At 62.6% G+C, this 57,406-nt stretch carries 54 protein-coding genes and 1 tRNA gene (1 of these 55 cut by a window edge); 29 read left to right on the top strand and 26 right to left on the bottom strand.

What is annotated here, in order from left to right; all coding sequences use genetic code 11:
• The 7 genes from ACTIFF_RS02590 to ACTIFF_RS02560 all read right to left on the bottom strand — a co-directional run.
• Positions 1-131 carry the beginning of an AAA family ATPase gene (locus ACTIFF_RS02590; protein ID WP_439535416.1) on the bottom strand. The gene continues 1,111 nt to the left of window position 1, outside the view, so the window shows 131 of its 1,242 coding nt (coding positions 1-131); its start codon is at positions 129-131; its stop codon lies beyond the left edge, outside the window.
• Complete coding sequence (locus ACTIFF_RS02585; protein ID WP_439535415.1) at positions 124-558, bottom strand: DNA primase; 435 nt, start codon at positions 556-558, stop codon at positions 124-126. Before ACTIFF_RS02585 ends, ACTIFF_RS02590 begins: the two co-directional genes overlap by 8 nt.
• Entirely contained in the window at positions 555-710 is a 156-nt protein-coding gene (locus tag ACTIFF_RS02580) for a hypothetical protein (RefSeq protein WP_305611656.1), read from the bottom strand. Before ACTIFF_RS02580 ends, ACTIFF_RS02585 begins: the two co-directional genes overlap by 4 nt.
• Before the next feature lie 10 nt (positions 711-720).
• The gene (locus ACTIFF_RS02575) at positions 721-948 is read right to left on the bottom strand and encodes a helix-turn-helix domain-containing protein (protein WP_305611655.1); all 228 of its coding nucleotides are present in this window, start codon (positions 946-948) and stop codon (positions 721-723) included.
• Between the two features lie 123 nt (positions 949-1,071).
• Positions 1,072-1,773: a hypothetical protein gene (locus ACTIFF_RS02570; protein ID WP_439535414.1), complete on the bottom strand. Its 702-nt coding sequence runs from the start codon at positions 1,771-1,773 to the stop codon at positions 1,072-1,074.
• 360 nt (positions 1,774-2,133) lie between these two features.
• Positions 2,134-3,495: a tyrosine-type recombinase/integrase gene (locus tag ACTIFF_RS02565; RefSeq protein WP_439535413.1), complete on the bottom strand. Its 1,362-nt coding sequence runs from the start codon at positions 3,493-3,495 to the stop codon at positions 2,134-2,136.
• A 415-nt stretch (positions 3,496-3,910) separates the two neighbouring features.
• Positions 3,911-4,495, bottom strand: coding sequence for a hypothetical protein (locus tag ACTIFF_RS02560; RefSeq protein ID WP_439535412.1), 585 nt, complete (start codon positions 4,493-4,495; stop codon positions 3,911-3,913).
• 258 nt (positions 4,496-4,753) lie between these two features.
• Between ACTIFF_RS02560 and pepN the strand changes: the two genes are divergently transcribed.
• On the top strand, positions 4,754-7,402 hold the full coding sequence (gene pepN, locus ACTIFF_RS02555) for an aminopeptidase N (RefSeq protein WP_439535411.1): 2,649 nt from the start codon (positions 4,754-4,756) through the stop codon (positions 7,400-7,402).
• Positions 7,403-7,482: 80 nt separating this feature from the next.
• Here pepN and ACTIFF_RS02550 read toward each other — a convergent pair whose 3' ends face one another.
• The 7 genes from ACTIFF_RS02550 to pcnB all read right to left on the bottom strand — a co-directional run bounded on the left by ACTIFF_RS02550 (position 7,483) and on the right by pcnB (position 13,053).
• Positions 7,483-8,361, bottom strand: a complete 879-nt coding sequence (locus ACTIFF_RS02550; RefSeq protein WP_439535410.1) for a LysR family transcriptional regulator — start codon at positions 8,359-8,361, stop codon at positions 7,483-7,485.
• 102 nt (positions 8,362-8,463) lie between these two features.
• Entirely contained in the window at positions 8,464-8,847 is a 384-nt protein-coding gene (panD, locus tag ACTIFF_RS02545; protein WP_069040451.1) for an aspartate 1-decarboxylase, read from the bottom strand.
• Between the two features lie 103 nt (positions 8,848-8,950).
• On the bottom strand, positions 8,951-9,790 hold the full coding sequence (panC, locus tag ACTIFF_RS02540) for a pantoate--beta-alanine ligase (RefSeq protein WP_439535409.1): 840 nt from the start codon (positions 9,788-9,790) through the stop codon (positions 8,951-8,953).
• A gap of 68 nt (positions 9,791-9,858) precedes the next feature.
• Positions 9,859-10,695, bottom strand: coding sequence for a 3-methyl-2-oxobutanoate hydroxymethyltransferase (gene panB, locus ACTIFF_RS02535; RefSeq protein WP_439535408.1), 837 nt, complete (start codon positions 10,693-10,695; stop codon positions 9,859-9,861).
• Positions 10,692-11,330: a deoxynucleoside kinase gene (locus ACTIFF_RS02530; protein ID WP_439535407.1), complete on the bottom strand. Its 639-nt coding sequence runs from the start codon at positions 11,328-11,330 to the stop codon at positions 10,692-10,694. The genes panB and ACTIFF_RS02530 overlap by 4 nt, the downstream gene beginning before the upstream one ends.
• A gap of 29 nt (positions 11,331-11,359) precedes the next feature.
• Positions 11,360-11,713, bottom strand: a complete 354-nt coding sequence (locus ACTIFF_RS02525) for a DMT family protein (protein WP_439535406.1) — start codon at positions 11,711-11,713, stop codon at positions 11,360-11,362.
• Positions 11,710-13,053 (bottom strand): polynucleotide adenylyltransferase PcnB, encoded by a 1,344-nt coding sequence (gene pcnB, locus ACTIFF_RS02520; protein ID WP_439535405.1) that lies wholly within the window; start codon positions 13,051-13,053, stop codon positions 11,710-11,712. Before pcnB ends, ACTIFF_RS02525 begins: the two co-directional genes overlap by 4 nt.
• A 131-nt stretch (positions 13,054-13,184) precedes the next feature.
• Between pcnB and ACTIFF_RS02515 the strand changes: the two genes are divergently transcribed.
• The 12 genes from ACTIFF_RS02515 to ACTIFF_RS02460 all read left to right on the top strand — a co-directional run bounded on the left by ACTIFF_RS02515 (position 13,185) and on the right by ACTIFF_RS02460 (position 25,342).
• The gene (locus ACTIFF_RS02515; protein WP_439535404.1) at positions 13,185-13,547 is read left to right on the top strand and encodes a DUF2946 family protein; all 363 of its coding nucleotides are present in this window, start codon (positions 13,185-13,187) and stop codon (positions 13,545-13,547) included.
• A 101-nt stretch (positions 13,548-13,648) separates the two neighbouring features.
• Positions 13,649-15,748 (top strand): TonB-dependent receptor family protein, encoded by a 2,100-nt coding sequence (locus ACTIFF_RS02510; protein WP_439535403.1) that lies wholly within the window; start codon positions 13,649-13,651, stop codon positions 15,746-15,748.
• 1 nt (position 15,749) lies between these two features.
• On the top strand, positions 15,750-16,274 hold the full coding sequence (locus ACTIFF_RS02505; protein ID WP_439535402.1) for a YcnI family copper-binding membrane protein: 525 nt from the start codon (positions 15,750-15,752) through the stop codon (positions 16,272-16,274).
• A gap of 4 nt (positions 16,275-16,278) precedes the next feature.
• Complete coding sequence (locus tag ACTIFF_RS02500) at positions 16,279-16,653, top strand: DUF2946 family protein (RefSeq protein WP_439535401.1); 375 nt, start codon at positions 16,279-16,281, stop codon at positions 16,651-16,653.
• 122 nt (positions 16,654-16,775) lie between these two features.
• Positions 16,776-17,633 carry an FxDxF family PEP-CTERM protein gene (locus tag ACTIFF_RS02495; protein ID WP_439535400.1) on the top strand — a complete coding sequence of 286 codons (858 nt, stop codon included), beginning with the start codon at positions 16,776-16,778 and terminating at the stop codon, positions 17,631-17,633.
• 81 nt (positions 17,634-17,714) lie between these two features.
• Positions 17,715-18,383: a PEP-CTERM sorting domain-containing protein gene (locus ACTIFF_RS02490; protein WP_439535399.1), complete on the top strand. Its 669-nt coding sequence runs from the start codon at positions 17,715-17,717 to the stop codon at positions 18,381-18,383.
• A gap of 54 nt (positions 18,384-18,437) precedes the next feature.
• Positions 18,438-20,453: a TonB-dependent receptor domain-containing protein gene (locus ACTIFF_RS02485; protein ID WP_439535398.1), complete on the top strand. Its 2,016-nt coding sequence runs from the start codon at positions 18,438-18,440 to the stop codon at positions 20,451-20,453.
• 547 nt (positions 20,454-21,000) lie between these two features.
• Positions 21,001-21,648, top strand: coding sequence for a Crp/Fnr family transcriptional regulator (locus ACTIFF_RS02480; protein WP_439535769.1), 648 nt, complete (start codon positions 21,001-21,003; stop codon positions 21,646-21,648).
• A gap of 576 nt (positions 21,649-22,224) precedes the next feature.
• Positions 22,225-22,998: a Crp/Fnr family transcriptional regulator gene (locus ACTIFF_RS02475; RefSeq protein ID WP_439535397.1), complete on the top strand. Its 774-nt coding sequence runs from the start codon at positions 22,225-22,227 to the stop codon at positions 22,996-22,998.
• Between the two features lie 299 nt (positions 22,999-23,297).
• A complete protein-coding gene (locus ACTIFF_RS02470) occupies positions 23,298-23,474 on the top strand; it encodes a hypothetical protein (RefSeq protein WP_439535396.1) in 177 nt (58 codons plus the stop codon).
• 31 nt (positions 23,475-23,505) lie between these two features.
• On the top strand, positions 23,506-24,780 hold the full coding sequence (locus ACTIFF_RS02465) for a phospholipase D-like domain-containing protein (protein WP_439535395.1): 1,275 nt from the start codon (positions 23,506-23,508) through the stop codon (positions 24,778-24,780).
• 322 nt (positions 24,781-25,102) lie between these two features.
• Entirely contained in the window at positions 25,103-25,342 is a 240-nt protein-coding gene (locus tag ACTIFF_RS02460; RefSeq protein ID WP_439535394.1) for a hypothetical protein, read from the top strand.
• Positions 25,343-25,711: 369 nt separating this feature from the next.
• On the opposite strand, the gene ACTIFF_RS02455 is transcribed toward ACTIFF_RS02460, so the two are convergent.
• The 3 genes from ACTIFF_RS02455 to ACTIFF_RS02445 form a co-directional block, all read right to left on the bottom strand.
• The gene (locus tag ACTIFF_RS02455) at positions 25,712-26,113 is read right to left on the bottom strand and encodes a response regulator (RefSeq protein ID WP_439535393.1); all 402 of its coding nucleotides are present in this window, start codon (positions 26,111-26,113) and stop codon (positions 25,712-25,714) included.
• Between the two features lie 91 nt (positions 26,114-26,204).
• Positions 26,205-26,843 (bottom strand): response regulator, encoded by a 639-nt coding sequence (locus tag ACTIFF_RS02450; RefSeq protein ID WP_257079525.1) that lies wholly within the window; start codon positions 26,841-26,843, stop codon positions 26,205-26,207.
• Positions 26,844-26,882: 39 nt separating this feature from the next.
• Positions 26,883-27,044 carry a DUF1328 domain-containing protein gene (locus ACTIFF_RS02445; protein WP_083223920.1) on the bottom strand — a complete coding sequence of 54 codons (162 nt, stop codon included), beginning with the start codon at positions 27,042-27,044 and terminating at the stop codon, positions 26,883-26,885.
• 122 nt (positions 27,045-27,166) lie between these two features.
• Between ACTIFF_RS02445 and ACTIFF_RS02440 the strand changes: the two genes are divergently transcribed.
• On the top strand, positions 27,167-28,636 hold the full coding sequence (locus ACTIFF_RS02440) for a sensor histidine kinase (protein ID WP_439535392.1): 1,470 nt from the start codon (positions 27,167-27,169) through the stop codon (positions 28,634-28,636).
• 22 nt (positions 28,637-28,658) lie between these two features.
• Here the strand turns inward: ACTIFF_RS02440 and proB are convergent, their stop codons facing one another.
• The 4 genes from proB to rplU form a co-directional block, all read right to left on the bottom strand.
• The gene (proB, locus tag ACTIFF_RS02435; RefSeq protein WP_439535391.1) at positions 28,659-29,774 is read right to left on the bottom strand and encodes a glutamate 5-kinase; all 1,116 of its coding nucleotides are present in this window, start codon (positions 29,772-29,774) and stop codon (positions 28,659-28,661) included.
• Complete coding sequence (cgtA, locus tag ACTIFF_RS02430; protein WP_439535390.1) at positions 29,758-30,849, bottom strand: Obg family GTPase CgtA; 1,092 nt, start codon at positions 30,847-30,849, stop codon at positions 29,758-29,760. The genes proB and cgtA overlap by 17 nt, the downstream gene beginning before the upstream one ends.
• Before the next feature lie 122 nt (positions 30,850-30,971).
• A complete protein-coding gene (gene rpmA / locus ACTIFF_RS02425) occupies positions 30,972-31,235 on the bottom strand; it encodes a 50S ribosomal protein L27 (protein ID WP_257079529.1) in 264 nt (87 codons plus the stop codon).
• Positions 31,236-31,285: 50 nt separating this feature from the next.
• The gene (gene rplU / locus ACTIFF_RS02420; RefSeq protein ID WP_069038061.1) at positions 31,286-31,597 is read right to left on the bottom strand and encodes a 50S ribosomal protein L21; all 312 of its coding nucleotides are present in this window, start codon (positions 31,595-31,597) and stop codon (positions 31,286-31,288) included.
• A 181-nt stretch (positions 31,598-31,778) separates the two neighbouring features.
• Between rplU and ACTIFF_RS02415 the strand changes: the two genes are divergently transcribed.
• The 15 genes from ACTIFF_RS02415 to ACTIFF_RS02345 all read left to right on the top strand — a co-directional run bounded on the left by ACTIFF_RS02415 (position 31,779) and on the right by ACTIFF_RS02345 (position 50,599).
• Positions 31,779-32,708 carry a polyprenyl synthetase family protein gene (locus ACTIFF_RS02415; RefSeq protein ID WP_306477779.1) on the top strand — a complete coding sequence of 310 codons (930 nt, stop codon included), beginning with the start codon at positions 31,779-31,781 and terminating at the stop codon, positions 32,706-32,708.
• Positions 32,709-32,777: 69 nt separating this feature from the next.
• Positions 32,778-32,854 (top strand) — tRNA-Pro (locus tag ACTIFF_RS02410).
• A gap of 240 nt (positions 32,855-33,094) precedes the next feature.
• On the top strand, positions 33,095-33,337 hold the full coding sequence (locus ACTIFF_RS02405) for a PP0621 family protein (RefSeq protein ID WP_439535389.1): 243 nt from the start codon (positions 33,095-33,097) through the stop codon (positions 33,335-33,337).
• Positions 33,315-34,943 carry a sensor histidine kinase gene (locus ACTIFF_RS02400; protein ID WP_439535388.1) on the top strand — a complete coding sequence of 543 codons (1,629 nt, stop codon included), beginning with the start codon at positions 33,315-33,317 and terminating at the stop codon, positions 34,941-34,943. The genes ACTIFF_RS02405 and ACTIFF_RS02400 overlap by 23 nt, the downstream gene beginning before the upstream one ends.
• Complete coding sequence (locus ACTIFF_RS02395; RefSeq protein ID WP_439535387.1) at positions 34,913-36,262, top strand: sigma-54-dependent transcriptional regulator; 1,350 nt, start codon at positions 34,913-34,915, stop codon at positions 36,260-36,262. The genes ACTIFF_RS02400 and ACTIFF_RS02395 overlap by 31 nt, the downstream gene beginning before the upstream one ends.
• 264 nt (positions 36,263-36,526) lie before the next feature.
• Positions 36,527-37,078, top strand: a complete 552-nt coding sequence (gene ampD / locus ACTIFF_RS02390; RefSeq protein WP_439535386.1) for a 1,6-anhydro-N-acetylmuramyl-L-alanine amidase AmpD — start codon at positions 36,527-36,529, stop codon at positions 37,076-37,078.
• 179 nt (positions 37,079-37,257) lie between these two features.
• A complete protein-coding gene (locus ACTIFF_RS02385) occupies positions 37,258-40,110 on the top strand; it encodes a ribonucleoside-diphosphate reductase subunit alpha (RefSeq protein WP_439535385.1) in 2,853 nt (950 codons plus the stop codon).
• A gap of 144 nt (positions 40,111-40,254) precedes the next feature.
• Positions 40,255-41,484 carry a ribonucleotide-diphosphate reductase subunit beta gene (locus tag ACTIFF_RS02380; protein WP_439535384.1) on the top strand — a complete coding sequence of 410 codons (1,230 nt, stop codon included), beginning with the start codon at positions 40,255-40,257 and terminating at the stop codon, positions 41,482-41,484.
• Positions 41,485-42,362: 878 nt separating this feature from the next.
• Complete coding sequence (locus ACTIFF_RS02375) at positions 42,363-42,494, top strand: PEP-CTERM sorting domain-containing protein (protein WP_439535768.1); 132 nt, start codon at positions 42,363-42,365, stop codon at positions 42,492-42,494.
• A 353-nt stretch (positions 42,495-42,847) separates the two neighbouring features.
• On the top strand, positions 42,848-46,153 hold the full coding sequence (locus ACTIFF_RS02370) for a DUF6531 domain-containing protein (RefSeq protein WP_439535383.1): 3,306 nt from the start codon (positions 42,848-42,850) through the stop codon (positions 46,151-46,153).
• A gap of 39 nt (positions 46,154-46,192) precedes the next feature.
• Entirely contained in the window at positions 46,193-46,549 is a 357-nt protein-coding gene (locus ACTIFF_RS02365) for a hypothetical protein (protein ID WP_439535382.1), read from the top strand.
• A gap of 17 nt (positions 46,550-46,566) precedes the next feature.
• Positions 46,567-47,976 carry an RHS repeat domain-containing protein gene (locus ACTIFF_RS02360; RefSeq protein WP_439535381.1) on the top strand — a complete coding sequence of 470 codons (1,410 nt, stop codon included), beginning with the start codon at positions 46,567-46,569 and terminating at the stop codon, positions 47,974-47,976.
• Positions 47,973-48,266, top strand: coding sequence for a hypothetical protein (locus ACTIFF_RS02355; RefSeq protein ID WP_439535380.1), 294 nt, complete (start codon positions 47,973-47,975; stop codon positions 48,264-48,266). The genes ACTIFF_RS02360 and ACTIFF_RS02355 overlap by 4 nt, the downstream gene beginning before the upstream one ends.
• Before the next feature lie 290 nt (positions 48,267-48,556).
• Positions 48,557-48,901, top strand: coding sequence for a hypothetical protein (locus tag ACTIFF_RS02350; RefSeq protein WP_439535379.1), 345 nt, complete (start codon positions 48,557-48,559; stop codon positions 48,899-48,901).
• Positions 48,902-49,330: 429 nt separating this feature from the next.
• Complete coding sequence (locus ACTIFF_RS02345) at positions 49,331-50,599, top strand: hypothetical protein (protein ID WP_439535378.1); 1,269 nt, start codon at positions 49,331-49,333, stop codon at positions 50,597-50,599.
• A 98-nt stretch (positions 50,600-50,697) separates the two neighbouring features.
• On the opposite strand, the gene ACTIFF_RS02340 is transcribed toward ACTIFF_RS02345, so the two are convergent.
• From ACTIFF_RS02340 to ACTIFF_RS02320, 5 genes are all read right to left on the bottom strand, one after another.
• Positions 50,698-52,932, bottom strand: a complete 2,235-nt coding sequence (locus tag ACTIFF_RS02340; RefSeq protein ID WP_439535377.1) for a TniQ family protein — start codon at positions 52,930-52,932, stop codon at positions 50,698-50,700.
• Positions 52,929-53,855 carry a TniB family NTP-binding protein gene (locus tag ACTIFF_RS02335; RefSeq protein WP_439535376.1) on the bottom strand — a complete coding sequence of 309 codons (927 nt, stop codon included), beginning with the start codon at positions 53,853-53,855 and terminating at the stop codon, positions 52,929-52,931. Before ACTIFF_RS02335 ends, ACTIFF_RS02340 begins: the two co-directional genes overlap by 4 nt.
• 15 nt (positions 53,856-53,870) lie before the next feature.
• Positions 53,871-55,838 (bottom strand): Mu transposase C-terminal domain-containing protein, encoded by a 1,968-nt coding sequence (locus ACTIFF_RS02330; protein ID WP_439535375.1) that lies wholly within the window; start codon positions 55,836-55,838, stop codon positions 53,871-53,873.
• Positions 55,835-56,509: a Tn7 transposase TnsA N-terminal domain-containing protein gene (locus tag ACTIFF_RS02325; protein ID WP_439535374.1), complete on the bottom strand. Its 675-nt coding sequence runs from the start codon at positions 56,507-56,509 to the stop codon at positions 55,835-55,837. The genes ACTIFF_RS02330 and ACTIFF_RS02325 overlap by 4 nt, the downstream gene beginning before the upstream one ends.
• Before the next feature lie 712 nt (positions 56,510-57,221).
• A partial coding sequence (locus tag ACTIFF_RS02320; protein ID WP_439535373.1) for a hypothetical protein occupies positions 57,222-57,406 on the bottom strand: 185 nt, incomplete at its 5' end.

The raw sequence follows: 57,406 nt of genomic DNA, 5'->3' as shown, positions 1-57,406 counted from the left end.
GGCTTAAGGTCGGTCGCGCAGATCAAGCCGACCTCGCTGGGTTGCGCTTGCGCATCCATCGCATCCGCTATCCGTTTTGCCGCGACGTCATCAAGGAAGCTCGCGCCACGCTCGATTGCACTGTTACCCATGCGTCAGCCCTCCCGCATCGAGTGCCGCCTGCAAGCGCCCCACAGCCACCACAAGGCGCGCGCGGTCCGCATCGCTGAAGGGTTGCCCGGCCAGCAATGCCGCGCCCGCTGTCAGCACGACAAGGGCTTCAAACGCGATGCAGCGCAGCACGTCGGCAGCGGGGAACGGTCGCCGCTCGCCCTTGATGGCGTGCGTCTCGTTGCTCCGCTTTTCGGGGAACAGATCGGACAGGGACAGCCCGACTGCTTGAACAACCTCATGTACCGCGCAGCCCGCGAAGCAGTGCACCAGCGTGCGGCCGTCGTCCCGTTCGCCCACGGCCAGCGATGGGTGTTTGTCCTCATGAGCAGGGCAGCGCGCTACCCAATTACCCGGTTTGGTCTGTTTCACCTTGTCCAGACGCGACAGCAAGGTTTCGGCGCTCATTTCGCACCGCCTTTGCGCGACCATCCGCGCTTCGGTGCTCGGGTGCGGCTCTGCTTGCCAAGTGAGTGCCAGCCGATCAGCGGATCGGTATGATTCGGGGTGTCTTGTTTGGGGCTGTACTGCTTTGCGGTGCGGCTCTTTTTCTTGTCCATGTCCGCCCCCTTACGCCGTAGCGCCGTTTTCGCGGGTGCGGCTTTCCAGCCACGCGAGCAGGTCGGTACGCCGATAGCGGACCTTGCGGCCCACCTTTAGGAAGGGCAGGTTATAGCGCCCGGTAGAGCGCCAGACAGAGAGCGTGCCGGGTGACACGTCCAGCAGATCGGCAGCGGCTTTGTCGTCGAGCAGATCAGCGCCGCGCTTGAGAAGTGCTGCAAGGTTTTCAGTCGTCATCGTTCGTACCCAGTTAATCCCCGCTTGCTCGGTTGCGCTGCGGTATGGATACGAATGGTGAATAAGATGCCGAAGCTGTTGTCCTAAGTCGGATTTGCCTTTCCGAATTCGGGTTCCTTGGGGCTATCTGCGCGACTGCCGCTCTAGAACTTCAGGAAGCATGTCGAGATACTTCTTGATCGTTTCCTCGCCTACTGGGCAGCCCATGTGCTGTGTCCATTCCTCAACGCGCCGGGCTGCGCCACGTGCGGTCGGATCAATACCTGCCTGATCGACCAAAGCAGCAATGATCGATAAGAGCGTGTTTTGAACTCGCGTGTCAGCAGCCGTCTTTTGCGTTGTCGTGCTCTTGTTGGGCGCAAAACCAAGCAGGTCTGATGCGGGGACTTCGGCAGTTGCAAGGTTGCATCGGATAGGCACCACTTCGGGAAGGCCTGTCTCTGGACGGAAGGTGAACAGCATGTAGTGTTGATGCACGCCAAGTGCTATCTGCTCGGGCGGATTTTCATACTCCGACCACGCAACACTGACGATATTGACCCAGTGAAAATCTAGGTCACTCTTGTCCGGACGAATTAGCTCACGCGGAATTTCTGCGTACCCGTGACAGTAGTGCCAGTAGAGCGGGGGGCCTGGTTCGCCTAGCAGAACTGGGTCCTCATCGAAACGTTCTTCGAATGCTCCGACCGTTCCTTCAAACCATGCGCAAAGCCGCAAATCACCATGAGCCGCAGCAATGATTACGTCGCGCTCGGTGTGTTTCGTCTTGTACTCGGCAGATAAGAACTCCGCAGCCTCTGATAGCGAATACATTCGCTTTAGCATCAGCGCCCCTTTCGCGCTCCCCTGTGAAGGTGCCGCGCCAGCCGGGCAAGGGTTCCCGGTGTTCCTCCCGTCGGAGTAGGCGCGGCGTGCTGCTCTTTTAGTCCGTAGTGGCTCCGCGAGGCTCCAGACGCATCGCATCCTCAGTCCCTAGGACGTCAGGCGGCGGGAAGGCGTTACGCAAAGCGATGTATCTCACGTCGCCGTCCGTTGTGGTCACCACGGCTGTAAGGCCATCCAGCTTTCCACCAAGCTCTAGGCCAAGCAACCAGCGCAGCACTAGCGCCGGGGACTTGTCGATTATTTCCACGCGTATTCCTCCCGATGCTGGGGCATGACGTCGCCCGCCCCCGCCTGAGACCGTCAGGCTGCGGTCTTGCCCTTCTTGATCGGTACAACGTCCGCGCCTTCCTTTAGCCCGGCCGCTTCCATCATGGCAGTGGTAGCCGTATTCACGGACTGCCGCACCGGATCAAGGTCGAGTCGCGCATAGATCGCGGTCGCTTGGTGCGTCTTGTGGTTCAAGCTCTTGCCGATGATTGAAAGCGATGCGCCGGTCTTTGCCTGCCAGCTTCCGAGCGTGCGCCGCAGATCGTGAATGCGTAGGTCGCGCATCGTGTAATCGTCCGGGTTGATCTTCGCGGCCTTGGCTTGCGCCTGATAGGTGCGCTCGGCTTTCGTCAGGTTCTTCAACGCCAGTTCATCGGCAGCGGCCCGCTTTTCGTCATCAAGTACGCCCGCAGCCTGTAGCGCGTCGAGTAGTCGAATGAAGCTTGCGGCGCGCTTGCATGTGTCCCATGCCTTCTTCGGTTCAACGAGGTGCCCAGTCTCGCCAGCGCCGGGAAACACGAACGGCGAATCGTTGCCGGCTTCTGCCCGCAAACTGAGCACCGCCAGTGCTTCAGGGGACAGGGTGACGTTTTGCGGCGTGCCATTCTTGGTTTTGCCGATCCGCCACACGGCGCCGTCCATGTCGACGTCCTTCCATGCCATCGCCTGCATATTGGATCGACGCGCGCCGGTCAGCAGCGACAACAGGAAGTAATCGCGTTGCGACGACTGGGCGATTGCTCCGAACAGCGCCGGCAGTTCATCTGCTTGCACGAAGCGGTCGCGCTCGGCTGGCAGGTTCTTCTGAATACGGCTTGCCGGGTTGGTCCCGCTGAATAGCTCTTGGTCGAGCATGAAGGTAAAGACCGACGACACGATAGCGACAGCCCGGTCGGCTTGCGCTGCGCTTGTCTTGCTCGCTTTGCGATGGATTGCCTTCACGTCAGTGCGAGATATCTCCGACAGCTTTTTGCCGGTGATCGGGCCAAGGTAAAGGCGCAGAACGTCCTGATAATCCCGCTTTGTGTGCTCGGACAGCGGCGTGCCGTTGCGCTTGCGCTTGTGCATCAGCAACTCGTCAAAGGCTTTTGCGAAGGTCAGTTCTTCGCGGATGGCGCGCCGTGCCTTTGCCGGGTTCGCGCCGCTGGCGAATTCACCCAATACCTTGTTGGCTTCGATCCGCGCCTTTTCGACCGTCATGTCGGTCAGGTCGCCAAGCTTCACCCACGCCATTGATGCGCCGGTCCGCTTCACCACGTAGAAGGTGCGTGCGCCGGTGTGCGTGATGCGTACAGCCAGCTTTACAACCTCTGTGTCGTAAAGGGTCGTCCGCTTGCCGACGTCCGGCAGGGGAGTTTCCAGAATCAACGTCTTGGTGAGTTTCTGCCTTGCCATCTTTGCACCTCGATTTGATCGGGCTAGCGCTGGGCTAGCACGGGCTATCAAATTTCGGTGGTTTTCGCGCTAGCCCGTTAAGGTCAGTATGGTCTAGACGCCTTTATAGGTAAAGGAAAAATAGGGTTCGTTAATGCGAGGGTTTGACGGTGCCTTCTAATTCGTAATGCGAAGGTCGCCAGTTCGATTCCGGCCAGCGGCACCAATAGAATCAAACAGACAGGCCAGTTCTCCGGAACTGGCCTTTTTGTTTTGTGTCGTGTGGATGCGAGGCGCAGTCGTTCAGGAACGCGGATGAGGCTCTCCGCTTTCGGGCGCTCAAGGAAAAAGAGGTGGTTGCGGCCTTCAGCCGCAACCACCTCTTTAGACTTTGCAACGTGTGCAACCGGAAGAACCACGGTACGCGGTTTCGGCGTCACGCGCTGACGCTGAGTTCTTCGCGGATCGTGGTGCTGCCGGAGATGGGCTGGTTGTTGCTGCGTACGGATGCAGTGACGTAGTGCATCGGTGCAATTTCGTGGCGGAACAGATACGACAGCACGCGACCGGGATTCCAGGTGTCGGGCAGTGCGATCAGAACGGAATGCGCAGCATCGACGTCGAGCGCGTTGTGTACCAGCCAGGCGCCGATCTGTTCGCGCAGCAGGAAGCGGGTTTTCAGCGGGCTGGTCGCCAGCGTCATGCCCGGCGTTTCGGCCAGGCGTATCGCGAGCGAGCGAGCCAGCGGAATCCAGTCGGTTTCGACGCGTTGTCCGTGGCAGGCTGCCAGCGCAGCATGTTCTCGCTTGAGCACTTCGCACAACAGGGCCGCGAGTTCGCCGGCTGTCCAGTTGCGCAGACCCGCCGCTGCAATGGGCTGGCCGTCTGCCCCGATTTCAGCGTGGCGCGACGCATTGGCCGAAAACCTCGGCCATGCCGCGTGTTCCCGCGCCGAGCGCGGGGTCGTCTCTTCACGCTGCTGGCGCGAAACCGACGCTCTTTCGTTCAAAATTGCACCCATGGCATACCTTTTGAGTTGTTGGTTCGATGGTAATGCTGCGATGTGTCATTCTTCAGAACTTAGGTCACCCGGACTAAGGGTTAACCCGGCCTGCAGATGGAGCGACAAAAACCCTGTCTGCTCCCTTCACCCGTTCGCGTGATCTTCAGCGCAGCCGCATGCAGTCTGACTTTGCCGCGATGTGCAATCGTTGCGAACCCTTGTTCAAGGCAGTGTTCGAACGTCTGCCCTTGCTGTTATCGACACGGAAGTTAACAAATGAAGAACTCTTTTTCGCGTGCCATCCACCTGCGTGACTACAGCGCGCCTGGCTGGTGGGTGGATACCATCGACCTTGACGTCTCGATCGCCGACAACGGAGACACGACGGTTGGCGCAGTCATGCTTGTGCGGCGCAACGAAAACGCACCCCGGGCCGATCTGGAACTCGACGGCGAGGCGCTCGAGTTGATCGACGTCCGCGTTGACGACGTCACGCTGGATGACCCGGTCAGCCTGCTGAATGACGGCCGGCTCGTGCTGACCGGACTGCCGGACAGTTGCCGGCTGACCACCCGGGTGCGCATCCGGCCGGACGTCAATACGACGCTGTCCGGTCTGTTCCGCTCTAAGGACGGTTACTTCACGCAGTGCGAGGCCGAAGGCTTTCGCCGCATCACGTATTTTCCGGATCGGCCCGACGTGATGTCGCGCTACACGGTGACCCTGCATGCCAGCCGCGAACGTTTCCCCGATCTGCTGGCGAACGGCAATCTGGAAGTCAGCGGCGACGAGGCCGGAGGCCGTCACTGGGCGCGCTGGGTCGATCCTTTTCCCAAGCCGTGCTACCTGTTCGCGATGGTCGCTGCGAAACTCGACCGGCTGGACGACCGCTATACGACCGCCTCCGGGCGCGAGGTCGATCTGGCGATCTATGTCGAACCGGGCAAGCTCGACCAGTGCGATTTCGCGATGCACGCGCTGAGGAAGTCGATGCGCTGGGACGAGGAGCGTTTCGGCCTCGAACTGGATCTCGACCGCTACATGATCGTCGCCGTCGGCGACTTCAACATGGGCGCGATGGAAAACAAGGGCTTGAACATCTTCAACACGAAGTATGTGCTGGCGCGACCGGACGTCGCCACCGATCTCGACTACATGAACATCGACCGCGTGGTCGCGCACGAGTACTTCCACAACTGGACCGGCAACCGGGTGACCTGCCGCGACTGGTTCCAGCTGTCGCTGAAGGAAGGGCTGACCGTGTTCCGCGACCAGGAGTACGGCTCGGACATGTATTCGCGCGCCGTTCAGCGCATCCAGGAGGTACGCGGCCTGCGCGCAGCGCAGTTTCCGGAGGATGCCGGCCCGATGGCTCACCCGGTGCGTCCGGCCAGCTACGAGGAAATCAACAATTTCTACACCGCCACGGTCTACGAGAAGGGGGCCGAAGTGGTGCGCATGATCCACACGCTGCTCGGCGAAGGCGGTTTCCAGCGCGGCATGAAGCTGTATTTCGAGCGCCATGACGGGCAGGCGGTCACCTGCGATGCCTTCGTATCGGCCATGCAGGACGCGAGCGGCGTCGATCTGTCCCGATTCCGTCGCTGGTACGAGCAGGCCGGCACGCCGACGCTGAAGGCCGCCGCCGATTTCGACGTTGCATCCGGCCGCTATCGCCTCACGCTGACCCAGAACAATCCAGCCACCGCCTACGAGAAGCGTCTGGCGCAGGAAGGCATTTCGCTCGAACGCGGCCCGCTGCACATTCCGGCCGCCGTCGGCCTGCTGACGCCGGATGGCCGTGAAATCCTGCCGACCACGGTGCTGTCCCTGACCGAAACCTCACAGACCTTCGACTTCGACCTGTCGGCGCATCACCTGACTCAAGCGCCGCTGCCATCGCTGTTGCGCAATTTCTCGGCGCCGGTGACGCTGCTGTTCGACTGCCCGGACAGCACGCTGGCAACGCTGATGGCGCATGACAGCGATGAGTTCAACCGCTGGGAAGCCGGCCAACGACTGGCCACGAGGCTCATGCTCGCCGGCGTGGCAACCGTGCAGTCAGGCGGCGTACCGGAGGTGCCAGCGGTGTTCGTCGACGCCTTCACCGCCACCCTGGGCAAGGCAGAGCAGGACCCGGCCTTCGCCGCCGAGGCGCTGGCGCTGCCGTCGGAAATCTGGCTCGGCGACCAGATGTCCGTGATCGATCCGGATGCGGCACACCGGGTACGCAGGCTGTTCCGCCGCACGCTGGCGCAGGCCTTGCGCCCGCAGTTCGAGGCGCTGCTCGATTCCCTTGCCTTGACCGGACCCTATGTGCCCGACGCCGCGGCGATGGGCCGGCGTGCGCTGCGTAATCTGGCGCTGGGCTATCTGATGGAACTGGACGACCCGGCACTGCAACTGCGCGTACTCACGCAGTTCCGCGACGCTGACAACATGACCGACCAGTCGGCGGCGCTGACCCTGCTGGCGCACAGCGAAACGCCATTGCGCGAGGTCGCGCTCGCCGAGTTCTACGCGCGCTGGAAGCACGAAGCCTTGGTGGTGGATAAATGGCTGACTGTGCAGGCGACCTCGCCTGCGGTCGGCACGACCGCGCGCGTGCGCGAATTGATGGCGCACGAAGCCTTCGATCTCAAGAATCCGAACAAGGTGTATGCGCTGGTGCGCACCTTCTGCGCCGCCAACCCGCTGCACTTCCATGCGGCGGATGGCTCGGGTTACACCTATGCGGCCGGCGTCATCCGCGAGCTCGATCCGGTGAACCCGCAGGTGGCCTCACGCGTGGCACGCGCCTTCGACCGCTGGCGCCGTTTCGACGACGGCCGCCAGGCGCATGCCCGCACCGCGCTTGAAAGCATCGCCGCACAACCCGGGCTGTCGCCGGATGTCGCCGAGGTCGTCAGCCGGGCCCTGGCTTGAGGGCAGATACAAGATTCAAGACGCAAGGAACGCGGCGCCCGTCTTTCCTTGCATCTTGAATCTTGAAACTTGCATCTGCTTCAGTCCGTGGCAATCATCGCCTCGAAGGCCAACGCTGCCGGGCTGAGCGGACGGCGTGGCAGGCGCAATCGGTACAGTTGGCGGCTCAACTGCACGCCGGGCAGCGTCAGGGTGGCGACCTTTCCGAGCGCAATCTGGTCGGCTGAACTGACCCGCGGCACCATGGAAACGCCACCGCCGGCGGCCACGGTCTGGATGACCGCTTCCGTGCTGCCGGCTTCGATCAGTCGGGCGGGGCGGATGCCCAGCTTGTCCAGCCAGCGATTCACGACTTCGCGCGTGCCCGAACCGGGTTCGCGCACCACCCATGTGGCCTGCGACAGCGCGTCAATCGTGACTTCGCCCGCTTTCGCCAGCGGGTCGTCGGGCGGCGCGACGATCAGCAGCGCCTCTTCGCGCCAGGGACGTGACTCGATGCGCTCATCCTCGACCGGGCCTTCGACCAGCGCGATGTCGACCTCGCAGGCGAGCAGACTTTCGGCGATGGTTTGCGTATTGGCGCTGGTCAGGCTCAGTGACACGCCCGGATGCGCCTGGGCGAAGTCGGCCACGTAACCGGGCAGCCAGTAAGCCGCCACGGTCATGCTTGCACCGATGCGCAGGCGGCCGCGTTCCAGGTCGGAATAGGCCTGCAATGCTTCGAGTGCCTCGCGCTCCATCGCGAAGATGCCCACCGCGTATTCGAACAGCACCTGACCTGCCTCGGTCAGCGAGACGACGCGCGCGCCACGTTCGATCAGCACCACGTCGAGCTGGTCTTCCAGCTCGCGCAGCGCTTTCGATACCGCCGGCTGGCTGACGCCCAGATGTTCAGCCGCGCGCGAAAAGCTGGTGTGCTCGCCGACGGCGTGGAAGATGCGCAGAAGGTGCAGGTTCATTGCGGGACAGTCGATGGTCAAGGCTGCATTGTTTCACATCGCCGCACGTGAAAAGGCCCGCGTGGCGCGGGCCCTGGAAGGTCGAGGCGAACCTCCGGTGGCTCAACCGGCCATCTGCACCGGAATGTGGCCGCGCTGGTTCACGATGCGGTTCTTGCCATCGACGTACACCAGCTTCGGTTCGAAGCGGGCCAGTTCGACTTCGGTGTATTGCGCGAAACAGGCAATGATCAGCAGGTCGCCCGCTGCCGCCTTGCGCGCCGCCGCACCATTGACCGAAATGATGCCGGTTCCGCGTTCCGCGCTGATCGCATAGGTTGAAAAGCGTTCGCCGTTGGTGACGTTGTAGATGTCGATCGCCTGATATTCGCGGATGTCCGCCGCGTCGAGCAGGTTCTGGTCGATCGCACACGAACCTTCGTAGTGCAGTTCGGAATGGGTGGTCGTGACACGGTGCAGCTTGGACTGAAGCATGGTGCGTTGCATGGGCGCTCCTTCGATATCGCGCTGTTTCGACCACTGCACGTGCCGCAGCACGCACAACAGAGCGCTGCTGGAACACCACCGGCGTTGAGCGCATCGTGGCGACCTACACTTCCAGGTTGTCGATCAGGCGCGTCGTCCCGAGCAGGGCGGCGGCCACGATCACCAGACTGGATTCGTGAGCGGACGGCGATTGTAGGTCGGCTTGTCGTCGCACTGCAACATATTGTGGAGACCAGCCACGGGCCTCAAGAAACACCGTGGCGTTACGTTCGATGCGCGCGAATTCCCGGTCTCCGGCCCGCAGTGCATCACGTGCCGCGGACAACGCTTCATACAGCTGTACCGATTGCGCGCGCTCGGCAGCGGACAGATAGCCGTTGCGCGACGACAGCGCCAGTCCGTCGTCGGCGCGCAGTGTTTCGCCGCCGACAATGTCGATCGGCAACGCCATCTGGCGCACCAGTTGGCGGATCACCATCAATTGCTGGTAGTCCTTCTTGCCGAACACGGCCACCTGCGGCTGCACGATATTGAACAGCTTGGCGACCACGGTGGCGACGCCGGTGAAGAAGCCCGGCCGGAACGCGCCTTCGAGCAGGTCAGCCAGCACCGGGTCGGGCACGACGCGCAGGGTCTGCGGCTGCGGATACAGCTCGGCTTCGGATGGCGCGAACACGTGCGCCACGCCCGCCGCCTGCATGCGGGCGCAGTCGGCATCCAGGGTACGCGGGTAGCGATCGAAATCCTCGTGCGGGGCGAACTGCAGGCGATTGACGAACACGCTGGCCACGACGACATCAGCCAGCGTGCCGGCCTGTCGCATCAGCGAGGCGTGGCCCTCGTGCAGATTGCCCATCGTGGGCACAAAGGCGATCCGCGCGCCCTGTGCGCGCAGCGGGTCAAGCGCGGCGCGCAGGCCGTCGATCGTCGGGTGTATCTGCATGGCGGAGTGCGGGGAGGCGGCGGTGAAAAGCGCGACGAGAAGAGCGGAAAAAGACGCGCCAGCGCGTCTCAGTAGGCGTGCTCGGGGCCGGGGAAACTGCGTTCCTTGACCGCGGCGATGTAGCGGCTGAGCGCATCCTGCACGTCGTCGGCACCCGGCATGAAGTTGCGCACGAAACGCGGGCGCCGGCCGGGGAACAGGCCGAGCACGTCATGCAGCACGAGCACCTGGCCGTGGCAGTCCAGCCCGGCGCCGATGCCGATCGTGATGAAGCGACGCGCGGCCGTGACGTCCGTCGCCAGCCGGGCCGGCACCATTTCCATCACCAGCATCGAGGCGCCGGCGTCGTCGAGCAGCGCGGCGTCGGCCTTCAGTCGTTCGGCCGATTCGGTGGTCACGCCCTGCGCGCGGTAGCCGCCGAGCTGATGCACCGACTGCGGCGTCAGGCCGAGGTGGGCGCATACCGGCACGCCGCGCTCGACCAGGAAGCGCACGGTGTCGACCATGTGCGCGCCGCCTTCCAGCTTCACCATCTGGGCGCCAGCGGTCAGCAGCTTCACGGCGTTGCGCATCGCCTGTTCGCGGCTTTCCTGATAGCTGCCGAACGGCATGTCGCCGATCAGGAAGGCGCGACCTTCCACGTTGCGCAGCCCGCGTGCCACGCATGCCGTGTGGTAGGCCATCTCGTCGATGGTGACCGGCAGCGTCGTGTCGTGGCCCTGCAGCACATTGCCGAGCGAGTCGCCGACCAGCAGCACGTCGGCACCCACGGCGTCGCACACCGCCGCGAAGGTGGAGTCGTAGCAGGTCAGCATGGCGATCGGTTCGCCGGCGGTGCGCATGCGGGCGAGCGTATTCAGCGTGACCGGGCGGCGGGCCGGGTCGGTATCGCGGACATAGGTCATGTGGCGTATCCGAAAAATTCGCGGAAGGAGCGCATCTGGGTCAGCCGCTCGACCAACAGCGCAAAATCGTCGTCGCTGTCGACCGGGTTGAGCTCTTCCGCATTGACGATGAACAGCGGACTCGCATCGTACTGGTAGAAGAAGCGCGCGTAACGCTCCACCACGCGTGCCAGGTAGCTTTCGCTGATGCGCCGCTCGGCATCGATGCCGCGCCGGCGTACGCGGTCGGCCAGCGTATCGGCGTTGGCCTGCAGGTAGATCACCAGATCCGGCGCTGGCGCCTGCAGCTTCAGCGCAGTGAATATCTGCCGGTACAGCGCGTACTCGTCATCGGTCAGGTTCATCGACGCGAACAGCGGATCCTTGTCGATCAGGAAGTCGGCCACCAGGCGGCCGGAGAAAAGGTCATCCTGCGCGACCTCCCGCAGCTGTTCCATGCGCTGGAAGAGAAAGAACAGCTGGGTCTGCAGCGCGTAGCGCTCCATGTTCTGGTAGAAGCGGCCGAGGAAGGGATTTTCTTCCGGCTTTTCGAACAGCGTCGGCGCCTGCAGGTGTTCAGCGAGGCGCCGGGCGAGCGAGGTCTTGCCGACGCCGATGGGCCCTTCGACGACGATGTAGCGTGCTTTGTCCAGCATCGGTGCGGTATTCCGGTCGGAAGTTCGGGTCAGCGGAAGATGAAATACACCGCGCCCAGCATACACAGCGCAGCCCACAGGTAGTCAAGCTTGAACGGCTCGTGCATGTAGAAGATCGCGAACGGCACGAACACCGACAGCGTGATCACTTCCTGCATGATCTTCAGCTGGCCGAGCGTCAGCTGGGTGTGGCCGATGCGGTTGGCCGGCACCTGCAGCAGGTACTCGAACAGCGCGATGCCCCATGAAAACAGGGCTGCGTACCACCAGGGCCGATGATTCAGATCGCGCAGGTGCGCGTACCAGGCGAAGGTCATGAAAATGTTCGACAGCACCAGCAGACCGCCGGTCTGAAACCAGACAGGCAACTGCGGCATCGTCATTCAGGCGCGACCTGGCTGATGCCGTTCGGCTTGCGACGGACGCGACGACGTTTCTTGACCGCTTCTTCCGGCCTCAGCATCGCTTCGCGCGTCGGGCCGTCGGCGTCGGCAAATTCGGTCCACCAGTCGGCCAGCTCCTGCGGCACCTCGCCGGAGCCGGCGCGCAACAGGAGGAAGTCGTAGGCGGCGCGGTAGCGCGGCAGTTCGAGCAGACGGAAGGGCCGCTTTCCGGCGCGCGCGTCAAAGCGCGGCTGCAGCGCCCAGATGTCCTTGATGTCGGTGGCGATGCGCCGCGTGATGGCGAGCTTTTCCGCCTGCTGGTCGAGCACCACGGTCATCGCCTCGAACATGGCCGGGATCGACGATTCGCCCGCCGCCTTGCGCTTTTCCCAGTCAGCCAGAACCTCGTGCCACAGCAGGGTGGCGAACAGGAAGCCGGGCGAGATCGATTTGCCTTCACGCACCCGCTCGTCGGTGCGCTCCAGCGCCAGCATGACGAAGCGCTCGCCCATCGGCTGTTCGAGGATGACGTCGAGCAGCGGCAGCAGGCCATGATGCAGGCCATCCTCGCGCAGCTGGCGCACACAGCGAACGGCGTGACCGCTGGTGAGCAGCTTGAGCATTTCGTCGAACAGGCGCGCCGGCGGTACGTTCTCGAGCAGGCTGGCCATCGAGCGTATCGGGTCGCGCGCGTCCGGGTCGATCACCAGCCCGAGCTTGGCCGCGAGGCGCACCGCGCGCAGCATGCGGATCGGGTCCTCGCGGTAGCGGCGCGGTGCTTCGCCAATCATGCGCAGCGTCTTCTGCTTGAGGTCGGCCACACCGTGGTGGAAGTCGATGACGGTTTCGGTCGCCGGGTCGTAATACAGCGCATTCACCGTGAAATCGCGCCGCGCGGCGTCTTCTTCCATGGTGCCGAACACGTTGTCGTGCAGGATGCGGCCGTGCTCGTCGGTCACCGCTTCGGAATCACCCCGGAAAGTGGTCACCTCGATCGTGTCGCGGCCGAACATGACATGCACGATCTTGAAGCGGCGCCCGATCATGCGTGCCCGGCGGAACACCGCCGTCACCTGTTCCGGAGTCGCGCTGGTGGCGACGTCGAAGTCCTTCGGCACGATGCCGGCGATGAGGTCGCGTACCGCACCGCCCACCACATAGGCCTGATAGCCCTCGGCCTGCAGCCCGTCGCACACCCGGCGCGCGGCCGGCAGCAGTGCGTCGCGTGAGATGCCGTGCTGGGCAATCGGGATGCTGACCGGGCCGCTCGGGCGTTTGGCATGCGGGCCGGTGTGGTCTTCGGGGCGACGGAATATCCGGCGCAGCAACTTTCGGATCATCAGTAGTGGGACTTTCTGGCGCGGCCCGGCGCCGGGCGCTTGGATAATCGACGCGCCATGTTAACGCAAGCCGGCACGCGTCAGTCCGTCGTGTTGCATGTCGATCGACAGGCGCGCTACCATCCGCGCCGATGAATGCCTTCCGCACCCATTTCCGCCTGACCCTGCTGATCGCGATCTTCGCGGTCTGCGCGCAGGCATTGCTGCCGACGCTGATGCGCTGGCAGCAGTCGGTCGACCCGACCGCGATGACGGAAATCTGTACCGTGTTCGGCGTTCAGGTGCTGTCCGAGGATGGCACACCGCAATCGGTCAAGCCGGGCCACTGTCCGTGGTGCATGGCGCAAACCGCTTTCGCGCTGCCGGCGCCTGCCTTCGATGCGGTGTTTGCACGCCACGCCGAAGCCGAGCCGCCGCCGGCGCGGCTCACGCCCGAGTTTCCGACCTTCACGCCGCTTGCGGCGTCTCCGCGCGCGCCGCCCCGGCACGCCTGATCCCCGCCTGATCTGCCGGTGACGCGCGGCCCTGCCGCCGTGCGCGCCGCCATCCGACCTCGTCGCGCCCTTTTGCGCGGCCGCATTACGGAACATCCTTCATGCAATCGACCTTCGTGGCCGCTGCGCGCCTGCTCGCGTTGTCGCCCCTTGCCATTGCCGTCAGCAGCCTTGCGATGGCGGCCGACACCACGGTTCAGCTGCCGGAGCAGCACATCGAGGCCCGGCGCATCCTGTCCACAACGCTGGCCGACCTCGAATCCGCCCGTGCCGCGATGGCGCTGACGCCGGGCGGCGCCTCGGTCATCGACGCCGAATCTTTCCGCGACGCGCGTGTGTCGACCCTGCAGGATGCGCTCGGCTACAGCGCGGGTGTGTTCGTGCAGCCGCGCTTCGGCTCGGAAGAGTCGCGCCTGTCGATCCGCGGCTCCGGCCTGCAGCGCACTTTTCACCTGCGCGGCATCAAGCTGATGCAGGACGGCGTGCCGATCAACCAGGCCGATGGCGGCGGCGACTTCCAGGTGCTGGAGCCGCTCGCCACGCGCTACATCGAGGTGTGGCGCGGCGGCAATGCGCTGCAGTACGGCGCCAGCAGCCTGGGCGGTGCAATCAACTACGTGTCGCCCACCGGTCACGACGCACCCCGGCTGACCGTGCGCGCGGAAACCGGCGCCTTCGGCTATCTGCGCAGCCAGATCGCCACCGGCTTCGTCGCCGGCGACATCGATGGCTATCTCAGCCTGTCCAGCTTCACGCAGGACGGCTTTCGCGACCATGCGCGGCAGGACACCCAGCGCATCGTCGGCAATATCGGGCTGCGCATCGCCCCTTCGCTGGAAACCCGCTTTTTCGTGCAGGCCGCAAAGAGCGATTCGGAGCTGCCCGGCAATCTGACGCGTGCACAGCTGCAGGCCAATCCGCGCCAGGCCGCGCTGACCAACATCACCGGCGACCAGAAGCGCGACATCGACCTGTGGCGCGTGTCGAACCGCACCGTGTGGCTGGCCGGTGACGGCCTGCGGGTCGAACTGTCGGCTTATTACGTCGACAAGGACCTGTTTCACCCGATCTTCCAGGTGCTCGACCAGCGCAGCAAGGATTTCGGCGCCGAACTGCGCGTCGTGTCCGAAGCGACGCTGGCCGGTCTGCCGCATCGTCTGGTTGCCGGCGTCGGCGCCGCGCGCGGCGACACCGACGATGATCGCTTCGTGAACGTCGCGGGTCGTCGCGGCGGGCGCACCAACAAGCTCGACACCAGCGCGCGCAATCTCGAAAGCTACGTCGAAAGCCAGCTCACCTTTGCGCCCGCGTGGACCGCGGTGGTCGGCACGCAATACACGCACGCGCGCCGCAAGAGCCGCGACCTGTGCTTCGCCGGCGGACCGCTGGCCTGCGCCGGCGGCGACGAAAGCTTCGCGCGCAGCTTCGACGGCTGGAGCCCGAAGCTCGGCGTGCGCCACGACGTTGCGCCGTCGATGCAGCTGTTCGCCAACGTGTCGCGCAGCTTCGAGCCTCCGTCCTTCGGCGAGCTGACGGGTGGGGCGACGGTGATCGACTCGCTGCGTGCGCAGCGTGCGACCACCTGGGAAGCAGGCAGCCGCGGCGACTTTGCATGGGGGCGTTACGACTTCGCGCTCTACCACGCCCGGGTGACCGACGAGTTGCTGGCCTACACGCTCAATCTGGGCGGCGCACCGGTCAGCACCACGCTGAACGTGCCGAAGACGATCCATCGCGGCATCGAGTTCGCGGCCGACGGCCGCTTCGGCGCCGGCTTCGAATGGCGCCAGGCGCTGCTGTACAACGACTTCCGCTTCGACAACGACCCGCTGTTCGGCGACAACCGGCTGCCCGGTGTGCCGCGCACGCTGTTCCGCGGCGAGCTGGGCTACCGCTTCAACGCGGCGCCCGGCGGTCCGCTGAAGATCGCTGCCAGCACCGAATGGTCGCCGCAGCGCTACGCGGTCGACATGGCCAATACCGAATTCGCCGACGACTACGCCCTCTTCGGCCTGCGCGTCCAGCAGCAGGTCGGCAAGCAGTTCTCGTGGTTCATCGAAGGGCGCAACCTGTCCGACCGCCGCTATGCCGCGAGCACCCATGTCGTGCGCGACTTCAGCGCGCTGGCGGCCGGGGCGCGCAATGTCTATCTGCCGGGCGAAGGTCGCGCCGTCTATGCCGGCATCGAATGGAAAATGTGAGATGAATCGATATCTGAACTGCCTGGCGCTCGCGTTGCTCGGCCTGCCGGTCGTGGCGGCGGCGCATGTCGTGCTGGAGCAGCAGACGGCGTCTGCCGGCAGTTACTACAAGGGCACCTTCCGCGTCGGGCACGGCTGCGACGGGTCGCCGACCACCGCCATCACCATACGTCTGCCTGAGCCGATGGCCAGCGTAAAGCCCATGGTGAAGCCCGGCTGGACCGTCGCCGTGCGCACCGAAAGGCTGGCGCAGCCGCTGATGCATCACGGCAAGCCGGTTGCTGAAGCGGTGGTTGAAGTCACCTGGACCGGTGGTCCGCTGGCGGACGCGCACTATGACGAATTCGCGCTGATGATGAAGCTGCCGGATGCGCCCGGACGACGCTGGTTCAAGGTGATGCAGCACTGCGAGCGTGGCGTAAACGACTGGTCGCAGATTCCGGCCGAAGGCCAGGGCATGCGTGATGTGAAGATGCCGGCGGCCGTTCTCGATCTGCTGCCGGCGGAATCCCGGCCGCATCACTGAACCCGTGAGCCGATACGCGCGCCCACCCCGCACCGCACGCCGGCTCAAGCTGGCGTGGGGGCTGCTGTGCGCGTTCGTCCTGCAGTTCGTCTTGGCATCGCTGGGGGGCGCCGTTCGCGTCGCCACGCCATTCGACGAAATCTGCAGCGTGTCGGCAGCGGGCGCCGGGGACATCCGGGGCGGCTCCGGCGACACGCCATCCCATGGCCAGCATTGCGCGCTGTGCGTCCCGGCCGGCGCGCTGCCGCCCCCACCGCTTTCATTTCCGCTCACCGGATCAAGCCGGTCCGGCGCGCCGATCGTGCGCGCCATCGATACCGGGCACCGGATCGAAACCGGCGCGCATTGGCAGCCACGCGCGCCACCACTGCTCTCCTGATTCACCTGCCAAATCGTCCGGCACCGACCTCTGGCTACTGCCTGAGGACGGAGTCGTGCGCTTCCGCGCGCTGAAAGCTGCACGGCTCGGCGCGCCTGCACGTATCAAGGAGAGTACTTTTCATGAAGAACAGAATCATCGTGGCCGCACTCGCCGGCCTGTTTTCCGCTTCCGCCTTTGCCCATGTCAGCTACAGCACGCGTGACTTCCTCGCCAATGGCGTGCAGTCGGGCAATACCTGGACGCTGTCGAACCAGCGCGTCACGTCCGACTTCGGTTGGGCCGATGGTGCCGACGCCGACTGGGGTGACAGCCACCGCCTGCGCTGGGCGAAGTTCACGCTGACCGAAACATCGGTCGTCACGCTGACGGTCAGCGCTGTGAGCGTCGACTACCTCAGCGGCGGCAACACGCTGACTGCCCTGGGTGACCTGATCCCGGGCTTTTCGCTGTACAGCGGACTGGCACCGGCAGCGGCCTTCGAAGGCGGCGACCATCCGGACTACCTCGCCAATCATCCGGGCTTCCTGCCCACGCTCAATCCGAACTATCTCGGCGCCGGCATCACCGGGACGCGTGAGGGCGCCTTCAACGCCAGCGGGGATTTCTGGCTCGGCAACAAGCTGGCCGAAGTGGGGACGGCCGGCTGGGCGTCGGCCCGGCTGGGCTACATCGGCCAGGCCGTGGATGGCGCCGGCGTCGACGTCAACGGTGACAAGGTGATCGACATCACCGGTGACGGCAGTGCCGACGGCACGGTCTCGGCCCGCTTCACGCTGGCGGCCGGCAGCTACAGCCTGATCGTGGGCGGCGCGCGCTATGCCAGCCCGTACATCGATTTCGACGCCGGTTCGGCGCAGCGCGGCTTTTCGGCAGCGCTGTCGGTCACCGCCGTGCCCGAGCCCGAGGGCTGGGCGCTGATGCTCGCCGGCCTCGGTCTGATCGGGCTGATCGCGCGCCGCCGCGCCACGCTGATCTGAGTGGATTCGCACTGCCGGTTCACGCACGCGGATCGGGCTGACCGATCCGCCTCACATTTTCGAACGAAAGGAATACCCATCATGAGAAATGCACTTTCACGCAGTTTCATCGTCGGCATCGCAGCTGCCGCTGCCTTCGCGCCGTCAGCCGCAAGTGCGCACGCCAGTTTCGAAGACCATGCCGTCACCGTCCAGTACGGCCTCGATCTCGGACTCGGTGCGGGCTTCCAGGCGCTGCAGACCTTCGTGGTCAGCGTGGGCGATGCCGTCGAAATACCGAAGATCAGCCTCAATTCAGCGGGTACGTCTTCATGGAGCGTGGACATTTTCGACAGCGGAATGGCATTCACCTACACCGGCAGCATCGATTTCATGAATTTCGGTTCGCCCGAATTCATCGGCTTCCGGGTGTTCGACGCCGCCAACGTGCTCGAACCGATCGAATCCGCATCGATCAGCAACACCGGCTACGTCAGCGGCCAGAGCGGCAACCTGATCGAAGGCTTCGAACCGTCGCTGCATTTTTCGCATGACGAAAACAGTCTCTGGCTGAACCTGAACGGGTCGATGTATCACCATGTCGCAATGCCCGGCATGGGTGACCCGTTCCGCAACCAGATCCGCGTCGCCGTGGCTTTCGAACATGAAGTGAGCCCGCCGCCGGTACCGGAACCCCAGACCTGGGCGCTGCTGCTGGGCGGTCTCGGTCTGACGGCTGTCGCGGCGCGCCGGGCGGCCCGACGCAGCTGATAAGGAGCCACTCTCCGGAGCGCCATTCGTCGTGCCGGAGAGCGACCCATTTCGATGACATCCAACCTTTCCTTGCGGGCGTGCGGCTTGTGCCTGCTGCTGTGGTCGACCGCTGCCGCTTCGCAGACGGTCGCGCCGACGGTCAGCATCACCGCCACGCGCAGCAATGGCGCGCCCGACACCGTGGTCGATCTGCGTGACATGCCGCGTTCGAACAGCGATGCGTCGGAGCTGCTGCGCGACATCACCGGCTTCAACATCAGCCGGGTCGGCGGCACGGCCGGCAGCGCCTTCCTGCGCGGACTGGGCGGCGCGCGCCTGCCCATCGTCGTGAACGATGCCGTTGCCGATGCCGCCTGCAATCACGGCATGGACCCGGCGACCTCCTATCTGCAGCCCGACAGCTATGACGTGCTGACCGTGGTCAAGGGACCGAATACCGTGCAGTTCGGCCCGGCGCTGTCCGGTCAGATACGCGTGCAGCGCCTGCCGCCCGAGCCGGGCCAGGGCAGCCGGCTGAGGGCGGCCGTCGGTCGCAGCGGCTTTGACCGGCTTGATCTGTCGGCCGAATACAGCTGGTCGGGCGAGCAGTTCTGGTTGCGGGCCGGTGCCGTACGCAACGATTCCGATGATTACCGCGATGGCGCGGGACGCCGCTTCCAGTCCTTCTACACGAGGTATTCGACTACGCTTGCTGCAGGCGTGCGGCTCGGCCCGGACACCGACGTGGAAGTCGACATCGAGAATGGCGACGCGATCGCCGGCTTTCCGGCCTTCCACATGGACGGCACGCGCTTCAAGCGCTCGGTGTGGGGCGCGAAACTCACCCATCGCAGACCCGGCCGGACGCTGTCGGCGCTGGAGTTTTCGGTGCGTTGGCAGCACGTGAATCATTTGATGGACGATTACACCTATCGCCCGATCAAGCCAGTCGAACTGGTGCCCGGCTTTCTCGATCAGTTCCCCACGCTGCTGATGCGCCAGGACTACACCGGACGCACGGCCCGCCTGAGTGCTCGCTTCGATCTCGATGCGGCCACCGATGTGCTGGTGGGCGCCGATCTGCGCGACGACGAGCATGAAGGCGACAACTTCCGCACCACGCGTACCTGTTTCACCGGTACCGACAACTGTCCGCTGTCGACCGCGTCGCTGACGTCGTTCTACAGCCTCGACGCGCGCGCGCAGGGTGCGTTCGCCGAAGCGACCCTTCGTCGTGACACCGTCACGCTGCGTGCCGGCCTGCGCGTCGATCGCCTGCGCACGCAGGCGGGTGAGCTGCGCAACTTCCTGGGTACCCAGCTGTTGCCGGGCAGTGGCGATGAACGCACCGAAACGCTGCGCTCCGGCTTCGTGCGGCTGCAGTGGCAGATCGATCCGTCGCTCGACGGCTTCATCGCTTTCGGTGTCGCACAGCGCGCCGCGTCGAATCTGGAACGGGCAAGTTTCGCCTCTTTCCACGTCGACGCCGAAACCAACCGCGAGATCAACGCGGGGCTGAGCTGGCGCGCCGGCGATACCCGCGTCGCGCTGAATGCCTTCCACAGCCGGATCGGCGATTTCATCCTCGCCGAACAGGGCATCACCGCACGCAATGTGGACGCGCGTCGTGTCGGTGCCGAGCTGGACGCGCGACTGCGCGTCGTCGGCGATCTGCACGCGGTGGGTTCCGTGGCATGGACCCGGGCGGACAACCTGACGCAGGACGTTCCGCTGGCCCAGACCTCGCCGGCGGAGATGCGACTCGGACTCGAATACCTGCGACCCACGTTCAGTGTGAGCGGCGGTGTCCGGCTGGTGCAGCGGCAGGACCGGGTGCATGCAGGCTTTGGCAATGCGCTCGGTACCGACCTCGGCGAGACGCCGGGCTTTGCCACGGTGCGCGTGATGCTGAGCTGGCAGGCAATCCAGGGAATCGTGCTGAGCGCCGGTGTCGACAACCTGTTCGACCGCGCCTACGCCGAACACATCAGCCGCACCGGTGGCTTTCAGCCGGCCGGGCTGGTGCTGACCGAAAGGGTGAATGAACCGGGGCGGCTCGCGTGGCTGCGCGCGCGCGCCGACTTCTGAGCGGTGAGCGGTGGGTGGTTTGGTGCAGTTCGACAGATCGACGAAAGACGAGCGACGCGTTTTCCGACGCTCAGGGCGGAGCCGCGTGCAGCGGCCGGAACGGCTTCGGCGCGCCGCCAGGAATGAAACGCGGCAGAACCGGTGCCTTTCACCAGCCGCCGCGCCGGTGGCGTCGTGCCTGCGTGCCCTTGTGCAAGGAACTGCCGCCGGGGTTTCTTTCACGATCGGTGCGCGCTGCAGCGTTGCCCCCGTGTCCGATCCGGGTGTGCGAACCCCGGAGCACCTCCGTTTCCGATGTGGAGTCGGCCGCGGCATTGACAGTTGGAAAATGGTACGGAACTGGTCAGGAGCCGTGATCAGGGATTACCTATGTACGGTATCGAACGGTCATAACTAAAAAGTTTTGGGATATTCCGGTGGCTAAGCACGACGACTGAGTCATGTTTTGGAGAACGCCACTCTGGAGGATCGAGAATTGTTCGCACTCGAGTACGCACACGAGAACCAACTGCTGGCCTCTCTGCCCGCTGAAGAATTGCAGCTGTTGATGCCGCATCTCGAGTGGGTGGATCTGCCGTTGGGCAAGGTCATCCACGAGTCTGGAATGCAGCGCAAGTTCGTTTATTTCCCGACCAGCGCCATCGTCTCGTTGCTCTACACGACGGAAGGCGGCGCGTCGTCGGAGATCGCGGTCGTGGGCCGTGAAGGCGCGGTGGGGATCTGCGTCTTCCTGGGGGGCGCATCCATGCCCATCCGCGACGAGGTGTGCAGCGCAGGCAGCGGCTACCGGCTTCGCGCAGATGCCGTCAATGCCGCATTCGAACGCTCCGATCGTGTCCAGTACCTGATGCTCTGCTACACGCAGGCCCTGCTCACGCAGATCAGCCACACGGCAATGTGCAACCGCTACCATTCGGTGGATCAGCTCCTTTGCCGCTGGCTTCTGCAAAGCCTGGACCGCCAGCACGGCAACGAGCTACTGATGACTCAGGAATTGATTGCCAACATGCTGGGCGTGCGCCGGGAAGGTGTGACCGAAGCGGCGCTCAGGCTGCAGGCTGCCGGCATCATCCACTACGCGCGCGGCCATATCTGGGTGCTGGACCGCGCCGGGCTTGAGGCCCGCGCATGCGACTGCTATCGCGTGGTGAAGCGCGAATACGATCGTCTTCTGCCCGCGGTCCAGGCCGCCTGATTCTTTCAGGGTTTTTGCCGGCATACGTTGGCCGTGCGCAGTGTGCTTCAGTGCGATGAGGGCTGAACAGCCCGCTATGGTTTGGTCTGCATGAGTGCGCATCGGGTGTTGTGATCGCAACAATGCATGCAGTTCGACCAGCCGCGGGATTGCGGGCTGAAGCTTGAGCCACAGTACCCCGATCGATGACGGAAATGACGCACTTGCATGGCGCGTTGCGCGCCATGCCACGCGAGAATCGGGCGCCGAGCCAGGCTGCGCTTCCCGACGGAGTGGCGCGCCATCGATTCGTCGCGATGAACGGGAAAGCTCGGCGGCGACATGCAGCCCTGCGGCTGCCGGGGCGCCAGAACTCCGCCACGGGTGAAGGCGGTCGTGCTGACAAGGCTGACGTCGTCAGCAACACGTCGGGGAAGGTCTTGTTGACGGACTGGCTTCGTCGGCAGGCAATGACACCGGTAATCATCCCTCGACTTACCGTGCCGGGCGCCGCTGTCAGCGAATCATTCAAACTTGTCCGAGCGTCTTATCCATTCACGCCCTAACGATAGTGTTCGCGCGCCCCCCGGAAGCGTAATGTGCTCCGTTACAGGCGATTCACTGCCAGCGTCCGGCGGGGGAGGAGGGCAGTTGGTTGAATGGCATAACCCGCTCGACAACAAGCTTCTGGCATGCCTGCCCGATGCAGAATGGCAACGCTGGAAACCCCAGCTTGAGCGGGTCGACTTGCCGCTCGGCAAGGTGCTCTACGAGTCCGGTGCGCAGCAGGACTTCGTTTACTTCCCCACCAGCGCGATTGTGTCGCTGCTCTATGTGCTGGAGGACGGATCGTCGGCGGAGATCGCGGTGGTCGGCCTTGAGGGCCTGGTCGGGGTTTCGGTCTTCATGGGCGGTGGTTCCACACCGAGCCACGCCGTGGTGCAAAGTGCGGGCGAAGGTTACCGACTTCGGGCGAATGCCTTCCTGGGTGAGTTCGAACTGTCGAGCGCGGTCTCGCACCTCGTACTGCGCTATACCCAGGCCCTGATCACACAGATGAGTCAGACCGCGGTGTGCAATCGCCACCATTCGCTGGAGAAGCAGTTCGGCCGCTGGCTGCTGCTCAGCCTGGATCGCTTGCCCGGCAACGAAGTGGTGATGACGCAGGAGCTGATTTCCAACATGCTGGGCGTGCGCCGCGAAGGTGTCACCGAAGCGGCACTCAAGCTGCAGGCTGCCGGCATCATTCACTACGCGCGCGGCCACATCTGGGTGCTGGACCGTCCGGCGCTCGAGCACCGCGCCTGCGAGTGCTATCGCGTGGTGAAGCAGGAATACGATCGCCTGCTGCCCGCCGTCGAAGCGATCTGATCTTTTCGGGGTTTTGTTCGCTGGCAGACGGTGGCAGATCGCCCTGTGCATCAGAGTGGCGTGGTGATCGCGGGACGTGCCCTTTTGACCCGTATGTGCGGGCAACGGGTGTGTCTTCCTGTCGTCAGACACCGTGGCGAACACTGACAGCCGCCTCGTCGAATTTCCGTCCGACGGGGTTCCGCAACGCATCCCGCAGCGCCTGTACCCGGGTTGCGCGTTCCGCGGTTCGGCTTCCCGGGGCTTTCCGGCACCGACAACATCATTCCGGCGCGTACCGCGACAGCCGAAGGACCCAGATGGCGAACCCCTGGCTGAAGAAGAACCCGATCATGAGCATGTGGCTGAGCACGGCGAATCGCGTCGCAGGCACCTTGCGTGGCCAGGCGACTGCACAGGCTCGGCGGCGCGTGAAGGCGGCGGCCGACGCGCTTGCGCCGGCTGCGCCGAAAGCCAAACCCGGGCGCAAGCGCTGACCCGCCAGTCAGCCGCAGACAGATGCGTCACATGCCCCGCCGGATTTTCACCGCTGTTGTCGTGGCTGGCCTGTGCGGGATCGCCGGCTTGCTGATCGCAAACTTCGTCGGCGGCGAAACGAAGATCGAGCGCCGCATCGAACGTCTGTTCACGCTCGACGATCCCCGATTCGTGCACGAACTCGGCGTGTTGCTCGGACCGCCCTTTGTGCAGGGAACAAAGGTACGTGCGCTGCTCAATGACGACGAAATCTTCCCGCCGATGCTGGCTGCGATCCGCGGCGCACGCGTATCCATCACCTTCGAGACTTACATCTACTGGTCGGGCGCGATCGGCCGCGAGTTCGCCGACGCGCTGGCCGAGCGTGCGCGCAGCGGCGTGAACGTTCATGTGCTGCTTGACTGGGTCGGCAGCGCAAAAATGGACGATGGCCTGATGACCGTGATGGAGCAGGCCGGTGTTCAGGTCAGGCGGTTTCATCCACCGCACTGGTCGCATCTCGGGCGCATGAACAACCGGACGCACCGCAAGTTGCTCGTCGTCGACGGCCGCATCGGCTTCACGGGCGGCGTGGGCATCGCGCCACAATGGACCGGCCGTGCGCAGGATCCCGGGCACTGGCGCGACACGCATTTCGAAGTCGAAGGTCCCGTGGTGGCGCAGATGCAGTCGGTCTTCATCGACAACTGGATCAAGGTCACCGGCGACGTCCTGCACGGATCCGAATACTTCCCGGCGCTGACACCCGCGGGCGCCGTATCGGCGCAGATGTTCAGCAGTTCGCCCAGCGGTGGCAGCGAAAGCATGCAGCTGATGTACCTGCTCGCCATCACCGCGGCATCGCGTTCCATCGATCTGTCTGCGGCGTACTTCGTGCCGGACGCGCTGACGCTGCAAGCGCTCGCCGAGGCATTGAAGCGTGGCGTCAGGCTACGCATCGTGGTGCCTGGCAAGCACATCGACAGCGACACTGTGCGCAGCGCGTCGCGGGCCACCTGGGGGCCGCTGCTCAAGGCCGGCGCCATGATCGCCGAGTACGCGCCGACGATGTACCACTGCAAGCTGATGATCGTCGATGGTCTGCTTGTCTCGGTCGGTTCCACCAACTTCGACAACCGGTCGTTTCGCCTCAATGACGAAGCGACGCTCAACATCGTCGACGCCGCCTTCGCAAGCGCGCAGACCGCTTCGTTCGAAGACGATCTTGCGCTGGCCCGACCTGTGACCTACGCACAGTGGGAGGCCAGACCTGTGCGCGAGAGGGTGGGTGAGTGGCTGGCCTCGCTCATCGGCACCCAGCTCTGACCATGTGGGCGGTCGCACAGACCTTTTCGAACAGCGGGCCGAACATAATCCGCCCGGTCACGGAATTGCCGGGGCCTGCGCCAGCTGTGAGTCACGCGATGCATGGGACCGGAGCAGACGCAGCGCCTATCCGGGACCGCCCGCGCAGGCTGCGTGCGTCGCCCAGCGTGCACACGCCCCCGCTCAGTGAAGTCCAGGAGCATTCACGCAGCACCACCCCGGCAGTTCGCCGCACGCGGTCTGCCCTGTCCGATCATTGACCACCAGAACAAGGTTGCATATGCCCAGAAGCTCAAGCACGAAACGTCCTGTCGGACGGCAGGTGGCCACGCCGCCGCGTACCACCCGAACCCATGCACCCGCCAGCGGCCTTGCGTTGCCGCACGAACGCGATGAGTCGCCCGACGCCATCGCGGTGGAGCCTGATCCTGTGATGGTCCAGGCCAAGCGCGACCTCGATGCCGGCATGGTCGACACCGACATGCATGCGTCGTCCGGCCTGGATGCGGAACGCCGCGCCCGTCTGGTTCCGGTGTCGAAGACACGGGTCCGGAAGAAATGATTGAAGGGGGGTGTTCTTGCCGGTGCAACTGCGATACCCGGGGCCGATGCGGCTGCACTGCATGCGCCTGCGCTTACGACCGCTATTCGACCACGAGCACGCCGTGTCTTTACGCCTGTATCCCGCTGCGCACGAACGCTTGACGCGCGCGAAGACTGCTCTTGTGGTCCAGCTTCGAGCATCCAGTGCTGACGATTGAATAGGCCCAATTCGAAGTGTTGATCCTTCAACTCAACCTGGCAGTGGCGTCCTGTGTCCGAGGCCCGATCCGTCTGAGGATTTCAGCCGGCAGGACAGGTGCGGACCGAAGGGGGGATCAGCCGGGGCAACCGGCATGGTTGTGCGCCCGCCGCAACGCCTTCCCGACACTCAGCGCAGGGCTTCGAGCAGTTCGGCCACGCGGTCGAATTCGCTCGATTTGTCCAGAAAGTGATGGGCGCCGAGCGCCAGGCTGCGTGCGCGCATGGCGGGCGTGTTGCTGTTGGTGAGTACGACCGCGAGCACATCGGGGTAGTGGCGCTTCAGATGCTGCAGCACGCCGAAGCCGCTGCCTTCCCGCAGTTGCAGATCGACCACGGCGGCATCGAAGCTGTTGCTGTCGAGCGCCGCGATGGCCGCCGCTTCGGTGTCCACTTCGTCGCTCACGCTGATCCCCTCGCTGTCTTCAAGCAGGGCAACCAGATGCTTGCGGATCAGCGGCGAATCTTCGACCAGCAGCACCCGGATCGGGCGCTGACGTGCGGCTTCGGAGGGAGAGCGGGGCCATTCCACGGCGGTGTCGTGCGTCAGGGGGCAAAGCCCGGGAGCGCGAGTTTCGCATGAACGCTCCCGGTGAACTGTAGGTCGGGGCCGACAGACGCCCTCACTCGATCAATCCATTCTTGAGCGCGTAGTAGGTCAGTTCGGCATTGCTTTTCAGATTCAGTTTGGTCAGCAGGCGGCTGCGATAGGTGCTGACGCTCTTGACGCTGATGAACAGTTCTTCCGCGATTTCGGTGACCGACTTGCCGGTGGCCAGCTTGTGCAGCACCTGGAACTCGCGCTCCGACAACTGCTGGTGCGCAGGCGCATCGTTGTCGCCATTGAGCCGCTGCGTCAGAAGGTCGGCCACGACATCACTGACGTAGCGCCGGCCGCGCAGTACCGTGCGGATGGCAGTCAGGATGTCGTCCACGTCGGCATCCTTGCGGATGTAGCCGTTGGCACCGGCGCGCAGCATGTTCAGCGCGTATTGTTCTTCCGCATAGGCGCTGATGATGAGTACCGGCAGGTCGGCGCGGTGGGTACGCAGCAGGCGCAGCGTATCCATGCCGTCACGATCGGGCATCGAAATGTCGAGCAGCAGCACATCGAAGTCCTGCTGGCGCAGCAGTGTCAGCGTTTCCGCGCTGGTTGCCGCTTCCGCGCAGACCTCGAGATCGGCTTCGCCATTGATGAGCTGGCGCAGGCCGTTGCGGACGATCTGATGATCGTCCGCGAGCAGGATGCGTCGTTTGTTCATGGTCGGTTTCCTTCAGTGGGTGCCGCTGGCTGCAGACGCTCAGCGTCTGAACAGCCCGAGTACGAAGGATGCCAGCGTCAGCGCCAGAAAGACGAAAAACAGTATTTTTGCTATACCCGCTGCACTGGCGGCAATACCACCGAAACCGAACAGGGCGGCAATGAGGGCAACGATGAAGAAGATAAGGGCATAGTGCAGCATGGCAGCCTCCTGGGTGAATGGACCACTTTTCGTACCCGACGCCTGCGTCGGAGCTCATGGGTTGACGATAGGGCCTCGCCCTGTCGGCAGCTGTCGTCCGCGTTATCGGCAGGGCGTCGGACATGTCTGACGCCGAGCGCCGAACGACAACCGGTGCTGAGCGTCGCCGCGTCATCACCGAAGGTCTGTCGCGGGCAGCGCGCAAGGCGGAGTCGGCGACCGGCGGCGCTGAGCGGCTGACCGACAGCGTACTGATGCGGCTGGCGCGCTTCCGCTGGGGTGCCCTGCTGGTCGTCGCGGTGGGCATCGCTTTCACGGTCATTTCCGAAACCACCTTTCAGTCGATGCAGCGTGCGCGCGAGGAAATCGACGCCTCGCGTCTTTCACTCGCGGCACTGAATGATCTGGTGTTCGACAACGCCCAGGTCACGCTGACCGAAACCCGCTATATAGAAGAGCCCTCCGTCGACCATCTTCAGCAGCACCTGATCGCGGCGCAGCGTCTGGCCAGCGCGGCCGACGAGGTGGTCGGCTGGGCGATGCGTCGCCAGATCGATCCGGAGCGTATCGCCCTCGTGCGCAGCGTCGGTGTTACCGAAGGCGAAGAGCTCAAGCGATTGCGGGCGCTGCCGGCCGATGCGAGTCCGGTCGAGGTAATGGACGTGTTCCTGCCGCCGGTGGTTGCGCAGGAACCGCTGCGCGATGCGCTCGAACCGCTGGTGAAGACCGAACGCGCCTATCTGGAAGAGCAGATGGCGCTGCTGGGCGAGGAGATCGAACATCAGCGCAGTGTGGCCATCGCAGTCGTCGCGATCGGCGTGCTGCTTCTCATCCTGCTGCTGCGCGCCTACTCGATGCGCAGTCAGGTGGAACTGGCCACGGCGAACCGGCTGCGCGAGGCGCGCGACGAGCTCGATGCGCTGGTGCGCGTGCGCACCGAAGAGCTGTCGGAGCTGGCGAGTCATCTGCAGACCGAAGCCGAGCGGCAGAAGTCGTCGCTGGCGCGCGAACTGCACGACGAGCTCGGCTCCATCCTGACGGCCAGCCGGATGGAGGCATCGATGCTGCTGCGCCGCGCGCGCAAGCAGGGAAGCCCGGACGTCGATTCGCTGGCCCGCGTGTGCGACATCCTGGAGCAGGGCGTGCAGATCAAGCGGCGCGTCATCGAAGGTCTGGTGCCGACGGTGCTGACGCATCTGGGCCTGCTGCCGGCACTCGAAGCGCTGGCCGATGAAACCCGCGCGTCGGCGCCCTTCGAGCTGGTGCTGCAGCTGCCCGACGAGCTCGAACTCGACCGCGACCGCGGGATCGCGATCTACCGCGTGGTGCAGGAGGCGCTGACCAATATCCGCAAGCACGCGCAGGCGAGCCGCGTGACGATCACGTTGTCGGCTGCGGAAGGGAAGATCGCGCTGGAAATCGTTGACGATGGTGTCGGCATCGCCGCCGGATCGCGCGGCAAGACGGGGTCGCACGGTCTGCTCGGCATGAAGTACCGCGCCGATGCGCTGGGCGGGAGCTTCCGCATCGGTCCCGCGCCGGGACACGGCACCCAGCTGTCGCTCAGTCTGCCGCTGCCACCCGCCGAGTGAGCACCTCAGCGCACCAAAGCGTTCAGGCGAGCACCATGTTGTCGCGGTGGATCAGTTCTTCGGTGTCGATGTAGCCCAGCAGCGCCTCGATCTCCGACGAGGCGCGGCGTGCAATGCGGCGCGTCTCCGACGCCGAATAGTTGATCAGCCCGCGCGCCAGTTCGTTGCCCTGGGCATCGCGGCACGCCACGACGGCGCCGCGCTCGAACTGGCCCTGCACGTCGATCACACCCACCGGCAGCAGGCTTCTGCCCTGACGCAGTGCGCGTGCGGCGCCTTCGTCGAGCGTGACCGTGCCGACCATCTGCAGATGATCGGCCAGCCATTGCTTGCGGGCGGCCAGCGGCGAACTGCCGGCCTTCAGATACGACCCCAGTGCTTCGCCGCGCACCAGCCTGAGCAGCACATCGGGTTCGCGGCCGCTGGCGATCACCGTATCGGCGCCGCTGCGCGCGGCGCGCCGTGCAGCGCGTACCTTGGTGATCATGCCGCCGCGAGAAATGCCGCTGCCGGCGCCGCCGGCCATGGCTTCGAAGCGCGCATCGTCGGCATCGCCCTCGCTGATCAGCGTGGCGGCCGGATCCTTGCGCGGGTCGGCCGTGTACAGGCCGTTCTGGTCGGTCAGGATGATCAGGCAGTCGGCTTCGGTCAGATTGGCGACCAGCGCGCCCAGCGTATCGTTGTCGCCAAACTTGATTTCTTCGTAGACGACAGTGTCGTTCTCGTTGATGACCGGCACCACGCCCAGTTCCATCAGCGTGGAGAGCGTCGAGCGTGCGTTCAGGTAGCGCGTGCGGTCGGCCAGATCTTCGTGCGTCAGCAGTACCTGCGCGCACACCAGACCGTAACCAGAGAAGGCCCCTTCATAGGCTTGCGCCAGGCCCATCTGACCGACGGCGGCTGCGGCCTGCAATTCATGCATTGCGTGCGGTCGTGTGGCCCAGCCCAGACGCTGCATGCCAGCCGCGATGGCACCGGACGACACCAGCAGCACTTCGCGGCCCTCGGCACGCAACGAGGCGATCTGGCGCGCCCATTCCTGCAGTGCGCCGAGGTCAAGCCCGGCGCCGTTGTTCGTGACCAGTGCACTGCCGACCTTTACGATCAGCCGTTTCGCCCGCTCAATTCGCGCTCTCATCGTCGCTCTCGTCGGCGGGTTCAGTGATGTCGCGATCGCGCACGTCAGGCTCCGGTTCGGGCGGCGGGCGCGTGGCTTCAACGTGGTCCATCACGGCGTAGCACAGGCCGTCGCAGCCGATGCGCGTCAGTGCCGAAATGGTGAAGACGCGCTCGGCGCCGAATGCGTCGACGAAAGCCTTCACGCGCGCGGCACGTTCGTCTTCGGGGATCAGGTCGATCTTGTTCAGCACCAGCCAGCGCGGCTTCTGGTACAGCGCATCGTCGTAACGGCGCAGTTCCTCGACGATGGCGCGCGCGTCATACAGCGGGTCAGCCGCCTCGTCGAACGGTGCGATGTCGACCAGATGCAGCAGGAGGCGCGTGCGCTGTAAGTGACGCAGAAACTGGTGACCCAGGCCGGCGCCTTCCGCGGCACCTTCGATCAGGCCGGGAATGTCGGCCAGCACGAAACTGCGCGACTCATCGACCCGCACCACGCCGAGGTTAGGAGCCAGCGTGGTGAAGGGGTAATCGGCCACCTTGGGTCGCGCCGCGGAAACGGCGCGGATGAAGGTCGACTTGCCGGCGTTCGGCATGCCGAGCAGACCGACATCGGCGAGCACCTTCAGCTCCAGCTTCAGTTCGCGCCGCTCGCCTTCCTCACCCGGCGTGGTCTGTTTGGGCGAGCGATTGGTGCTCGACTTGAAATGCAGATTGCCCAGACCGCCACGACCGCCCTTGGCGATCAGCGCACGCGCACCGTCGCGGTCGAGGTCGGCGATGACTTCGCCGGTCGCCAGATCGGTGATCGTCGTGCCGACCGGCATGCGCAGTTCGCGGTCTTCGCCGCCGCGGCCGTAACAATCGGCACCGCGGCCGTTGGCACCGCTGTCGGCCTTGAACATGCGCGTGTAGCGGAAATCGATCAGCGTGTTCAGGTTGCGATCGGCGATGGCCCAGATGCTGCCTCCGCGACCACCGTCACCGCCGTCGGGTCCGCCGAACGGAATGAATTTTTCGCGCCGGAACGAGGCAGAGCCATTTCCACCGTCACCGGAGATGACTTCTATCTTCGCTTCGTCAAAGAACTTCATTTCGCTTCACACCTGACTGGATCAATGCTGGATACAACGAGAACGCTGCTTCGGTGCCGTGCCGGCGGCACAAACAAAAAGCCCTGCCTCGGGGGCAGGGCCTCGGTTCCGTCAAGCCTGGATCAGGCTGCAGCCGGAACGATGGTCACTACGCGACGGCGGGTTGCGCCCTTGACGGAGAACTGTACAACGCCCTCGATCTTCGCGAACAGCGTGTGGTCCTTGCCCATGCCGACATTGTCGCCCGGGTGGAATTCGGTGCCACGCTGACGCACGATGATGCTGCCTGCCGAAATCAACTGACCGCCGTAGCTCTTGACGCCAAGACGCTTCGACTCCGAATCGCGACCGTTACGCGTACTGCCGCCGCCTTTTTTGTGTGCCATTTCATGCTCTCCTGAATACGCTCAGTGCGGCCAACGCACTGTTAACACTCTCAGCCGTTGATGGCTTCGATGCGCAGCTCGGTGTAGTTCTGACGATGCCCCTGGTGTTTCTGGAAGTGCTTGCGGCGGCGCATCTTGAAAATCGTCACCTTCTTGTGGCGCCCTTGAGTGAGCACCGTTGCACGAACGCTGGCACCGGCAACCAGGGGCGCACCGATCTTGACCGATTCGCCCTCGCCGACCATCAAAACCTGGTCGATCACGATTTCCGAGCCCACATCCGCAGGTATCTGTTCTACCTTGATTTTTTCGCCGCTGGCAACGCGATACTGCTTGCCACCGGTTTTTATGACCGCGTACATGTGTAACCCCAATAAGGTTTAAGGGAATCAATAAGTATATCCGAGCCCGGACGTCGAAGTCAAAGGGTGTCGAATGCGCGAACTTGACGGGCGTGCGTGCGCTGCTACCATCCGCGTTTTTCCGCGTCGGCCGTCTGCCTTGTCATCCCTGAACCGCTTCTACAGCCTGATCGCCGACGACATGAGCCAGCTCGATGTGGTCATCCGCGAGCGGCTGCATTCCGACGTCGTGCTGGTGCGTCAGGTGGCCGAGTACATCATCGGTGCGGGCGGAAAGCGCATGCGTCCGGCGCTGGTGTTGCTGACATCGGGCGCCTGCGGCTACACCGGTGCGCATCGCACCGAGCTGGCTGCAGTCGTCGAGTTCATCCACACGGCGACGCTGCTGCACGACGACGTCGTCGACGAGTCGGAACTTCGGCGCGGTGCCAAGACGGCCAACGCACTGTTCGGCAATGCCGCTTCGGTGCTGGTCGGCGACTTTCTTTACTCGCGCGCCTTCCAGATGATGGTGGGCGTGGGCAGCATGCGGGTGCAGGCGGTGCTGGCCGAGGCCACCAATGTGATCGCGGAAGGCGAGGTGCTGCAGTTGCTCAACTGCCACGACGCCGACGTCGATGAGCAACGCTACCTGCAGGTGATCCGCTACAAGACGGCCAAGCTGTTCGAAGCGGCCAGCCGGCTGGGTGCGCTGCTGGCTGGCTCGACACCCGAGGTCGAAGACCGCTTTGCGCGCTTCGGCATGCATCTGGGCACCGCTTTCCAGTTGATCGACGACGTGCTCGATTACTCCGGCGACGAACAATCCATCGGCAAGAATCTCGGCGACGATCTGGCCGAAGGCAAACCTACGCTGCCATTGATCCACGTCATGAAGAACGGCACACCGCCGCAGGTGGCCGCCGTGCGGCACGCGATCGAAGAGGGTGGGCGCGATGACTGGGCAGCCGTGCTCGAAGCGGTCGTCGCCAGTGGCGCCATCGATGCGGCACGCAGTCACGCACGCGCCGAAGCCGCGCTGGCAAGCGCCGCGTTGCAGGGTTTGCCGTCCAACGAATACATGCAGAGTCTGTTCGATCTCGCGGCGTTTGCAGTTGAGCGCGAGTTCTAGCATAATGCGCGCCTCGTTGTCGCAGGGTGACGAAACAGCAGTGCTGCACGGGTTACCGGCCGTGCAGATCGGGGAATAGCTCAGCCTGGTAGAGCACTGCGTTCGGGACGCAGGGGCCGGAGGTTCGAATCCTCTTTCCCCGACCAAGAATCCCGCGGAAAAGCCACCTCTCGAGGTGGCTTTTTTGTTTCTCTCACGGTGGATTCGACAACAGCGTCCTGAACGCGAAGGGCCCTGACGAATCGCCGCATCAATCACCGGTTGTCCGTTCGCCCGCGGGGACTCGCGCAAATCGCGGCTGCGCCGTAAGCTTGCTGCACGGTTCAGGCGACGCAGTGGTTCCGCGTTGCCGTGGCATCCGCCGAACCCGACCTTTTCGCGCAACGATGACCCGAATCCTCTTTTTTGCACTGCTGGCGCTGGTCGCCTGGCTGTGGTTCTTCAAGAAGACACGCAAACCCGATCCGGTCGAACCCAAGTCCGAGACGAAGGCGATCGAGCAGATCGTCCAGTGCGCGCACTGTGGTCTGCGCCTGCCGGAAGGCGAGGCGCTCTCTGCCGGCGAGCGACATTACTGTTCCATCGAGCACCGGGACGCGCATGCGGATGCGCACGACAACGGTCGCTGACGCTGCGCCGGTCGATGACGACAGCGCCAGCCTGTCGTTCCTGACGCCGCTGCGCTACTTCAGCCTGTACCGGCTGCTGATGACGTCGGTGCTGCTGGCCATCGTGCTCGGCTTTGCCGGCGACATCAGCTTCGGCCGTTACAACGAAGCGCTGTTTTCGCGCACCGCGCTCGCGTACTGGGCCTTTGCGCTGGTGACGATGCTGGGCGCCGACCGCGTGCTTCCGACCTCCGGCGGTCGCCTCACGCTGGGCGTACTGGCGGACATCGTCTTTCTGACCCTGCTCACCTACGCCAGCGGCGGCGCGAGCAGCGGACTGCCCTTCATGCATGTGGTGGTGCTGGCCTTCGCGGCGCTGGTCGGGCAAGGCCGGCTGGCGGTGTTCTACGCTGCGGTCGCCAGTATCGCGATGCTGTTCGAGCAGTCGATACAGGCGATCACCACGGTCGATGATGCGACCACTTTCGTGCAGGTCGGCACCATCAGCATCGGCTTTTTCGCGACGGCGATTGCGGTGCGCCTGCTGGCCCGCCGCGTCATCGCCAACGAAGTGCTGGCGCGCGAGCGCGGGCGCGATCTGGCCGAACAGATGCGGGTGAACGAGCGCGTCATCCGCGACATGGAAGACGGTGTGCTGGTGGTCGATCCCGATGGCCGCGTGCGGCAGGCCAACCCGCAGGCGCATCGCCTGCTCGACCCCGCCATGCCGCGCCCGGTCACGCTGGCCGACTTCTCGCCCGCGCTCGACGACCTGCTGTCCGGCATCGCGTCGGCCGATCGCGAACGGGTCATGGTGCTCGACCTGCCAGCGCGGCCGGCGGCGGTGCGCGTGCGTTGCGTACCGGCGGGTGAGCAGGGCGGTCATCTCGTGTTCATCGAGGATCTGGCGCGGCTGCGCGAGCAGGCGCGCCAGATCAAGCTCGCTGCGCTCGGCCGGCTGACCGCCAGCATGGCGCATGAAATCCGCAACCCGCTGTCGGCCATCACGCAGGCGGCCGAGTTGCTGCAGGAAGAGCGCCGCGCCGAAACACAGGCGCGACTCACCCGCATCATCTGCGACAACAGCCTGCGGCTCGACCGCCTGGTCAGCGACGTGCTCGAACTCGGTCGTCGCGACCGTGCCGAACCCGAGCTGCTCGATGTCGCAGCCTATGCGCGCAGCTTTGTCGACGAACTGGCGATGCGCGATGCATCGGTACGCAGTCGCGTGCGCATCGATGCACCGGCATCGGGCGCGATCTGGTTCGATCGCGGCCATCTGCATCAGGTGTTGTGGAATCTGGTGGTCAATGCGCTGCGCTACGCCAGTCAGGGCCAGGAATCCGTGCGCATCATCGTGCGCGGCGAAGACGACGCAACGCTGATCGAGGTGCTCGACGACGGCCCGGGCATCGACATCGCGGTGCGTACGCACCTGTTCGAGCCCTTCTTCACCACGCACAGCAAGGGCACCGGCCTCGGCCTCTACATCGCGCGCGAACTGTGCGAAGCCAACGGGGCGCGGCTGGACTTCGTGGATAATTCGCCGGGGGCGCACTTCCGCGTACGCGGCATGAACAGAAGCTGGGACGGTGCATGGAACGTCGGCGATCACAACGTGAGCTGAAAGTGCTGGTGGTCGACGACGAAGACGATCTGCGCGAACTGATCGACATGTCGCTCGCCCGCATGGGCCTTCACGCGTCGCTCGCCGGCACTGTCGAACAGGCGCGCGACTTCCTCGCGCGCGAGCAGTTCGCGCTGTGCCTGACCGACATGCGCCTGCCCGACGGCGAAGGCATGGATCTGGTGCGCCACATCGCGGAACACCATCGCGACCTGCCGGTGGCCGTCATCACCGCCTACGGCAGCATGGACAATGCGGTGGCCGCGCTGAAGGCGGGCGCCTTCGATTACCTCGCCAAACCGGTATCGATCGAACAGCTGCGCGCACTGGTGCGCTCGGCGCTCGACCTGCCGGGCCGCAACGCCGCCTCGCCGGCACAGGGCGCCGACGCGCTGGTCGGCGACGCACCGGCGCTGGTGCACGTGCGCGACATGATCACCAAGCTGGCGCGCAGCAGTGCGCCGGTCAACATCCAGGGCGAATCGGGCAGCGGCAAGGAGCGCGCCGCCCGGCTCATCCACGAACTGGGGGCACGCCGCGCCGGGCCGTTCATCGCCGTCAATTGCGGCGCCATTCCGGAAGCACTGGTCGAGTCGGAGTTCTTCGGCTACACCAAGGGTGCCTTCACCGGCGCGGATGCCGACCGCGAGGGCCATTTCCAGGCGGCGAAGGGCGGCACGCTGTTTCTCGACGAAGTCGGCGATCTGCCGTTGTCGATGCAGGTGAAGCTGCTGCGCGCCATCCAGGAAAAGTCGGTGCGCCGGGTGGGCGCGCGCAGCGAAGAGCCGACCGACATCCGGCTGATCAGCGCCACCCACCGCAATCTGAAGCAGATGGTCGATGACGGCCGCTTCCGGCAGGATCTGTTCTACCGCCTCAATGTGCTCGAATTACGCATGCCCAGCCTGCGCGAATGCCGCGAATCCATCCCGCAACTTGCGCAGACCCTCCTCGTGCGCATCGCCGCACCCGACAATGCGCACCCGGTCCTCACGCGCGCCGCGATCGACGCGCTGTGCGCCTACCCCTTCCCCGGCAACGTGCGCGAGCTCGAGAACGTGCTCGAACGCGCCTATGCGCTGAGCGCCGACGCACAGATCGACGCTGCCGATCTCGGCCTGATGCCCGCCGACGACGACGCACCCGCAGACCCGGCCGGCGAATTGCCGCTGCAGGACTACCTCGACCGCATGGAACGCGCGGCCATTGAAGACGCGCTGCGCAAGACCCGCTACAACCGGACGGCCGCCGCCCGCCTGCTCGGCGTCACCTTCCGCTCGCTGCGCTACCGCCTGCAGCGGCTGGGCATCAATGAGTGAAGGTTGGGTCTCGGACGCCGCCGCGCGGATCGCCTGCGGGGCAGGCTCCTACGAAAAGCGCGGCGTTCTCCGTAGGAGCCTGCCCCGCAGGCGATCGGGCGCGTCGAACATGTTTGGTCGCGTGAGCAGAGGGGCGATCGCGGGCAGGGCCTGCTCCTATGAAAAGGGCGATGTCTTTCGTAGGAGCCTGCCCCGCAGGCGATTCAGCTCGTCAAATTCGAGTTGCCGCGTGCTCAACTTGCGAGTTTCCAAGGGCACCTCCTCTTGACCCACACCGATCTCGTTATCGACGCCGACGGCTGGTGCGCGGCGGCGCGGCGCGTCGATTCGCCGAATCGCGATGCGCGGCCGGACGATGCGCCGGTGTCGCTCATCGTGCTGCACAGCATCAGCCTGCCGCCGGGTGACTTCGGCGGGCCGTGGATTGAAGATCTGTTCACCAACCGGCTCGACCCATCGGCTCACCCATATTTCGTTGATATCGCAGCACTTCGGGTGTCGTCGCACTTCGTGGTGCGGCGCGACGGCGCGCTGCTGCAGTTCGTGTCCACCCTCGAGCGCGCCTGGCACGCGGGCGTATCGAGCTGGCGTGGACGCAGCCGCTGCAACGATTTTTCGGTCGGCATCGAGTTCGAAGGCTGCAACGTGCTGCCCTTCGAAGCCGTCCAGTACGCGCGCGCGCGCGCGCTGATCGGAGCGCTCCGCCAGCGCCATCCGATTGCCGATGTCGTAGGCCATTCGGATGTGGCACCCGGTCGGAAGACCGATCCGGGCGCCTGTTTCGACTGGTCGGCGGTCGGTATCCCGCGCCCCTGAAGCGTTTCCGGCAGATTCGCCGCCGGCGGAAAAAAGCGCTTGCGGTGTCCGGGTCGCATCACTACACTTAGTAGCTCAAACCGCTTGAACCACTATAGGTAGTGGTCGAAGAGCACACTTCCCCACCTCCAGACTCATTCCGCCGCAGCGTGGCTGCGGTTCTCCAGGGAGATGTACGCATGCAAATGACCGCCGAACACGGCAGCAACCGTTCACTGTCCGGCACGCCGGACCAGATCAGCCTCGAGTCGTCGGCCGCCGCGCACAGTGCGCACACCGACTACAAGATCATCCGCAGGAACGGTGCCGTGGTGGCGTTCGAGCCGGCCAAGATTTCCATCGCCATGACCAAGGCCTTCCTCGCCGTGAATGGCGGGCAGGGCGCGGCGTCGGCGCGTGTGCGCGAACAGGTTGCCGCACTGACCGACGCGGTCGTCGGCGCGCTGCTGCGCCGCCTGCCGCACGGTGGCACCTTCCATATCGAAGACATCCAGGACCAGGTCGAATTGGCGCTGATGCGCTCGGCCGAACACGACGTGGCCCGCGCCTATGTGCTGTATCGCGAAAAGCGTTCCGCCGAACGCGCGCAGAAGCAGCAGGCCGTTGACGCATCGATCGAGCAGCCGGTGCTGCACGTGGTCGATGGCGACCGCCGCATGCCGCTCGACCGCGAAGCGCTGCGCACGCTGATCCAGGACAGTTGCGAAAACCTGGGCGACGTCGTGTCGGTCGCCACCATTTTCGACGCCACATTGACCAATCTGTACGACGGCGTGCCGGTGGATGAAGTGCGCAAGTCGGCCATCCTGGCCGCGCGCTCGCTGATCGAGAACGACCCGGCCTACGGCTACGTCACCGCCCGCCTGCTGCTGCATACGATCCGCGCGGAAGTGCTGGGCGAAGAAACGTCGCAGGGCGCGATGGCCACCGCCTACGCCGATTATTTTCCGCGCTACATCAAGCTGGGCATCGAAGCCGAACTGCTCGACCCGAAGCTGGCGCAGTTCGACCTCGCGAAGCTGGGCGCCGCGCTCGACCACCGCAATGACCTGCGCTTCAACTACCTCGGCCTGCAGACGCTGTACGACCGCTACTTCCTGCACATCCGCGACCGTCGCATCGAACTGCCGCAGATGTTCTTCATGCGCGTCGCCATGGGCCTCGCGATGAACGAAATCAACCGCGAAGCGCGCGCGATCGAGTTCTATCAGCTGCTGGCCAGCTTCGACTTCATGAGCTCGACGCCGACGCTGTTCAACAGCGCCACGCTGCGCCCGCAACTGTCGTCGTGCTACCTCACGACGGTGGCGGATGACCTCGACGGCATCTTCGAGGCGATCAAGGAAAACGCGCTGCTGGCCAAGTTCGCCGGCGGCCTGGGCAACGACTGGACGCCGGTGCGCGCGCTGGGCTCGCACATCAAGGGCACCAACGGCAAGAGCCAGGGCGTCGTGCCCTTCCTGAAGGTGGTCAATGACACCGCCGTCGCGGTGAATCAGGGCGGCAAGCGCAAGGGCGCCGTGTGCGCCTATCTGGAAAGCTGGCACCTCGACATCGAGGAATTTCTCGAACTGCGCAAGAACACCGGCGACGACCGCCGCCGCACGCACGACATGAACACCGCGAACTGGATTCCCGATCTGTTCATGCGCCGCGTGATGGAAAACGCCGAATGGACGCTGTTCTCGCCGTCCGACTGCCCCGATCTGCACGACCTGTTCGGCCGCGCCTTCGAAGAGGCCTATACCCGCTACGAGGAGAAGGCTGCGCGCGGCGAAATCCGCGTGTTCAAGAAGATGCCGGCGGTGGCGCTGTGGCGCAAGATGCTGTCGATGCTGTTCGAAACCGGCCACCCGTGGATCACCTTCAAGGATCCGTGCAACCTGCGCTCGCCGCAGCAGCATGTCGGCGTGGTTCATTCCAGCAACCTGTGCACCGAAATCACGCTGAACACCTCCGACACCGAAATCGCCGTGTGCAACCTCGGTTCGGTCAATCTGGTCGCCCACCTGAAGGACGACGGCCAGGGCAACAAGGTGCTCGACCACGACAAGCTGCGCAAGACCATCCGCACCGCGATGCGCATGCTCGACAACGTCATCGACATCAATTACTACTCGGTCGGCAAGGCGCGCAATTCCAACCTGAAGCACCGCCCGGTCGGCATGGGCCTGATGGGCTTCCAGGAAGCGCTGCACGAACTGCGCACGCCGTACGCCTCCGATGACGCGGTCGAATTCGCCGACCGCTCGATGGAAGCCGTCGCCTACTACGCCTACTGGGCCTCGACCGAACTGGCCGAAGAGCGCGGCCGCTACGCCAGCTACAAGGGCAGCCTGTGGGACCGCGGCATCCTGCCGCACGACTCGCTCGACATCCTGGCCGAAGAGCGCGGCGGCTACCTCGAAGTCGACCGTTCGGTCACGATGGACTGGAGCGCGCTGCGCAGCCGCATCGCCGATTACGGCATGCGCAATTCCAACTGCCTCGCCATCGCGCCGACCGCCACCATTTCGAACATCATTGGCGTCGACGCCAGCATCGAGCCGACCTACCAGAACCTGTTCGTCAAATCGAACCTGTCGGGCGAATTCACCGTGGTGAACGAGCACCTGGTGCGTGATCTGAAGAAGATGGGCCTGTGGGACGAAGTCATGGTCGCCGACCTGAAGTACTTCGACGGCTCGCTGTCGCGCATCGACCGCATTCCGGCCGAACTGCGCAGCCTGTACGCCACCGCCTTCGAAGTCGAGCCGAAATGGCTGGTCGAAGCCGCGTCGCGCCGCCAGAAGTGGATCGACCAGGCGCAGAGCCTGAACATCTACATGGCCGGCGCCTCGGGCAAGAAGCTCGACGAAACCTACAAGCTGGCCTGGCTGCGCGGCCTCAAGACCACGTATTACCTGCGCGCCATGGGCGCCACGCACGCCGAGAAGTCGACCGGCCGCGGCGGTGAGCTGAATTCGGTTCCGAGCGAAGCCGAACCCAAGTTCTGCGCCATCGACGACCCGACCTGCGAAGCCTGCCAGTAAGCCGGCTGCACCGCCGCCCTGAACCCTGCATGCGCAGGGCAGGGCGGTGTCAGGTCCGCCCGCCCGCTGACTGAACGCGAACCGAATACAACCGAATCAACCAGAACCCGGTCGCTCCACGCACCGCCCACGGAGAGAACATCCATGCTGAGTTTTGAAGACGACCTGCCCGTGAACACCCCGCAACCCGGCCTCGGCCTGCGCACCGCGGCAACCGAAGCAGTTCCCCGTGTGGGCGCCGCGCCGCGCCGCGACATGTTCGCCGAGCCGCTGCCGATCACCGCCCCGATCGCCGAACTGCCGATCGCGCCGCGCGCCCCCGCACCGGCCCCGGCCCCCGCCCAATCCACCCGCATGCGCCGCATCCGCGCCGAAGACAAGCGCGTCATCAACGGCGGCACCGACGTAAACCAGCTCGTGCCGTTCAAGTACAAGTGGGCGTGGGACAAATACCTGTCCGGCTGCGCCAACCACTGGATGCCGCAGGAAGTGAACATGCAGCGCGACATCGAGCTGTGGAAGACGCCCAACGGCCTGACCGACGACGAGCGCCGCCTCATCAAGCGCAACCTCGGCTTCTTCGTTACTGCCGATTCGCTGGCCGCCAACAACATCGTGCTCGGCACCTATCGCCACATCACTGCGCCCGAGTGCCGCCAGTACCTGCTGCGCCAGGCCTTCGAAGAGGCCATCCACACGCACGCCTACCAGTACATCGTCGAATCGCTCGGCCTGGACGAAGGCGAAGTGTTCAACGCCTATCACGAAGTGCAGTCGATCCGCGACAAGGACGAATTCCTGATCCCGTTCATCGACGTACTGACCAACCCGCTGTTCAAGACCGGCACGCCCGAAACCGACCAGCAGCTGCTGAAAAGCCTGATCGTGTTCGCCTGCCTGATGGAAGGCCTGTTCTTCTACGTCGGCTTCGTGCAGATCCTCGCCCTCGGCCGTCAGAACAAGATGACGGGCGCCGCCGAGCAGTACCAGTACATCCTGCGCGACGAGTCCATGCACTGCAATTTCGGCATCGACCTGATCAACCAGATCAAGCTCGAAAACCCGCACCTGTGGACCATCGAATTCCGCGAAGAGCTCAAGACCCTGTTCCGCAAGGCCGTCGAGCTCGAATACCGCTACGCCGAAGACACCATGCCGCGTGGCGTGCTCGGCCTGAATTCAGCCATGTTCAAGGAGTACCTGCGCTTCATCGCCAACCGCCGGGCGCAGCAGATCGGTCTCGACGTGCTGTATCCGGGGGCGGAAAACCCGTTCCCGTGGATGAGTGAAATGATTGATCTGAAGAAGGAACGCAACTTCTTTGAGACGCGGGTGATTGAATATCAGACGGGTGGGGCTTTGAGTTGGGATTGAGGTTGAGATTGAGCGTAGATTCTCATTAGAGACGAGAGCAGTCTCACTAGAGACGATAACGTCTCATTAGAGACAATAATGAAAGACCTCAGGGCGCCTTCGGGCGCCCTTTTTGTTTACTGGAGCCGCTTTGGCCGCAGATTGGGCGCGGTGTCGCCATGTCCTTTGGCAGCGTTGCGCCGGCGCTACGTGCAATTCGCGTTGATATTTTAGGAACGTGCTCAGAGGAAAAATCTCGTTTGAGAAAATCAAAAAATCTCACTAGAGACGAGAGTGGTCGGACACGACGGGTTGCAGGATGGCGCCCGACACTTAAATGCTCAGAAGCGCTCTGTCCGAAAAAAACATACGTATCAATAGGATGCGAGTGAATAAGAGCCTAAACGCCGAGGCAAAAGATTGACCAACCTCCACGATTGCTTGTGCTGAGAATCCCGCTAGAGACAGCGATAAAATCTCGTTAGAGGCAAGAACTCCGAGCCCGGAAAGTACCGCCGACTCGGTGTCACTCCGGCGGGCGTCATGGCTTCGGAGCCTTTGACGTCTGGGATGGCGATCGACTTCGGCCTTGCGATGCGGCGTGGTGGGCTGCGAGCGTCCTAGCATCCACCATCGGCGGTACTTGGATACCCCCAAGCGCAGATACTCAAACAAGGGCACCCTCACCAGAAGCGTGATCGGCCCTGCTGAAGGCGCCGTCGTAAAGGTGACATCCCGCAATGCTGTCTACGATGGCTTTTTTCCGAGTCGTCTATCCGCGGGTTTTTTATGCCTTTCGCCGTAATCCACATGGGTTAACTTCACACGTTTTTATTTGTTTTCTTTATCGTGCAAAGGCGTTAAAAAATAGATTGGCGTGACCAAGTGAACAAGCGTACCTGTTTGGCGGCACTAGTGCCGTTATTGCCGCGCCGGTGCCTGAACCTTCGACGATTGTTTTGTTGCTGGTGGGCTTCGGGGTTGTTGTCTGCCGGATTCGAATTTATGAGACTCGGCGATTTCAAGACTAAGACCAAGTGCTGAATGATTCATGGAAATGATTGCCGTGGAAAAGAATCGAGCCAGTTCATTCGGGGGTCATTTAAATCTATGTCTAGCGTGCATAAAGACTCTTGTCGCTGTTGCTGTAACGCTCTATTCGGCTAGCGTTCATCCGTATGACGTGTGGCTTGTAAAATGGCCTGCCATTGCGAACCAGACAAAGACGCTCTACGGCTCGCCAGACGCGGCTTGTCAAGACCAGATAATCTTGGATTACGCTGGTCCGGTATGGTCGGTTTTCGTCAGGGCGCAGGAGGATCAGTCCGTTGTCGTGCCAAACCAAGCCTGTTATTACTCGACAGTGCATGGAGGGCTTTGGCCGATGGGACATGTTGGCCCGCCTCTCTGCGCGTCGACGGAGTCATTTAGTTATTCGACTGGTTTGTGCGTCCCGCATGCGTCAGAGGCAGCATCGAGCTCGAAAAAGTCGGGCGTCTCTTGTCCGTCTCTAAGCAATCCAGTTGCCCTGGGCAGCGGAAACAAGTTTCTGCGCCAGCAGGATATTCAGTCCGGACCGATTGATTTCTCCCGGACGTACAACAGCCTGAGCACGCGAGCGGGCTACACGGAATTGATCACGGGCAGTCCGAGTGTCGTGATGCCGCTCGGTGCCGGCTGGACCTTCGATTACCAGCAGCAGATCCGGCTGCCCTCAAGTTCAACCACAACTGCATGGTCGATTCGAGAAGGTGGTCGGGTGCTGACCTTTCAGCTCTCCGGGTCGACATGGAATGCGGAAGCGGACGTCAGTGACCGCCTGATCGAGCTCAAGAACAGTTCCGGCGTTCGCACGGGTTGGCGCTACTGGGACGCCGCGGAGGAGCGGGCCGAGACCTTCGACGCGTTGGGCAAGCTTGAGTCGGTGCGCGAGCGCGACGGCACGGTGCGCACGGTGACCTATAGCGATGGCACAGATGGCAGCGTGTCGGGCAACGGAGGCTTCGTTCTGGATGCGTCTGGCAACCCGACGACGACGGTGCTGCCCGCCGGTCGCCTGCTTCGGGTACAGGACAGCCAGGGCCAGAAGCTCACGTTCGGCCATGATGTGAGTGGCCGCATCGTCAAGGTCACGAATTCGGCCGCTCAGTCGGTGCGCTACGGCTACGACGCGGCCAACCAGCTGACCACGGTCACTTACCCGGACAGCACCGTTCGCACCTACCACTACAACGAAGCCGCTCATACGGGCGGGGCCAACCTGCCGGGTGCTTTGACCGGCATCACCGACGAGAACGGCGCCCGGTTTGCCACCTACGAGTACAACAGCGATGGTCGTGCCATCGGCGAGTCGCTGGCAGGAGGCGCCGATGCCGCAACGCTCGCCTACACCCAGAATATCAACCGCAACGTCACCCAGACGGTGGTGACGGACGCGCTGGGCACGGCGCGCACCTACAGTTTCGCCACCCAGTTCGGTGTGACACGTTCGACCGGTGTGAGCCAACCCGGCGGTCCGGGGTGCGGCGCGGCCTCATCCGCCATCACGTACGACGGCAACGCCAACGTTGCGAGCCGCACCGACTTTGCGGGGAACAAGACGTGCTACGGCAACGATCTTGCGCGCAACCTTGAGACGGTGCGCGTTGAAGGGCTCGGTGCCGCAGACGCCTGCCCGGCGACACCGTCGAGCTACAGCCCGACGGCCACCCAGCGTCGAATCAGCACCGAGTGGCATCCGCTGTGGCGCCTGAAGGTGCGCGAGGCACAACCGAAGAAGATCACGACCTGGGTCTATCACGGCCAGCCGGACCCCACGGCAGGCGGGGCGATCGCCAGTTGCGCGCCGAGTGATGCTTATGTGTATGACACGGTACCGATCGCCGTGCTGTGCAAGCAGGTCGAACAGGCAACGACCGACGGCACGGGCGGCGCAGGCTTCGGCGCCGTGGCCACCGGCACGCCCCGCATCTGGACCTACACCTGGAACCGCCATGGTCAGATGCTCACTGCCAACGGCCCGCGCACCGATGTGGCGGACATCACCACCTACGAGTACTACCCGGCTACCACGGCCAGCTGGACGAAGGGTGACCTGAAGAAGATCACCAACGCACTGGGTCAGGTGTGGAGTTTCACTCAGTACGACCCAGCAGGTCGGCTGCTGTCAATGACCGACCCGAACGGCGTGCTCACCACCCAGACCTGGCATCCGAGAGGGTGGCTGACCAGCCGTACCGTGGCCGATGCCACCACGAGCTGGAACTACTACCCGACCGGGCTGTTGCAGCGGCAGACGCTGCCCGACGGTCGGTACTACGACTACACTTGGGATGACGCACATCGTCTGACCGACATCACTGATCGAGCCGGCAACAATACGCGCTACACGCTGGATGCCGCGGGCAACGTGACCCAGGTCGATGTCACCGATGCGGGCGATCAACTCGCGCGCCAGCAGCGCACCGAGTACGACCCGCTGGGGCGCCCGTGGAAACGCAGGGATTCGATCGGCAACGTGACAGAGCAGCGTCACGACGCAATGAACCGGCTGAACAAGCTCATTGATCCGAAGAATCGGGAGACGGACTACCAGTGGGATGCACTGGGCCGGCTCAAGCAGATCGACGACGCGCAGCAGCCTACGCGTGGCATCACGCAGGCGCAGTACGACGGACAGGACGAGCCGACATCGCTGACGGCACCGAATGGTGCGCAAACCCAGTTTGCGGTGAATGGGCTGGGCGACACAACGCAGGAGAGCAGCCCGGACCGGGGCACGCTCGGCTACGCACATGATGCGGCAGGCAACGTTACCCAGCGCACTGATGGACTGGGTCGGGTGACAAGCTATACATGGGATGCGCTGAACAGGCCGCTGACCATGAGCTACCGGCCCTCGGCCGGCGGCGCGGTGAGCGAAACGGTGACCTATACGTGGGATGGCGCATCGGGCTGCAGTCACGGGGTCGGCAGGCTCTGCGCGGTCAGCGATGGCTCGGGCAGCACGATCTACAACTACAACGACAAGGGCTATCTCGTGTCGGCCTCGCGCACGGAAGCGGGGCAGGCACACGTGACGCAGTACGTGAGGGATGCGGCCGGTCAGGTGCTCTCGTGGGTGGATCCGACGGGATCGCAGTTAAACACGGCGCGCAACACGCTGGGTCAGCCTCAGTCGGCCTCAGTGACCCGTTCCGGTTCGGTACTTTGGGTCAGTAAGTCGATTAGCTATGACGCAAGCGGGGCGCTTGATATGGCGCTGTTTAGCGCCAAGAACGAAGCGGCGCTCTCGCGAAGCTTCAATGCGGATGGTCAGCTCACCAGCGGATTTGTCGCTGGGACCAAAGTGAATCTCACGGACTCGTGGCCGAGTGTTTATGCCGCGGTCGGTGAGCAGATCAGCGTAATCGTAAGTGTAAGCCCCGTCGAGGCGCGAGGAACGTTGGAACTGTGCCATGACTATCCTGCCAGCCCCTGCACCGGAGCTAATTTGCTCGACTCTGTGGAGTTACAGGGTAGCGGCGTGCAGACATTGAAGACCAGTGAGACGCTCGGGCAGGGTGTCTACAACGCTGTCGTGAGGGTTACTCCCCAGTTTCCATTCAGACCCGGAGAGCTTCCGCTTGCGCCACGTCCGATATTTATCGGGGTTCCCCCAGCGCAGATGATCAACGACCTGTTGCCCTGATTCCTCACCCATATAAGTCCAGACTTGGAGGTTATTCCCATGCGCTCGCTCATTCGTCATATCCTTCCGCTGCTCGCTTCCTTGGTCGTGCCCACCCTACAGGCTGCAACGCTGACCTGCTCGGGCACAGTCACTTCGGTGACGGCATACGCGGATGGCAGTATTTTTGTCAAACCGTCGTGGAACTACAATGCGCTGCAGTTGTGCAACGCAACCACCGTGTGGAAGAGCGTGCCGCTGGAAAGCTGCAAGCGCTGGCACGCCCAGGCGCTGCTTGCGCGCAGCACCCGCGAGACAATGGTGGTGTATTACCCGAGCACGGCTACGGCGACCACGTGCGTTGCGATCCCTGCGGGCAGTGGAGCGGACGCGCCCGGTTACCTTAGCAACCAGTAATTCGGCGCGCCATAGTCATGAAGCGAATTCCGAAGGCCTCAGGATCGATAGGCCGCCTGCTGCTGTGTGCGCTGCTCGCCGGAGTAGCTTCACAGGTGTGTGCCGATCAGTACGGGTACGACGAACTGGGCAATGTGCAGACGCTGACCAGTCCGCGTGGCACGCGCACCTATACGTATGACGAGATCCAGCGGCTGGACACGGAGGCGGGCTTCAGCGGTCAGCGGGATCACGCCTACGACCTTAACGGCAACCGCACTACCGACAGCGCCAGTACGCCGGGCACCCCGACCACGGCGACCTACACCGCGAACACGAACCGGGTCGCCACGATCAACGGTGCAGCGGTGAGCATTGATGCGGCCGGTCAGATCACTAACGACGGCCTGAACACCTACACCTGGGATGACGCCGGGCGGCTCAAGACGGTAAGCCGGGGAGGCCAACTCAGAGCGACGTACCACTACGACCACAAGCACCGTCGCACGAGGAAGGTGACGACCGCCGCCGCGCCGCAGGGGTCGAAAACGCTGTTCTTTCACTACGACGATCAGGACCGGTTGATCGCCGAGACCACGGAGACCGGGGCTCCGGTACGCAGCTACCTGTGGGCAGATGCTCACCTTCTTGCACAGATCGAATACAGGTGGGTCGGAGGAAGTTATGACCTATCGCGCGAACTGATATTTGAGCTCGACCAATTGGGTACGCCGCGCCAGGCGCGTTTAAACACTGGCCCGGCAGTGTGGCGCTGGGAGTCGGACGGTTACGGCACCTCACCGGCCAACGAAGACCCGGACGGCAACGGCCAGCCCACGACGGTCAATCTGAGATTCCCGGGGCAGTACTACGATGAGGAGTCGGGGCTGCATTACAACTGGCATCGGTACTATGTGCCAAGGCTCGGGAGGTATTTGTCGAGTGATCCGATCGGGATTGCCGGTGGGATCAACGGGTACAGCTACGTGGGTGGCCAACCGACAATGCTCACTGACCCGCAAGGGCTTGCTCCGACGAAGGCTGTGATTTGGCTCGTCCGAATCTGCAAGAAGGGCATCGAGAAAATCCGCCCAGTGAGTTACGAAGAGGCGGTGCAACTCGCCAAACAGGGCGAGGACTTACAGGCCAGTCGCGATATTGCGAAGAAAATTGCCAACGCTACCAGCGAGGGACGCGGTGCAATAAAGGATCCTATGCATCCCGACCGAGTGACTGGTAGTTCTGAGGGCCGTCGCCCCCACTATCACGCGAACCCACGAAACGGCGGTCACATCTTCTACAGCATTGCTGCAGCCGCCACGTTTGCAGGCCACGTGGACTGTGAGGACTGCGCTATGGCCATCATTGCGGAGGGGCTGGACTTCTTCAATCCGCTATCCTTGCCAAAGGACTTGATGGACCTTACAGGCGTCGGAGCCCCAGATTGATTCAGGTGTTTTGCATCCAGTTGGTTGGAGAGCCGCTTCTTCTGAGCGGGGACAATCAGGAAGTCGGCTTTTACCGGAACGAGTACGTGGTGGCTCAGTCCGTAGAGCGCGCCATTGCTGCTGCGAAGACCAAAGCGTTGAAACGGCTTGAGCGTAAGGCCGCAAGGTTCATTGAGGGCAAGCCGTTCACTCTGACGGTGGAGAGCATCAAGATCGGAATGTCGCCTTGGAGGCTTCTTCGCAGCGAAGGCTTCTTGTTCTTCCCGGTGGACGAGCCTGACTCACCGTGAACCGCCTTGGCTTTGAACTGCCCCCGAAGTTGGACGGTTACCATCCCGCTAACTAGACGGTGTTTCCAAGAGGCCGTGCTTGCCGAGTGCCTGAAAAATTCAGGCGGTGATTACAGTGCAACCAGCAACAACTGTGGAACCCCTATCCAATCGTGCTTGGCCAGGGTCGGCGTGAATATTGGCAAGTCGATGTTGCCCGTTAGCGTGTCGAATGCGTTGTCGCGATCTCCTGCGGTGGTTGGGCAGACCTGCTATCCCGGGCCGGTCAAGCCATCGATTCCCCTTGCGCCATGAGTCATCGAAAGCGAATTTTCTTGCTCAGCAGCGCAGGCGCTCTTTTGCTTGTGCTTGCTCCGATATTTATCCTTGGAAAGAACATCGAACTATTGGCTACGACCACTGTACCAATCGGTGCTGAGCCAACAATTGATCCGGCAACAACAAGAACGGTAGCTGTTCTTGAAATAGGAGCGCGGGTTGTCGTGTTGTCCTGTGAGGACTTGAAGCACTTCTTTGCTCCTGAGGTTCGTCTGCCAGATGGACGAACGGGTTTCGTTATGGGAGGGCAATTCGAATTGACGAAGAAAACCCCATCATTGACATTTGATCAACCGATCGTCTTCTCGTGTCCGTGATTCGAGTAATAGTAAGGGGCAATGTCAGGCAACCTGGCAGCCGTGGCGATATGCTGCCAATGTGTCGATACGCCAACCATGCTACGGTGCCTGCGAAGGCGAGAACCTAATTTCGCGTGTCAAGTAATATCCGTACCTAATGAGCGCCGGCTGCGGGATTACCTGAGTCATCTACTCAGAGCTCGACTTGTTGGACGCGTCGAAGAGGGTACGCAAGAGTAGGGGTGTCGTCATACGGAGGTGGGAATACTGCTATGGAATTGGCCGCCGCCTTCAGCGTACCTCCCCTGGATTGGGATTTACCCGGTACGGAACACGATTTTCCGATGCACGCTTATCGAGCGATTAGATCACTGCATCGACAAAGTTTTAGAATTCATTCCACCGTTGTGGTAACACAGCAGGTATTCCATTCGTGGGTATACGAACATGAGCCAAATATTAGAACGTATTAACGGCCATCAGGTTTTCTTCGATATCGAGGACTTCAGCAGGGTACTTGAGCTCGCACGGGAGGCTTGCTCGCAAGCCCCGATATTGCTCGATAACTGGGACCGCGCTAACGCCGTGGCGAGACATATTCGACGCTCCTTGGATCAGATCGACCCGCTCTTGGTTGTTAGCAGTACCCTCGCGAACCTGAGCTCTTATCTTCAGCAAGCACGAGCAGAAATCGACAGTTTTTCTTCCAACGGAAACGTAGGTCACTGGAGCAACGCGCAAGCTCATCTCGACAATAGCCTCACCCAGGTCTCGTCCCTTCCGCGTCAGACCTTAGAGGGCATCGATGGCATGAGGGAAGCTGCTTCCTCCTTCCGGAGTGCCGTTGGCAGCTGGCTGGACGCGATCAGGAAAGACACCGACGGCATCTCTCAGATGCAAGGTACCTTGCAGGCTCGCATATCAGAAGCCACGGCTGAAATTAATTCGCAAAAGCAAAGGTTAGACACTGCCATCGCGGCATTCCAGCAGCAGTTTTCAGATGCACAGCAAGCCAAGCAAACAGAATTTGCCGCACAAGAGCTGGCACGTGCCCAGGTGGCCGCCAGAAGCGAGCAGGATCGTCAAGAGGCTTTTACGACTGCGACGGCGCTTCGTGCGGAGTCAGAGAGGGAGGCTGCCAGCGAGGCAGCTAAAGCGCACGCGGCCTTAGTGGCAAAGTTGAACGAGGACACCGCCGCTATCGTTTCTGCGATGGAGACGCAAAAAGGCTATGCCCAGAAGTTAATTGGCATCATCACTGATACGGGGATGGCGTACGGGTATCAAAAAACGGCGAACGAAGAGCGCGACCGCGCTGCGTTGTGGAAAGGCGTCGCGTTTTGGTCTCTCGTGGCGTGGATCGTCATTGGTGTCGGGTTCTTCTACTTCACATTTGATAAAGATTTGACTTGGGCCACAGTAGTCCGCCAGCTATTAATTTCTACCCCCTTTATCCTGCTGGCTGGATTTGCGGCCCTACAGGTATCGCGCCATCAGAAAAACGAGCGCGGCCTGCGGCAGGCTGAACTGGAGCTTGCGTCGATCGATCCATTCCTTGCCACCTTGACGGATGAAGATCGAAATTCGGTTAAACGAGAGTTCGCAACTCGCTATTTCGGACATCGCGAAACTGATCATAGGCTCGAAAAAGATGATGTTAAAATGGCAGAAAGGTTTCTTGAATTGGCCAAGATTGTTCAAGAGATCAGGAAATGAACCCGCCCATGGCTCATATGTAAGAACATGTGTGCTTGATAGGTACGAGGAGCTACGGTGCCCGGGAGGACGGATTTGACTCCGAACCTTCAGCTCGGTTATCCGAGCAACCTCTTCGACACCCCTCTTCGCTGTGATTCAATCTCCGGCCCGTCCTTCAGGGCCAAAACATCCTCACACCTAAACAGGGCCGCTCCCTTCATACCGCATTCGTGCTCGGGCACACGCTGGATTCTGCCTGCCCGCTCGGCATTCATTAAATAACGCGAGTGTGTGCCCAAGATTTCGCCCGCCTGCGCCGCGCTGAGGTATTTGACCAAGTTCTCCTGAATACGCTGAAGATCAACCCGTCTGATCCGCTGCTTTTTCCAAACGGAAACACATTGAACCAAGCCTGATTCAATAAACCGAACAACGAACTCCCGCCGAGTGAGACCTACTTGAGCGGCGGCGGCATCGATGTCCATCATCGCATCGAGTTCGCATCGGGTCTTTTCGACGTCTGTGCGCAGAAAATAGTCTCGATTGTCTGCCTCGCGATCGGGCGGCGTGTCGCTCACCAGGAGTTCGCTCCGCTGTAATGCAGCAACCTGCTGAACGGTTATTCCTAGCAATTCGGCCGTCTCCGTTGAGGTCAGCCATCGTTTTTTGTCGTAGCGCACCACGCCAGCCACTTTTCGACCGGTTCGAGTCGGATAGTTTTTAAGCGCTTTGACCTTCTGCAGATCTACGTCGAGTAGGTCGGCGCGTCGGAAAACATTGACGAGCGCGCCGTCGATACGAGGTCCTGATATCGGGCTGACCCCCACAGCGGCCAGGCGGTCTGATAACGATGTCGCTCCGGTGGAAAGCTGTGTGGCCAGGTTGCCCACAAATATGTACTCACGGTCAAAGCGTTGCACCTCCTCGGACGTGAATGTGATGGGCTGTCGGCCTTGGGCATTCGCACTCGTGTGACGAGTCAAGTGGCCCGCCTTCTCAATTCTGCGTATAGCGTCCGCGTACGTACCGAGTCGTTCGGCCGTTTCCTCAAGTGTCAGGAGGTCGCTGGGCCTTGGGCCCGATGTGCTGTCATTGGCCGCGGATGCCTCGGGAGACGCGATCGTCTTGAGGGATGGAAGTCCAGACTCGATATCGAACTTCACAACCTGCCTTCGGCCTGCGAAAATTTCGACGAGCTCCTCTGCATAGGCGCGTGTTCGAAATTGATCGCCCTCGCCCAAGGCGCCTTCCGCGCAGCCCTGTGCGAGTCGCAACATCAAGCCAGAGACCTCATGGCTTCCGAAGCGGTGCCGGATGATGGAGTTTCGCCGTATCAACTTGAGCAAACCGGCACGCTCAAGAGCTGTGAGCGAGTGCGTCGAAACGTTGAGCGCCGCTGAAGCGGCACGACTGTCCAGCAAGAGCAGAAGATTCTCGCTGTCAGCATTTGTGGGGGCTTGGGCAAGAGATGTGCCCTCTGCTGGCTGCGGTGGCCATGTCGGCGCATTCATTTGCTCCCTCGGAACCAGCGTGATCTTCACTTCGCGAGATACGGTTCTTGCCAGTTGTTCGGCAAGATCGCTGGCCGGCGACACGCTACTGATGAGGCGAGCGAGTGCGACACGCGGCAAGAGCTCCGGGTATCGTCTCTGTTGATGTCGAGCGAAAGCGCGGACGCCTTGCGCTGGCGCTATGGTGAGCAATGCCGCGTACCCGAGCAGCCTTGATCTTTTGACCAGATCGGTCTCGCGTTCTATCTCCAGTACTGTCACGTAGGCGAGCATCTGCGACACCCGTTTTTGGTCTCCCCTTGCCATCGCTTCGTACAAGACCCGCTCGCCAAAGGCGAAGCCTCGCGGACTCTCGATGGTGGAGATGGGCGCTTTACATTGGCACTGATCGATACCGCGTTGCCCCGGGCCAAAGACTGCACCGCACTCGGGACAATTTCTCACGAGCCTGCGGCTGTGCTTTGGGCAGTACTCGAACAGTGCGACGCAGGTTTCTGCCCGGTAGTAGCCTTCTTTTGCGCAACTCGGGCAGACAGCCTGCCAATAGAATCGAACGGCAGTGGCAGGTAAATCGACGTTGAGGACACGAACAGGTTTGCGTGATGAAACGCTTGGACGTTCTTCAAAGAAGCCGCCAAGCAGCCTCTTCCTGATTTCCTCAGGGTACAGCTCTGACATCTTTCGAGCGAAAATTCCCTTCCGAAACAGCATTGATTTGGAGGGGCTCTTGATGAGGCGATAGACGAAGCCCTTCACCGACGAGTACCCGTTCATCTCCGTCATGCGAAGTACAACACTCAAGGGTGACTCACCCTCGATCGGGAGCGGTAGGTAATTCATCTGACGGTCCGGGACAGACCCAGTCTGTCAGCGTCTTGTGAAAACGGGTTCACGCCCTCGGGAGCCAGAGCGGACGAAATTCGAATTCGCCTGTACGCCTCTCTGAAGTGTGCATCGCTGAGCTCAGTGTCGCCCTTTGTTAAAGCCTGGTCGGCAGATTCAACAAATAGGTCCTTCGTGGCAGACATATTTCCGCCTGTCGCTGCGTACATCTGTTCCGTAAAAAGGCTTTTCTTGATTACGTCGGCAGCCTTCAACGAGCAATGTTCGTTCAGGCGCTTGGTGAAGAAGATGATCACTTTTCGAAAATCGTCATTCAATGCGAATTCGGATAGCGAGCAACTGCGCCGGAAACGCCGCTCTAATTGTTCATCGCCTTCTAGCAACGTGAGTAGGTCTGCAGTTCCGACAAGAATAATCGGAACCATTGATTCATTCATCAGATCCTTCACCCAGTTTCTCACTGTCGCATGGGTTTTCTCTTTTCGTGGATCGACCAAGTGTTGAAACTCGTCGAGAATGTAAAATCGTGTTTTGCACGTCTTGAGATTCTGAATCAGCCTCTCAGTAAGCTGAGTTCTGTTGCCACTCAGATCACTCACTTCAAGACGAATCAACAGTTTTTGAGCCAGATCCTTGATCGTCGCAACACCGGGGACGGCTTGATAGAAGGCGGGAATTACCTTCCGGATGCCTTCGGGCTCTTCGAAGACTTCAGTTTTGAACGGGGCGAGGAGGTGCGAGCACAAAGTGGTCTTCCCCGTGCCCGCGCGACCGCTTATCGCCAGAGAGCTCGGTTCTCTTCGGCCATCGTTGTACCGGAGTACGTCGTTGAAGGCGCTAATGCACTCAAGGACTTTGTCATGCTGGTAGAAGACGTCGCGAAACGCGTTCAGACCAGACGGCAGCTCTTCCATTTTCATAACAAGTGCCTGGAATCAGAGTGATTGATAGATCTCGCTGCTTTCATCCCACAGGTCCAGTTCGGTCCCCGGTTGCGATGAAGTGCTTTCGAGTCTGGGCAGGGCGAAGTCCGTCTCGGGCAGTTCGCCGGTTTGCGGATTCGAAAGCTGGCCCCCTTGGGTTGCTCCGGTTGATTGCCTTAGTTTTTCGGCCACCTTCTCGTTGCGCATGCGAGCGAACTGCTTGCGCGCGCGGGCCGTCTTCACGTCGAACTCATCCCACATTTTCTTTCGCGCTTCGTTCAGTAGTTTCGTGTTTTGGGCGTCTTTACCCGCCGCCTTGAGCGCTGCGCTGGCAGCCTTGTGTTCGGCCAAAGTCAGGCCATTCTGGTAGCGCGGGTCAACGGGGTCTGCACGGACTAAGCGCGTGGCGTCATCCGGGTCGACTACGTACACGTGACTGAGGTCGGTTTCGTCATAGAGCACGACGACCTTGTCTTTTTCCGGATGAGTGGCCAGCCGGCCCGCCAAGTCCGGCAACGCTGGGCTTGTCCAGCTGAGGTTGAAGAGGTTTACACGACCCCCGGTGATCGAGCGCTCGGTGGACTTTCTGCAGATCTGGTCAAGCCCCGCGTTCAGGTACCGCGTCGGAATATCGAGCTCGGTTGCCTTTTGCCAGACGACGATCGGAGGGAGGCCCAATTCCGAATGATTCAAGCGGTGGTAAATGTTATCGACCCAGGACGCGAACCGTTCGCGTAATTCATCGAGTTGTATCCACGCTTGCTTGACTGCTTGGTAGTCGCCGCGGTCCTGTGGCGATGAACGAGTTGTGCCATGGATAAGGTGGATGAACATCGAGTTCATCGTCTTGAAGAACCGCTCGATGTGCGGCTTTTCGTTCGGCTCTCTGGGAGCAACGATTCGAACGGTGGTCCCGAAGCGCTCGCAGACCAGAAACAGATCGCTCTTGAATTCCGGTCCGCCATCGACGATCAGTTCTACCGCCGCGCCACCGGGAAGGCGGCCATTTTCTGACGATACTGAATCTTTGTAGGCCCGTATCGTTTTTGCAGCACACGGCGGCACAAACGAAAGGTCCCAGCCGAGGACGCATCTGCTGAAGATGTCCAGCATGATCGTCAATACAGGCCGGCCGATAGGGTCGCCGTTCTCGTCAACGACGATCAGGTCAATGTAGTTGCTATCGCTCTCGACTCGCTCCAGCACCATGGTCGGCGGATGGATCTTCCCGCCGTGGCGATGCTTTCGCTTGGCGTACTGTTTGCCGTGTCGGTTTAGATCCGAGGTGTACGCGTCAAGGCTTGCGACTGCCCGATAAAACGACGCCCTTGATGGCGGGGACAGCTTCGTATCGGGAGGCCGCTTCAGATTTTCGGCCTCGATTTCGGCACAGAGCATGCAGTAGATCGCTTGTGCACTCGGCCGACGGTCGTCCATGTACGTGGAGCGTAGGATCGATTGCATGAGCGCTGCTACCGTGCCGTCCATCCGTGGCTTGCGCTCACGCGTCCTGTGTTCGCGTGTGATGAGAGCCAACGGATTTCGGCCAGACTCCCGATACTTGCGGATCCATGCGCGCACCCGAGAAAGGGAGGGCGGCTTTTCGGCACGTTCCTCCGCGATTCGCTGGATCAGCAAGGTCCCGAGCTCAGTGGGCGCTCTGCCACACAGCTCATGCTCGAACGCGCGGACGTAGGCCAATCGCTTTTTCTGCGCATTGGCCTCCTTGTCGGTCAGGTTTGCCGCATTTGCGTAAAGGTCGTTCCAGGGTTCTATAGCGGCGACAATGGTCAGTCGCCCACGATCTGCCAGGTCTTGCCAACGTAACAAGGGAATATCGCTTACCCGCTTAACGTTTACGCCGCGCAGCGTAACGATGGCCTGGTCGATTCGCAGGACCTCGAATTCGTACCCCGAATACAGGTAGCGCTCCCCGACCTTCGGGTGTCGGAATTCACTGGTAGTGGGTAGGGCACTCATCTCGGTTTGCGCCAAACGAGCCAGTTCGGCCCGATGGGTTTTGTGAGCTCAACGTCAATCCAGCCACTTAGAACGCCCCTGCCGATTCGCCCGAGGTTATTCGGCAAGTGAGAAGCTATGGTTAGCAGGCTTACGGGGGTGCCATCTTTGGGTAGCAGTGCAAGAAGGGCCGCAATGTCGTCGAGCGGCACAGCACGCGCGCGGCCGTATAGATTCCGCAGAATTGTGATTTTTGGTTCGATGCGGATCGAGAGCTCGGTTTCGAGCAAGTACTCTCGATCGTTTCCCAAGAAGTGCTCGCGCGCCACTTGGAGACGGTGGGCACGGAACGGTTGGTTGGCACGTGCAGAAGGCTTTACCTCGACGATGTAGGGATCACCTTCGAAAGGCGTCACCTCGAAGTCTGGGGTGTGATTGAAGAAGCCGTGCTCATCCGCCAGGGTTACCGTCAGCGGCTGGGATCTGTACGACTGAATCGACGGATCAAACTCGAACAGCAGACACATGTCCGCTTCAAGCCGGCCCTCCACGGGAATCACCCGCTTGTTCATCTCAGAGGGGAACTGGACGATGTGTACGCCGGGACGGCCTCGGCTGATGCGGCGCGCGGGTAGTTGCTTGGACTTCGGTACACCACGGCCCCGGCCAATCGTTTGGACTTCGCTGCTCATGCGCACATTACGGAGCAGGGGCGCGGAGCTTTAGCGCGATGTGGCTTAGGGCGTCAGCAACCGAGCACTACGAGCGGATCCGGTGATAGCCGAACTGCATCGCTGCAGCCGATTTGGCGGGGTATTGACCCCACATGTCTGCTTAAATTCGTCGCTACGCTAGACGTTCTTCACGACTACGAGGCGGTGGACATGAAATACGCCGTCCTGCTGCCGATCGGGGCATTGATCCTTTGGTCCCTCATTGGCTACGGTGGCCACCTGGTGGCTTGCGCACACCCTTACAGCAAAGAACCGCATTTCGCCCGCTGACCCGACTCGCCCGCTCCGTTGCCGCCCAGCATTCGGATGGGCAGGGTCGGTTACTCACACGTGCTACTTAGTAGACGTGACAAGCGGCGATTAGTAACCTTCAAACGAGCTGCTGCATTTGTCGGCAATTTAATGATCGATCAGGCAATCGCAGGGTGCATCAAGCCATTGATGTAAAAAATGAAATTGCTGTTTTGGTGTTCGGAGTTATCCAGCACCCTCAGGAGTTATCCATCAAAACTGCTGTAGAAAACAAAGTTGGGCATCACCGGTGCTGTCGTCGCAGGCAGTGGGTCAAGATTGAAGCGAATCACGAAGTCAGCGAGTAGGCCGAGTCTCGGATCGACGCGCGTCCGTCTGGCCGGCAGGACAGCGCCCCTTGTTGCGCCATGCGTGTGTGCTAGTGTTTCGAGGCATTGAGGGCGGCAGCCGGTAGCGAGCGCTGATTGCCGTTTGGGTTCGGATCTAGGTCGAAAGGTAGCGGCTTCGCTATGCACAACGCACGTTCGTTCCGGTTTTCGGCGATGTCCAACACTGCGGTCGAGCGGACCGCCCAAAGCTGCGCTTTGGGTACCCTGCGCGGCT

Origin of the sequence: Methyloversatilis sp. (assembly GCF_051861465.1) — a bacterium.
Lineage (GTDB): Bacteria > Pseudomonadota > Gammaproteobacteria > Burkholderiales > Rhodocyclaceae > Methyloversatilis.
Note: the sequence above shows the minus strand (reverse complement) of the source record. Positions and strands in the feature narration are given on the sequence as shown.

Coding starts and splice junctions, on each gene's coding strand:
- ACTIFF_RS02585 (WP_439535415.1), bottom strand. CDS start 558: ATGAGCGCCGAAACCTTGCTGTCGCGTCTGGACAAGGTGAAACAGACC.
- ACTIFF_RS02580 (WP_305611656.1), bottom strand. CDS start 710: ATGGACAAGAAAAAGAGCCGCACCGCAAAGCAGTACAGCCCCAAACAA.
- ACTIFF_RS02575 (WP_305611655.1), bottom strand. CDS start 948: ATGACGACTGAAAACCTTGCAGCACTTCTCAAGCGCGGCGCTGATCTG.
- ACTIFF_RS02570 (WP_439535414.1), bottom strand. CDS start 1,773: ATGCTAAAGCGAATGTATTCGCTATCAGAGGCTGCGGAGTTCTTATCT.
- ACTIFF_RS02565 (WP_439535413.1), bottom strand. CDS start 3,495: ATGGCAAGGCAGAAACTCACCAAGACGTTGATTCTGGAAACTCCCCTG.
- ACTIFF_RS02560 (WP_439535412.1), bottom strand. CDS start 4,495: ATGGGTGCAATTTTGAACGAAAGAGCGTCGGTTTCGCGCCAGCAGCGT.
- pepN (WP_439535411.1), top strand. CDS start 4,754: ATGAAGAACTCTTTTTCGCGTGCCATCCACCTGCGTGACTACAGCGCG.
- ACTIFF_RS02550 (WP_439535410.1), bottom strand. CDS start 8,361: ATGAACCTGCACCTTCTGCGCATCTTCCACGCCGTCGGCGAGCACACC.
- panD (WP_069040451.1), bottom strand. CDS start 8,847: ATGCAACGCACCATGCTTCAGTCCAAGCTGCACCGTGTCACGACCACC.
- panC (WP_439535409.1), bottom strand. CDS start 9,790: ATGCAGATACACCCGACGATCGACGGCCTGCGCGCCGCGCTTGACCCG.
- panB (WP_439535408.1), bottom strand. CDS start 10,695: ATGACCTATGTCCGCGATACCGACCCGGCCCGCCGCCCGGTCACGCTG.
- ACTIFF_RS02530 (WP_439535407.1), bottom strand. CDS start 11,330: ATGCTGGACAAAGCACGCTACATCGTCGTCGAAGGGCCCATCGGCGTC.
- ACTIFF_RS02525 (WP_439535406.1), bottom strand. CDS start 11,713: ATGACGATGCCGCAGTTGCCTGTCTGGTTTCAGACCGGCGGTCTGCTG.
- pcnB (WP_439535405.1), bottom strand. CDS start 13,053: ATGATCCGAAAGTTGCTGCGCCGGATATTCCGTCGCCCCGAAGACCAC.
- ACTIFF_RS02515 (WP_439535404.1), top strand. CDS start 13,185: ATGAATGCCTTCCGCACCCATTTCCGCCTGACCCTGCTGATCGCGATC.
- ACTIFF_RS02510 (WP_439535403.1), top strand. CDS start 13,649: ATGCAATCGACCTTCGTGGCCGCTGCGCGCCTGCTCGCGTTGTCGCCC.
- ACTIFF_RS02505 (WP_439535402.1), top strand. CDS start 15,750: ATGAATCGATATCTGAACTGCCTGGCGCTCGCGTTGCTCGGCCTGCCG.
- ACTIFF_RS02495 (WP_439535400.1), top strand. CDS start 16,776: ATGAAGAACAGAATCATCGTGGCCGCACTCGCCGGCCTGTTTTCCGCT.
- ACTIFF_RS02490 (WP_439535399.1), top strand. CDS start 17,715: ATGAGAAATGCACTTTCACGCAGTTTCATCGTCGGCATCGCAGCTGCC.
- ACTIFF_RS02485 (WP_439535398.1), top strand. CDS start 18,438: ATGACATCCAACCTTTCCTTGCGGGCGTGCGGCTTGTGCCTGCTGCTG.
- ACTIFF_RS02480 (WP_439535769.1), top strand. CDS start 21,001: ATGCCGCATCTCGAGTGGGTGGATCTGCCGTTGGGCAAGGTCATCCAC.
- ACTIFF_RS02475 (WP_439535397.1), top strand. CDS start 22,225: ATGTGCTCCGTTACAGGCGATTCACTGCCAGCGTCCGGCGGGGGAGGA.
- ACTIFF_RS02470 (WP_439535396.1), top strand. CDS start 23,298: ATGGCGAACCCCTGGCTGAAGAAGAACCCGATCATGAGCATGTGGCTG.
- ACTIFF_RS02465 (WP_439535395.1), top strand. CDS start 23,506: ATGCCCCGCCGGATTTTCACCGCTGTTGTCGTGGCTGGCCTGTGCGGG.
- ACTIFF_RS02450 (WP_257079525.1), bottom strand. CDS start 26,843: ATGAACAAACGACGCATCCTGCTCGCGGACGATCATCAGATCGTCCGC.
- ACTIFF_RS02445 (WP_083223920.1), bottom strand. CDS start 27,044: ATGCTGCACTATGCCCTTATCTTCTTCATCGTTGCCCTCATTGCCGCC.
- ACTIFF_RS02440 (WP_439535392.1), top strand. CDS start 27,167: ATGTCTGACGCCGAGCGCCGAACGACAACCGGTGCTGAGCGTCGCCGC.
- proB (WP_439535391.1), bottom strand. CDS start 29,774: ATGAGAGCGCGAATTGAGCGGGCGAAACGGCTGATCGTAAAGGTCGGC.
- cgtA (WP_439535390.1), bottom strand. CDS start 30,849: ATGAAGTTCTTTGACGAAGCGAAGATAGAAGTCATCTCCGGTGACGGT.
- rpmA (WP_257079529.1), bottom strand. CDS start 31,235: ATGGCACACAAAAAAGGCGGCGGCAGTACGCGTAACGGTCGCGATTCG.
- rplU (WP_069038061.1), bottom strand. CDS start 31,597: ATGTACGCGGTCATAAAAACCGGTGGCAAGCAGTATCGCGTTGCCAGC.
- ACTIFF_RS02415 (WP_306477779.1), top strand. CDS start 31,779: ATGAGCCAGCTCGATGTGGTCATCCGCGAGCGGCTGCATTCCGACGTC.
- ACTIFF_RS02405 (WP_439535389.1), top strand. CDS start 33,095: ATGACCCGAATCCTCTTTTTTGCACTGCTGGCGCTGGTCGCCTGGCTG.
- ACTIFF_RS02400 (WP_439535388.1), top strand. CDS start 33,315: ATGCGCACGACAACGGTCGCTGACGCTGCGCCGGTCGATGACGACAGC.
- ACTIFF_RS02395 (WP_439535387.1), top strand. CDS start 34,913: ATGGAACGTCGGCGATCACAACGTGAGCTGAAAGTGCTGGTGGTCGAC.
- ACTIFF_RS02385 (WP_439535385.1), top strand. CDS start 37,258: ATGCAAATGACCGCCGAACACGGCAGCAACCGTTCACTGTCCGGCACG.
- ACTIFF_RS02380 (WP_439535384.1), top strand. CDS start 40,255: ATGCTGAGTTTTGAAGACGACCTGCCCGTGAACACCCCGCAACCCGGC.
- ACTIFF_RS02370 (WP_439535383.1), top strand. CDS start 42,848: ATGGGACATGTTGGCCCGCCTCTCTGCGCGTCGACGGAGTCATTTAGT.
- ACTIFF_RS02365 (WP_439535382.1), top strand. CDS start 46,193: ATGCGCTCGCTCATTCGTCATATCCTTCCGCTGCTCGCTTCCTTGGTC.
- ACTIFF_RS02360 (WP_439535381.1), top strand. CDS start 46,567: ATGAAGCGAATTCCGAAGGCCTCAGGATCGATAGGCCGCCTGCTGCTG.
- ACTIFF_RS02350 (WP_439535379.1), top strand. CDS start 48,557: ATGAGTCATCGAAAGCGAATTTTCTTGCTCAGCAGCGCAGGCGCTCTT.
- ACTIFF_RS02345 (WP_439535378.1), top strand. CDS start 49,331: ATGAGCCAAATATTAGAACGTATTAACGGCCATCAGGTTTTCTTCGAT.
- ACTIFF_RS02340 (WP_439535377.1), bottom strand. CDS start 52,932: ATGAATTACCTACCGCTCCCGATCGAGGGTGAGTCACCCTTGAGTGTT.
- ACTIFF_RS02335 (WP_439535376.1), bottom strand. CDS start 53,855: ATGAAAATGGAAGAGCTGCCGTCTGGTCTGAACGCGTTTCGCGACGTC.
- ACTIFF_RS02330 (WP_439535375.1), bottom strand. CDS start 55,838: ATGAGTGCCCTACCCACTACCAGTGAATTCCGACACCCGAAGGTCGGG.
- ACTIFF_RS02325 (WP_439535374.1), bottom strand. CDS start 56,509: ATGAGCAGCGAAGTCCAAACGATTGGCCGGGGCCGTGGTGTACCGAAG.